The sequence below is a fragment of the Halobaculum magnesiiphilum genome (assembly GCF_019823105.1).
GTDB classification, from domain to species: domain Archaea; phylum Halobacteriota; class Halobacteria; order Halobacteriales; family Haloferacaceae; genus Halobaculum; species Halobaculum magnesiiphilum.
Window position 1 is genome coordinate 2395488 of record NZ_CP081958.1, and the last position, 56650, is coordinate 2452137.

The window sequence follows — 56650 nt, forward strand, 5'->3', positions numbered from 1 at the left end:
GCCTGTTCGATCTCAGTGCGTTCGGGGGTGGTTGGTGAGTCGCGTGGAGAGTAGAGCGATGCTGGCCCCGAGCGTAACGAGGAGGCTCCCTGCAAGGGTGACGTAGACGCCGAGTGCCGGCGTCCAGAGGCTGGTGAACGGACTCGTGAGGACGGTCATCACGGCGACAACCCCGCCGACGCCAACGAGCACGAACTCGAGGACAGTCCGCCTGTCCGAAACGAAGAGACGGGCAATCTCAACAAGTACTCCGACGCCCGCGACGACGAGCAATCGGCGCACTCCGATCCGTTCGAGTCCGGACTGCATGCCCAATACATACACTTTCACCTGGAGTTGCTTGTCCACCCAGGGAAGGACTGCTCCGATACCGATTAGCAAGAAACCGCCGAGGACGAGGACGTGCGAAAGGATGTACTGCTCCCGATTAAGCCCTTTATGGGACCGTGATCCCGCCATACCTGAAGGCATGAGTAGCAGTACCATAGGCTCGTGGTCCGTGCGCCGTGATCTGACCCATTCGCCAGTGCAGCTCCGCACTGTCTCGTAGCAACTGCGAGATATGCAGTCCCTTCCTAACAGCCGTTTCTCTTTGCTTCTGGCGAAATTTTTCGCGCGCCCGGAGGGGCGCTTCGCCTGCGGCTCACGTTGCGGGGGCGGTGGTCTGTTGATGGGGTGGCCTTCGCTACACCCCTATCAGTGAACCGAACTCCTCCAGTTCGGTTCGCCGGCGACGCTCATGCAACACCATCCCGGAGAACCGCCATCCTTCGCACGACGGCGTTGAGACCGCCGAGAATGTCCGTGAACTCTCTGTACTTCTCGGGTTCGTTTCGCGTGGCTACGGAGAACGTATCCGTTTCAGGGTTGTGACTCGCCGTTTTGTGGTCCTTCGAGAGCGAGACGCAACGGGATGGACTCGCTGGGAGAGCTTCAATACGGCTCTCGTGCGGATGCTGAATCCGCGAAGTGTGCTGACGCATTTCGTGTGATTACTTCTCCTGCAGGTGCTCACGACGGACAGCCATCTTCTCGTCAGGCTGCCGAGCGTCGTAGTGCCGATACAGAACTTCGAGCGAGACGTTCGCCCGCTCGCTGACGACCTCCGGCGACACGCCCCGATTCAGGTGGTCCGTGATCGAGCCGCGGCGCCACCCGTGCGGCGACCGCGACGAGGGGCACTTCGAGGGCGTGTTCGGCGCCCCGTACGCCTCGCAGCTCTCGGGCTCGCGATCGTGGGGGCACTCCGCCCACCGACACGGCTGCGTCCACCGGTAGCTGATATCGCGAAGCGTCGACTCGCTCGCCCGGCCGTTCCGCGTCGTGATCAACGGCTGGCGACCGTGCTCGTCGCGAACATCGTCCCGGTGGATCTCGATGTACTCCTCGATGAGAGCGTACAGCGGCTCACCGAGCCACACCCACCGCTCGCCCTCGCGGCCGTTCTTCAACGGCGTATCCGAGTCGGGCTGGTGCTGCAGCGAGACGGCGTGATCCTCCTCGCGGAGATCCCCGACATCGAGGCTCCGGAGCGCGCCGAGGCGCATCCCGGTGTCCCACCAGATCGCCAACACCACGTGCTCGCGTTGCGCTCGGTGGTAGCGTTCGAGGTACTGCAGGATCTGCTCGGCGGTCTCCTCGTCGACGAGCACGTCGCGCGACTCGGCACCGTCCGCGACATCCGGAGCGTGGACTCGCTCGCGAAGCCCGGGCTCGACAGCGTCGAGATCAGCCCAATATTCGAGTGCAACCCGGACCGCGGACAGCTCTTTCTGCAGCGAGATCGGCTTCACGCGCCGGCGTCGGTGGGTGACGTAGTCGGCGAGCAGCCGGCCGGTCAGGTCGTTCAGGTTCTCGATCCCGGTCTCGCGACACCACGCGAGGAACTGCTCAAGCGTAGTCTGGTTGTTCTGGTACGTCGACTTCGCGACGCGCTGCTCGCGGTGGTCGAGGAATCGCTCGACACCCTCCGACGGCGACATCGGGATGAGGTGGTCGCGGCGTCGTAGGTCGCGATCCTCACTCATCGAGACCCCGCGAAGTGACCGCTCTCGTCCCGGAGCACGTCACGATCGTCGTGGCGCACCGCGGCGTCACCGGTCGGTTCGACCGACTCGGGGCGGTGAGGACACGGACCATCGATCGCGCCGTACGAGCGCCCCTTCCACCTGCAGTGGCCCAGCTCCCGCCCGTCGGGTGTGACGGTGATCCATCGCCGGCAGGCGCGGCACTTGATGTCGCCGCAGCGTCCTGGCGGTGACGACTCGCGTACCAAGTGGCCAGGGAGCTCGACGAGAACCTCGGAAGGGGTGCGCGGAACGGTGCTCACGCGTCCTCACCTCCGTCGGGGAGATACCTGTTCGCGTTCGAAGGGGTCGGCTGCGACCGGTTCGTGACGTTCCGACCGCCGCGACCGCTCGCCGCGCGGTAGATGTCGCGGTGCTCGTCGACGGTCAGCTCGTGATCGTAGTGCGCCGTCCAATCGTCCACGTCGAGCCCGACGGCGATCGCCTTACAGCTCCTCGCGTGGAAACCGTGCGTTCCGAACGTCCACCCGGTCCGCTGCTGTAGGCGACCGCGTTCGGCGTCCGTGAGCTCGGCCTGTCCGAACCGCCGTTCCTCGTCCTCACGATCTCGCTCGACACGAGCACGGATCTGCTCCCTGTAGAACTCCGGCGTATCCTCGACGAGCCACACCGTCCGAAACCTGAGATCGCGCTCGTCGTAATGACAGAACGCGCCGAAGTCTTGTCGGATCGACCGCGCCGTCTCGATCGACGGACAGCGGATCTCGATCGCCTCCGGCGCCGGCCGTGGGATCACAGCGCGAATGTCCATGGCTGCGGCGCTCATCGTGCCTCGATCCGGGGCGCGAGCATGTTCTTCACCGAGACGCCGTCGCCGATCTCGTAGTCGAACTTCACGGGGCGCTCCGTTGCGTGCCGGAGCGTCACCTCGCTGTCGTCGGGAATCGGCTTGGTGAGGTCCTTCAGGTAGTCCGTCGAAAACAGCGACTCGTGATCGTCGGGAACCTGCCCCTCGATCAGGTCCTCCCGGCTGAACCGCTCGGATCTGCTGTCGGTATCGCCGTCGGCGTCCATCCGCCACTCACGCGCTTCAGTGTCGCCTATGAACCGGACGTAGTCGGAGACGGTGTCGGCGAGCATCACGCCACGCCGGTACTGCGACCCTTCAAGAGCCACCTTCACCGGCAGTTCGAGTTCGGGGATGTCGGGCTCACGACGGAGTGAGTCGGTATCGATCAGCGCGACGTTCGCGTCGATCGTGTCGAACTCGACGGCCAGTTTGCGTGTCTCCTGATCGAGCGACAGCGACACCAAGTCGCCCGGATCCGCGAAGTCGAGCAGCTCCCGAAGCTTCACCAGCGGAACACCGAGCTGTCCGCCCTCGCTCGCGACCTCGAACGATTCGAAGGCGTCCGAATCGAGGTGAACGCGGGCCATCGCGATGTTGCCCGGGTCCACGACCTCCGCACTAACGCCGTCCGACAGGAGGTTCAAGCGGAACTCCTCGACGATCGCGTCGATCGGATCGAGAAAGTCGTTGAGAACACGCGCCTCGATGATCGCCTCGAACGGCGCCGCGTCGTCGTTCGTCGTACTGTGCTGCTCGTCGTCGTCGCTGGTGGTCTCCGTAGAACTCATGCAGAACGCCCTCCGTCGGCCGCAACTCGCTCACTCGCCGCTCGACACCCCTTCACCCCCGCGATCTCGGCGGCCACGTCGCGGTACCACTCGCGGGCGAACTCAGCGGTCCCGGACGCCCCGATCGCGACTGAGACCTCGAACGCCCGCCGCGCCGACTCGCGCTCCTCGCGCAGTTCGGCGAGATCGCTCATCGGCCACCTCGCTGACGGCGTTCGTGGAACTGCAGCAGCAGCGCACCGAGATCGTCCAACTCCTCGTCGATCCGGTCGGGATCGCCGTCTTCGGTAGCGGTTTCGAGGACGGCCTGCGTCAGCTCACCAAGTTCCTCCTGCATGGCGAGGAGCAGCGTCTCCCGGTCCTGCAGGCCCCACTCCTCGATGTTCTCATCCGCCTTCCCGATCCAGCGGTCGAAAACGGCTGACGAGGCTCCCGCGCAGTCGCGATCAGACACGCTCGCCCACCTCCGTGACCACGTAGTCGGCGTCGCGAGCCTGGGCGAGCTGCTCGGTCGCTTCACGCGCCTCCTCAGCTCGGTCGGCGTGGATCAGACCGAGAGCGCGATCGTCGGTCTTGACGATCGCGAGGTCACGGTTCGCGAGCGCCTCGATCTGCTCGTCGGTCAGCGTGACGACCCGAACGTCGATCCCGTCGTCGCTCACGCCGACTCACCTCCGTCACCGTCGACGAACAGGTCGTCGAGCGTCCCCTCGTCGTCGGTGTCGGTCGGCTCGACACCGAGGTCGGCGGTGTACGTCTCGATCTCGTCCACGAGGAGGTTGAGCGCCTCCTCGATCGAGTCCTTCGAGCGGATCGACCCGTGGCGCGTCGTGATCGACGAGACGAGATTCTGGTAGATCGCGTCGTCCTCTTTCAGGACCTCGATACCCTGCGCAAGCCGGCGGTACTTCGCGGCCTTCTGAAACGCCGCAGAGTTCAGCACCGCCTCGATCTCCTCGTCGGACAGCTCCTCGATCGAAAAGTCGCTCACGCCGACCCACCTCCGGCGACCGTCTCAGCAGCGTCGTTCCACGCGGCATCAATCGTCTCGTCGGCGTCTTGGACATCCTCGTCGACGGCCTCGATCACGTCGCGAACGGTCGCGACGGTCGGCTCGCCGCCGACGTTCTCGATCGCGGCGATAGCGGCGACGACCTCGTTTGTGTCGTACTCGGCGAGCGGGTCCTCGCCGCCGTCGGTGGCGACTCGACGCGTGCCACCGTCGAGAGCGAACGCGACCTCGCGCAGCGTCACACCGCTCACGTCGAGCCCGCACGGCGCGAGCCGCGTCCGGCCCGGTCCGGCGCTCGCGATACCGTGGTCGGCGAGTGCGCGGCCGCAGTCGGGACGGTCGGTCTTCTCAACAATCGATTCGCCGTCTCGTGCGGGGGTTTCAAGCCCCCGTGTCGTATCGTCGTACATGGCTTTCGTGCCTATCTCACGAAGGCCCACGCGGACCCGCTGCCACCAACAGCGGGGTCCGCATCGTTTTCGAGAGGGACCCATCGGCGAACGACGGGTCCGCGAAGCGCCTTCGTGACCTACAGGTCTGAAGGTGAATGACTTAGTTCTTGCCCACAGAACTGTAGGTGTGACATACAGATTTGAATCCCGCCCGGTTGCTATGAAAATAGTAATGCGGGGCGCTGAGAGTGTCGGAATCGATGAAACCGCGGCTCCCCGAGTGGATGACTCCGGTTGACCGCGATATCCTCGAATTACTGGAGAATAGGGGGAACCGCGAACTCGTGTTGAATCCCCGGATGATCGCAGAGAATACCGATTGGAAGCGGACCACGATCCGGGAGCACGTCCGAACTCTGTTCGAGCGCGGGTTCCTCGAATACTACGATGAATCCGGGTCGATCTACCAGCTCTCAGAGAAGGGACGATCCTTTCTGGCGGGCGAACTCGAAGACGCGGAGGAGTAGTGTACGACTTCCGCGCTCGGGTGTTGTTCGTCGCGCTCCTCGTCGCCGTGTTCGGGTTCGCGCTCGCGTTCCTGTGGCTCGTGCTCTCGCTATACTGAGACAATACGAAACGCCGATGAGGCCATCTTCCAGACGGTCTGATCGCCCCGCTGAAATAATCGAACCGGTAGTGATTGTTATACCAACGACCTGAGATTTCGCAGGGGCACCGGCCTCTGGAAGCCTGTGAAATCCACCCTAACGCATATACCGAAATAGGGTTCATGGGCTTAAAAATGAAAGTGGACGAAAAACGCCCTACGGAGGCCGATTCTGCAAGGAATCCTGCTGTCTGACGAGGGTTTAACCCTGAGAATACCTTCCTGCGTAAGTAGATGCGAAGTACGACGATCGCCGGTGCGGGGGCGCCGGTCCTCCAGAGCGTTTCAGAACTCGACATCGCGCTCAAAATTTTGGAATTTGGAGCGCTCCTCCTCCCGCTGATTTTGATCGCCAGCCGGTTTCTCTTCGAGATCGGACGGGAGACTCTAAGTGAACGCGAGCAGATCCAGATCGTACAGTTTCTTTCAGCAGGAGCGTTTTCCCTTGTCCTTGCTGTCGGTTTGGCCGCCCAACGAATTGGGCAATCGCTCGACGGGTCGCTATTTGTCGGTTTACTCTTGCTATACCTCGCATACGGTGCGTTCACCCTCACCGGGATCACCGTGTTCACATCTGAGTACGATCCATTCCAGTCGCTGCTGGGGGACTTCGAGTCCGAAGATACCAACGACGATATCGAACAGGTGCATTTAGGAGAGTTCAGCGATAAGGTCGAGTCGAAAGAGGAGTCCCAAACTGAACTGGAAAACAGCGAGTAACCAGTTCTGGAGGACTCTATCCCATGAGTCTCGCACGTCAAGAACTCAAGCGACTCGAACACGGCGCATACATCGGGTCGATCGCAACGCTTGCCCTTCTCACATTGTGGATAGCCGTGAGTGGCCTGATTTCGATGCCAGGAATTCAGAATCTCATCGGTGCCCTCGCGGCAACCGCAGCGTTCTTCGTCCTTGCCATCCGCGGCTACATCTACTACGTAGCACGGAGCGGTAGCTGAGGACCGGCCAGCTGAAGCTGAGAGTGTATTCATCACCCTGATCACTCCGTGATCACGTCGAGGTGCAGCCCGAGCCGGCGGATCATTGACTCGCACCACGCCGCCATCCCGCAGGTGCCCTCGTAGATCGCCACGTCGTCGTCAGTCACGCGGAACCGTTCGCGCTCGTTGCCGCGCCGGAGGGTCAGCTCGACCTCGCCCGAGCGGAACTCGTTCTCGTCGATATCGAATCGGACCTCCGGTTCGTCGTCGTCGGAGTCCTGCGGAACCAGGACACGATCACTCGTCGACATGCGACCGATGCGAGCGCAGAGTCACACTTGAAGCGCTGAGAGAACCGGACTTCATTTCAACTGGAAACCAGCAAAACACCAGACAGCACAGACACGGAGATCGACTTCCCGACAGCTCTCCCTCAAATTACGCCACTTCCAAACACGAATTTTGCAAAACCAGTACTTCCGTCAGACTGGCACAGTTGAACTTTCAGACGGTTACTAACAGAGCTCAATTTGAGGCCAGTTCTTGGATTTCTCTGATAAGCCGTTTCAATTCTGAATCGATCTCAACCTCATCCATATGACGAGCAATCATCGCACCGTGAGTCTCTTCATCGTACGAAACTGGTGCGTCTTCGAATTCCTGATAGAGATCTTTGAGTACTTCTTTCTTGTTCGGACGACTTTCACTGTCTTCTATATATCTCTCCACTTCCGATAGATCATAGCGAAAAGCATCGGATATGGCCTCTGGAGCCTTCAACAAATACGATTCAATACAGTATTCATTAAGAGCATATATCTTCGGAGTTTCAAGAATCTCCTCAAGTTCTTCCTCCTTCTCCTCTGGGTCTTGGTCATCCGAATCGACCACAAATCTGTATGGAATTCGGAGCCTGCCCACAATATGCGAGAGTTCGGCTCCGTGTTTTCTCAACCGTGAACCACCCAAGGGATGGAGTGTCACACCGAGCTCGTCAAAGGAAGAGTATCTCTCAGAGGTATCCGCGAGTGTTTTACTAAACTCTTCTAAGATTCGTTGATCGGATCGTCCCTCTACAAACACAACTACAGATGATTGGAATAACTCGCTTTTCTCGTAACCCAGATCAATCAATACATCATCAACCTCGCGGTCACCAATCCCTTGAATCGAGGTTCTGCCTGTTTCTTGATCCCGATCCACCCTCACAATGCTATTCGCCTTACTCAGATCCACAAAGACCTCGGAGTGCGTCGAGATGATTACTTGTGGTCCGTTCTCCTGAGTTACTACATCCTGTATTAAATTGAAGATTTTACGCTCAGCACTGGGATGCAAGTGTAATTCAGGTTCCTCAATCAACAGTAGATCCGTATCCTCTTTTGCAAGCACGATCTGTGTAATGAGAGTTAGAATTTGCTTGGATCCTGCTGAGATCTCCTCAAAGTCAAAACCTTCAGAAAAACCGACTTCATCCATGGCTACCGTTGTATTTCGATTTCCCCGCAGCGGAGTCCGGATGTTTTCAACCCCCTCCATCACCTCATAGTAGGTTTCAGCAATTTCTTGGAAATGGTCATCAGGTCGATCTCGTAGCGTGTGAAGCACCTGAGTCAAGTTATCTCCGTCAGTTTCCAAGTCCACAGTGTTTAGAACTTCTTTAGAATCATCTGGATTCCGAAAGGCACCTACCGCCTTCCAAGATTGAACTGACTTCTCAATGATATCGGAGACACAACTCCAGACACCTCCACCAGTGCTAGCACTACGAAACACCAGCTCATCATCATCCGGTAGCGAGTACAGCAGGACTGTTCTTATTGAATCATTTATATTAGTAAAATATATTGGGATCCGACGATCTCCAAAATTCGCTGTGTATAAATCAGCCCCAGCAACCCCTGAAGGTCCCAAATTCCGGTGGTGATAAATAAAGCGTAAATAGTCATTTTCTTGCCATCGATCGATCTCCGATTCAGATACCGGTTCGCGGTCTCTTATCCGCTCATACACGGTTTTTAGCTCTTCATCGGTTAATCTAAATCGGGCATAAATCCGGAGCTTCTGATCAAATTTCTTCCCCGAAACACGTGACATCTTCCAACTATTACTTAAAACTCCCGCGCCGGTCAATGTCTCATAATCAATCAACGAACTGAGAATATTTGATTTTCCGGAATTATTCTTCCCGACAACTACGTTGAGGGAATCAAGAGAGAAATCATGGTACTCAACAATGCTCTTGTAGCCACCAAGACCCCATTCAACTAAGTCCATCCCTTGTTGCCTGTTGAAATCCAAACTTCTTGAAACTATGTGAGAGGGTTGAGTCCTTTGACCGGTCTAGTATCTCTGAGATATCACAGTTAGAAATTCGACAATCAGAATATGAGCATTTCAGGGTTATACGCGCTGGGCTACTGGGTTGTAATTGCTGATACGCTGGGTAGAATGCAGCCATATCACCACTTAGAGTGTTTGACAATCTAATTTTCAAAAGAGGTATCAAAGTCACTATTCCGCTTCTGCGATCGACAAATACCGCGTTCCCCTCCCACTCCCCTTCTTCCTGATACACCCGTACCGAACGAGCACGTTCAGATACCGGCGGCGGTCGTGACCGTCGGCGTCCGGGTATTCGACTTCGAACAAGTCCGCGAGCTCGCCTGCCGTGATCTCGCCGGCGTCGTCGATCATGTGCTTCAGCAGTCGATGCGGTGTGTCGAGGCGGTCGACGTTGTACCGCCGGATCGATTCCATCGCCGGCTCGCGAACGTCGGCGATCAGCGCCGGCGTGACCCGCTCGTCTTCTGATTTTCCCTTGACGTACGCCTCCCGGAGGATCGAGATCGCCTCGCGGGCGTTCCCCGCAGCGGTATCGGCGATCACCTCTATCGTCCCGTCCGTGATCCCGCTGAGATCGCCGGCGTCGATGCGCGCTTCGAGGATGTCGACGAGCTCGCGCTGCGAATACCGGCTCAACTCGATGTGCGGGCCGGTCCTTAGTCGCGACGCGGTCGCGGAATCGAGCCGGGCGGCGAACCGCTCGTAGTCGTGAACTACGAAGATCGGTGTCACGCCGTCCGCCTCAAAGAGCACGTGCGGGAGGTGTTCGTCTTCGATGTGTTCCGCCTCGTCGAGCGTGAGGACGATCGGCGAGTCGGCCTCCTCCATCTGTGCCAGCAGAGACGACGAGGCCTCCGCCTTCGGCGACGAGCGCGATTTCAGTCCGGCGTCGACGAGCGCTTCTTCGAGGATCGCCGTCCGAGACCGAGTTCGAAGGCAGTCGACGTGCGCGGTGTTCACCGCCGTCTCTCGCTGCAGCTCGCCGACCGCGAACCGGGCGACAGCCGTTTTTCCAGCACCAGTCGGCCCGGAGAGACAGATCGGGTACGCCGGCTGATCCGAGCGGAGGGGGTCGAGGGCACTCGTCAACTGCCGGAGTGTCGCGTCTCGATGCGGCATCCGCTCGGGAACTCGATCCAGTTCGAGTACCCGCGGGACGGACACGGTTACTCCGCTCGCCATTGGTGCCGGGGGTGGATCCAGTCCCACTCGTTCAGGTCGACATCGGCGAAGTACTCGCCGCGACCGGCGTACCGGATCTCCTCGGGAACGTCCCGAGCGAGATCGTCGACGCCGTCCGCGTCGAAGCTCGCGGCGACGACGTGGTTCCAGAAGTAGTCCCAGAAGAGCGCGATCTCGCAGTCATTGACGAGCCCGAGCAGCTCGTAGCGACCCTCGTCGGTTTCGGTGAGGTGGCGGGTCATGCTGACGGCCTCGCTCGGGGAGCGGTGCTCGGCGATCGTCCACGTGAGTTCGCCTTGGACGTGTGTGAACGTCCCCGTGCTCTCGGTTGTTCCAGACATCAACTCAGTACCGACCCCGTTCGGTATTAGAAGCGAGCCATGGGCGGAGTGTAAGTGAACGGACCCGGATGCGGGTAGGGATCGGCGGTGGAAGTGAACGGAATCGCTCCCTCGCTGTTGCAGCGAGAAAGTCACTGTCCGAACGTTCAAACGCCCGTCCGGATATCACCCACGTATGCCCTACAGCGATGACGACCTGATCGAAGACATCCGCGGCGTCGCTGCCGAAGTCGGCGGGAAGCCGACTCTCAACGACTATCGCGAACACGGCACCGCCGCGGTGACGACGATCTACGATCGCTTCGGCTCGTGGCAAGACGCACTTGACGCAGCCGGCTACGAACCACGCGAACCCGACTCGGCAGTCACCGACGAGGAGTTACTCGACGAACTCGGCAGACTTGTCGACGAACTGGGGGAGCGGCCGACGGCTACCGACATGAACGATCACGGCGCGTACTGGGCGTCGACGTACCGCCGCGCGTTTGGGTCGTGGAATAATGCCCTCGAAGCCGCAGGGATCGACTCCTCACCCAGCCAGGACCGCCAGCCTGTTTCCGACGACGCGCTCCTCGAAGAACTCGAACGCGTGGCCGAGCAGGTCAATGGGACACCCACCACGCGCGCGATGGAACAACATGGTGAGCACAGTCCGAACACCTACATCCGGCGCTTCGGTTCGTGGAACGACGCCGTCACAGCAGCCGGCTTCGAGCCGAACGAAGAGGTTGGCACCGAGACGGTGACGACTGAGGAACTCATCGATGAGTTGCACCGCCTCGCTGATGAGATCGGCGACCGTCCTGTCGCCGATGACCTCCGCAAGCACGGCAAGCACGCCCTCCGCACGTATCAACAACGGTTCGGCTCGTGGTCGGCGGCGCTGGAGGCGGCGTTCGACGACGAGTCGACCGAGGACGCGTAGCTGAAGCTTCAGTACTGGTGCGCGTATCGAATACGATCACCCACCGAAAACGAGGGCGCCGGCGGGCCCTACCCTGGCCACGCCGTGCCCGTGTGGGCCCGTTCGCACATACCTGATCAAGGTAATTATCGGTTTGGATCGGACGAACGGCCGCTTATATTGGATACCACTCAGACCCTCGCGATCCCGATTCCGCCGAAATCGGCAGTTACGGGGGCTGTGAAGGAGTAACACACCCCGAAGATCCACACAAAGTATTTACCAGTCACGTCAGAATGGGTGTCTGTACCCCTACCCATGGCTGCTGATGTGAACCGCTCCGAGTCACGCCGGTACGGGATCGGTCGTGGCACGCGTCTCGAAAGGAGTCGGTTGCATGAGTGGTCGGATGCAGTGCGGTGCGATGCAGTTGCGAACTAACGCAAACCATGACAGACAACAATAACAAGATCCGCGCGCTGTTCCTGACAGCGCTGATGGTGTTCAGCGTCTTCGCTGGCACTGTCGCGTTTACAGGGACTGCGGCTGCGGACGTTGGCACAATTGACGCTGCCTCGGCGAGTGATGTCACCGCCGGAGCGGACAGTGCTACTCAGACCGTCGCATTCGACGTGACGGTCCAAGATACGGCAGACGAACAGATCACGGTAGACTACGCGACTGGTAACATTACCAGTGCTTCAATTAGCAGTGTCACTGACACCACTGGTAATATCACCGCCGACAATCTGTCGGTGGCCAGCGCAACGAGCATTACGCTCGACGTTAATGGCTCCGCAGCGAGCGACGAGGGCACTATTACGCTGAGTGTCACTCACGACCTCACGAACGTCGCTCCCGCTGACGGCGTCGAGGTCACCATTGACGATGCCGGCGGCACCAACGATGCTACCGCAGCAACGCCGACGTTCGACATCACCGCTCCGTCCGGCTCTGACGACGGTGAGGTCGTCTACGAGGCTGACGGCGAGAGCGGCGTCTCGCTGATCTACTCCGGCCAGACGTTCAACGCGACTACGCTCCAGCCGAACACGGAGTACCAGCTGCGCTCGGTCGACGAGACCAGCGGTGACGACATCACCTCCAGCACGTTCGAGAACGACTACACCACGAACGCGGACGGTGAGCTCGTCGAGATCAGCTCCGACGGCCTCGAAACTGGTGACTACTTCATCAGTGGTCCGGGCGTGACGGCGACGACGAACAACACGCTCGAGATCGTCGAGCAGCAGTTCTCGGCTGAGTTCGCCGACGACACCGTCGATAACGAGGGGTCCACCACGACCGACCTCGAGATCGACGGGAACCGCGACGGCTTCGAAGTCATCGTCGACTCCGAGGATCTCGACTACGACGATGACGAGCTTGACGACATCTTCGGTGACAGCTTCAGCGTCCGCGAGGACGATGAGGACGAGCAGTTCATCATCGAGGGTGTCGAGGACGGCGCATTCGAGACGAACTTCTCGGGTGTCGACGAGGGTCAGTACAACTTCACCTTCGAGGTTGTTGACACTGGCGTCACGAGCGACGCCTCCATCACTGTGAACGACGTTGGTGAGGGTGAGGCTGACCTCGGGGAGAGCTCCGTCAGCGTCAACCAGGGTGGCATCGCGACGTTCAACGTCACGATGAACGACGCCGCGCAGGGCGGCGACGCAACGGTGCTTGTCGGTGACATCGGGGAAGACGGCTATCAGGCCAACGTCTCCGTCACCGACGGCAACGACGACGGTGTTGTCTCGTTCAACTTCAACACCTACACGGCCGGTATGAACAGCTCCACCAAGACTGTCGTCACGCTCGCTGGTGACAGCGTCGGCACTGACGACGAGGTCGAGCTGACCAACAAGAACTCCGAGGACTACGAGCGCCTCGGCGACATCCTCGACACGGGCGACTACCTCGTGTCCGTGGGTGTCGGTGGCAACCAGACCGTTGCCGACAACCCGGACAACGTCGGCACGTTCATCGTGAACGAGCGGACTGCGCCCGAACAGACGCTCTGGCGCACGAGCCAGACCACGTATGATGACGTTGGGGACGCCATCGCCGACGACGACGTCGACGAGCAGCAGGCGATCCTCGACGCCATCGAGAACGACCAGGTGACGCAGACTGACACCGTCGCGATCGACGATGACGGTCCGCGCGACGACATCCTGGTTCACCAGCTTAGCGCCCCCGGCCTGCAGGGTCTCATCGAGAACGCCAGCGCTGACGGCGACTCGACGACGGCAGCCTTCTTCAAGGCGACCCAGCAGGACAACGGATTCGACTCGGACGAGCAGGCACTGAACGTCGTCTTCGAGGAGGAGAACCCCGGAGCCAACCAGGATGCGACCACGGTTGACATCTCCGAGGCGTTCACCGACGCCAGTGATGCTGCGAACTCCATGACCGTCGTCTACGACGAGGGTGAGGAGCAGTACTTCATCTTCGTCGACGCGGCCGCGCTCGAAGCCAACGGCTTCGAGGACGGTGACGAGGTCAACGTCGACATCTCCGTCCAGGACCAGCGTCTCCTCAACATCGACGAGACCGCTGACTCGGACGAGCGCATGGACGACTTCCAGACGACCTCGGCGAACTTCAGCGTCGAAGCCGCCGAGATTGACTTCGACTTGAACGCTGACGACGAGATCGAAGCTGTCGTCGGTGACGACGCCACGGTCTCGGGCACGACGAACGTCGCGCCCGGGACGGAGTTCACGCTCCGCGTCCAGTCGACTGACGACACCGAGCCGCGCTTCATCGAGACGCAGACCGCGACCGTTCAGGCGGACGGTACGTTCAACGCCTCGTACGACCTGAGCGAGAACGCTGCGGGCGACACCTTCGAGGCGTCCACGCAGCAGGCAGCGGTCTCCGCGTCGGCTGACGGTGTGCTCGTCGAGAGCATCTCGACGGAGACGCCGACGCCGGACGACGGTACGCCGACGGACACCGCGACGCCGGACGACGGTACGCCGACGGCCACCGCGACGCCTGACGAGGGCACGCCGACGGCCACCGCGACGCCTGACGAGGGCACGCCGACGGCGACCCAGACGTCCACGTCGACGCCCGGCTTCGGTGCCGTGCTGGCAGTCATCGCCCTCATCGGCGCTGCGCTGCTGGCAGTCCGCCGCGACAACTAACTAACCACGACTGACCGGGCGTAACCCGGTCACCTTCCGCTTCACGCGGACCCTTTCTTTCGACGCGCTCACACCGACCAGCGGCGGTGCTGTCGATTACTGCTTTGTTCTATAACGCAGACCCACGGCGATCGGGCCCGAGATCACCCGTTCCTCGAAACTGAACACTGAATCACGCTGTCGCCGACGCGCCGTTGTTCAGATCGGGGCGATCTACTCCTCAGCGAGGACGTACGCGCTGTCGATCTCGGGGTGCTCCTCGACGACGCCCTCGACGAGTAGATCGCCGAGAGCGTGCTTCACGTCGACCTCGTCGTACTCCTCGGCGAGTGCTTCGACGAGGCGGTCCTTCGTTCGGGAACCCGGCTGTTCGAGGTTTTCGACGATCGTGGCGTGGACAGATCGGTCCTTCATGTTCAGTTTTCACCAGAGTTCCTCGGCTTCGGCGTCGAGCTGCGTGCCTGCGTACTGCAGGTAGTCGTTCGCGCTCGATAGGTCGGCATGGCCCATCGTCTGGCGGATGTACTGCGGGGTCGCACCGCGCGCCGCGATCAGCGTCCCGTAGGTGTGCCGGAGGACGTGCGGCGTGATCTTCTTCCGGAGGTCGGTCTCGGCAGCCACACGCTTCACGCGGTTCGTCACGGTCTGTCGAGTCGCGTCGTACGCCTCGTGATAGCTGAAGTAGTCGCGGAGGCGCCGCACCGTCCCCGGATGCTTCAGCGGGATCGTCCGCGCGGAGTGCTCGGTCTTCGGCGTCCACTCACCCTCGGCGGGCGGCACGCGCAACCGTTCGGCCTGCCAGTCGATCCAGTCGTCGCGGAGGTGCGCGAGTTCGTCCGCTCGCAGCCCGGTGTGAGCGAGTGTGTAGATCGTCACTTGGTGGTCGAGATCACGCCCGTCAGCAGCGTCGAGGAGGTCGTCGAGCTCGGGTTCGGTGAGGGGTTCCCTTGTCCATGCCATAGCTGACAGTAAAACTACTTTCCACCGAGACGTAAATACGGCCCGTGCGGACCTCCGAACGCCGGTCGACTTTGACAGACGTGTAGCTCTGTAAAACTCAATCCGCCGTCTGCGTCCGCCCGAACGCGTCCTGCTGCATGAGCCGCTGCGCGGCGAGCCGCTCGACGACCTCGGTCTCCTCCGCATCCGGAACGCGCGCGTCGTCGACGAGCCGCACCAGATAGACGCGGCGCCCGAGTCGGTCGACCACGAGGTTCTGCTGCTCGGGAATCTCGCCGTCGTCGTCGAGGACGCCGTCGCGTTCGAGTCCGTCCTTCGGGAGCGTCACGAGCCCGCTGCCACTCCGTCGCTGCAGTGTTTGCATATTCTATCCCACCTGACTATCGCATATAAACGGCCCGTGCGTACCCATAGCGACACCACGCGATACCCGTTCTGCTGAGGTTCTAGTTCGGGGGTCGGGTTCTACTGGTAACTTCGTCGCGACGGCCCTCGCGAGGGGATGTAACCGGCGTCGGCCGGACCGGATCCGGCGCCGAACCGCCGCAGGGCGGGCCGATTCGCGCGGGGACAACCAGTCATTACTCCGCCATGAGCCAATCAGGATCACAGCCACAGCGCCAGCCGCTCGGCTCGCGCGAGAACTTTTTCGCGTTCGAGGCGGGCGAGTACGAACGAGACGACCAGGAACCGCAGGGACACACGGTGAAAGCGGGTGTCAACCGCGAGGGGTGGATCGCGAAGTCGATCCTGTTCCGACACCCGAACGCCGACGTGTTGTGTCCTCACTGTTTCCACGAGTTCGAGGCGATCGCCGAGCTGTCGGACCCCGAGGATTACGTCGATCGTTCGCGGATCGTCGTCGACGAGCGGTACCTCGGGGCGCCGACGGACGCCGAGCCCGACGAGGGTGAGCAACTCGACCTCTCGGCGCTCGCCGACGGCGGGTACTCGCTTCTCCGCGAGCTGGCGACGGAGGAGCGGTACGCCGACCACCGGCGACACCGGTATTGTCCGGACTGCGGCCTGATTAGCTTCGGCGGCCTCCTCGCGGACCTCCCGACCGACCAGTTCCGCGAGGTCGTCGGACACGTCCTCGACGCCGTCGGGCACGTGCCGGACGGGCGGCGCCAGGACCTCCGCAGCGACGCGATGGATCGCAAGCGCGGCGGCCTCTCGGACGTGGCGAACGTCGAGACGCTGGTCCGCGACCTCAATTCGACCGACAGTTAACACAGCGATTTTGAAACACCAATGACAGATAAAGACGAATCCAGTAGTTGCATCGCCCGCAGTCTCGGACTCTCCGAGAACTCGCCCATCGGAGTGGCGAGCGTGCTCCTCGTGACTGTCCTCCTCGTGACCGCCCCGATCGCGTCGGCGACCGCGATCGGCGCGGGAACGGCACAGTCCGCGGCGTCCGGGGATCGAAACGACCTCGGCACCGACGGCGTCCGGTTGGACACCGACGGCGACACGAACGTAAGTAAAGCGGGGTGGGACACCGGAGACGACTGGGATAATGGGACGGACGGAAACAACACATATCACGAGAACGTCCCGAACACCGACCACGACGACGCGGGCACCATCGGGATCGGTCCGAATTACAGTTCACCACTGTACGAGTCCGAACTCGCGTCGCTGTACCCACTTGACGGCGAGTCGGGCGACGCGGTCGATATCCACGGTGGGAACAACGGATCGGTTTCCTCCGAGGTAATCCGCGGCGTCAAGGGGTTCAACGGCGGGACGGCGTACGATCTGAACAACGGAACGATCGACGTGGGCCAACCGTTCGAGACGGCGATCGCGACGGATAACAACTTCACCGTCCTCCTCCGGTTTCAGATCGACGCCGACGACCTCGACGGCGACCGGCATTACCTCGTTTCGCACGGGTCTCAAAGCGCAAACGACAACTTCGGGATCTGGATCGGCGACCAGGACTCCGACGGCGAGAACGAATTAGCTGGCTACGTCGACGGCTACGGTGCTACAACGCTCATCCAGGAACCGTCGATGATGGCGGGCCGGTACTACTCGGTCGCGATCTCCGTCAACGAGTCGGCCGGCCTGAATATGCTGATCAACGAGGACGTACGCCATTCGGACGACGCCGACAACTCGATCAGCTCGGGCTCGGGCAACTGGACGATCGGCTCGAAGAACGCAACCACGCAGTTCTCACATTCGACCGTTGACGACGTGCGGTTCTACGAGTCCGGGTTAGGAGTAAGTCAAATCCGCCAGTGGCACCGCCAGGTGACGCTCGGGTCCTACAACACTTCGGCAAAGGAGTTCGACGGGACCGTTCGCTCGGTCGAGTACAACGCGACCGTCGACTCCCGAAACTGGAATTGGACCGAGGAAACCGAGATTCTTAACGACGGCTCCGGACAGTTCGCCGACCCGATCCTATTCACGGGGGTGGACTCGAACTCCTACAAGTACACCGCAGTCATGCGGAATTCCAGCGACAACACGATCGAAGTATGGGGGTCCGACAACATGACGGATTGGAATCCGGTCAACACCGGCAACATCGCGCCGTTCAAGGCGGACGGAAAACGGAGCTTGAACGACGGGATCCGCGTTGACGGGACGTACTACTTCGTCGCGAACAACGATTCGGGCTCGTCGACGAACACGACGATCGTGTACGGTGACTCGCTCGACGACCTCTCGGAAACGGGAACGGTGTTCGAGGACCAGGACGCGGGAATCTTCTACGACGAGGACGGCGACACGTTCCACGCATACGCGGAGGAGAGTTCCGGCGGCAACGACGACCCGCGGATCCACCATTACACCTCCCCCGACGCCTTCTCGTGGACGGAGCAGGGCGTCCCGATCGATTTGAACGGGTTCGGATGGACCGGCGGCGATCCGGACGTGGTCGAGATCGACGGGAAATACTATATGTGGCTGGATCGGGACATTGGATTCCCGAACTACCGGATTATCCGACTCACCTCCGACGATCTCTACAACTGGAATCACTCGACCAGTAAAATCATGAACACGCCCGGGGGCGACGCCGAAGTACAGTTCCTCCCGGACGAAAACCGGTATTACCTCATGACCGAACTCACCGGGAGTGACAACGAGGATATTGGGGTTCACAGCGCCTTCGGCAAGCCGTACGCGCGGGTGTACGGGTCAAACGACTCCTCGACGTGGACTGAAATCGACCGGGTGAGACTCCGCGACGGAACGACGACACAGCCACTCGACACGCAAAACTACACGCACGTCAAATCCCGGTTCGAGTTCGGGAAAAGCGATCACATGGGATCGCAAACGATAGACGACATCACGATTAGCGAACTCGAATACTCGGACGGCGAGCTTTCGGGCCGCGTCGTCACGGAATCGGGCTCGCCGGTGAGTGACGCCACGGTAAAAGTGGTTGGCGTCGACTACTCACAGATCGAGGCGTCGGGCGCGCAAACTCTCGAAGAACGCGCGAACGAGCTGGTCGACGAGGCACAGAACCCCAAGCCGTCGGCATGGAAGCCCGACCGACAACTCACCGGCTCCTCGGGCTTGTATGAGTCGACGAGCACGGAGTACGTTGCCGCTCACACCCTCTCGGACTGGGGCCTCACAAAGTGGTCCGACGAGCCGACGCTCGGCGAGCCGACGCTTCAAGTTCCGGCCGACGAGGAGGTCGCGCTGTCCGTGTGGGATCCCGAACGCTCCGGGCTCGTTCAGGACGGCGTTAACTCCGACCTTCCGGGCGGGACGGTCAACGACCGCGATATCGTGATTCAGACGCTCGCGGCGTCGGGCGAGTCGGTCGGCAACCGGACGGTGTCGACGGGTACAACGTACGATGTGACGTTCGGCGGCGAGCACGACCTCGCGAAAGTGGAACTCCCGCCCGGGTTCTACCGCATCCACCCGAAGGGGAATCCGGCAAACGCGATCGTGATCGTCGCGGGCAACCCCGACCAGATCGCGTCGGCGATCACGTCCGACCTCGAAAGCGAGGCGGGCGACCTCACCGACCGCGCAGAGTCGATCCGCGACAACTTCGACCAGGGCAAGTTCACCGCCACGACGGTGACGACGAATGAAAACGGCGAGTGGTCGGCGTCGGTTGGCGCGAACGTCGAGACGGTCGCCGTACAGGCGTACAAGAAGCCGCCGGGACTGTCGACGGACGCCTCGGAGCTTGAACTCGTCGATATCCGGACGTACTACGAAACAACAGAGTACGAGGGCTCGTACGTGTTGCCGTCGTCGCCGACACGAACGAGCGTCCCGAACGACGACGTGACGGTCCGCGTCCGGGAGTTCAAAGCGCCGCAGTATGGCGACCTCGGACGGTACCAGAACCTCACGGCGGCGCTTGAGGAGTTCCTCGACGACTCCGGCCTTCGCGAGACGGTCTCGGCGTTGCAAAACCGGCTTGGCAGCGAGACGAGCGAATCGCTTCGCCGGACGTACGAGTCGCTCCGGACGATCGCCGAAAATAGCGAAGTGGTTCGCAAGCGAGCGAACGAGTACCTAGGCGACGACGCCGAACTCCTCCGGCCGGCGGACGAGCTGTCGGACGCCGAACTCCGGGCGCGGATCAACGCGATCGAGCAAGCGATCGCGACCTCGCGGTCGGCTGTCGACACCGAATCGGTCGAGACCGCGCTCGGCGACGGTACCGTAACCGCCCGGTTCCCGTTCGCCTCGGACGTGACACGCGACCAGTTGTCGATCATGGCGCACTACTCGAACGGGACGAGCGTGCCGCTCAACGCCTCCTCGGAGTACGTCAGTATCGAATCGGGCCTCTCGCCGCTCGGCGGTGATACGGTCGTCATCTCCGACTACCCGGTCGGCGAGAACGACCCGTCGGCGGTCCGGTTCTCGGTCCGCGCGGCTACGGAGGACGGCCTCGCGAAGTCGAGCACGCGCGTAAGCAACCCCACGTCGGACACACGACCGCCGTCGCTTGAGGCGATCCGGCTTGATACGCTCCAACCCGGCCCGGACCAGACGGTCGGCTTCGAGCTGGTCGGAACCGAGGACTCGGCCGTCTCGAACATCAGTAAGGTCGAGGCGTTCGGGCCGGGCGGCGACACGGTCGCGACGAGCGTCACGGGCGACCGGTCGGGACGCCTCACGACGAACGGCGAGGGCGTCCACGTCGCACGAGTCACCTTCACGAACGCGGAGGGCGCGAACGCGACGGTGACGGTCCGCGTGGCCGCAACCGACGCCGATCGCGACCTCCCGCCGGGGATCCAAGTCCGCGAGTCGCCGGTCGGCGTGTACGCGCTCGTCGGCGACGGGTTCGACGCCGGCGACGTGGACACGACCGGCGGCGGCACCGAACTCACGATCACGGGTCAACTCCCGGAGGACGTAGACCCACCGACGGAGGTTCACGTCTACACGAGCGCGGTCTCACTCCCGGCGGAATCGACGATCAACATCCGCGTCGTGAGTGGCCCGCAGCAACAGGCCGTTAATAAGCACGTCCGCGTCGCAACCCACTTCTCGGCGTGGGAAACCAACTCCTCGTCGAGCTTCGGCCTCCCGTCGTCGACGGCCTACCGGAACGACGACGCGATCCCACTCCCGGGGGAGTCCGCACAGGGCAACGTAACCGTCTCGTCGTCGCAAGTGCTCATCCGGAGCTACACCGACGCGAACGGCGAGTTGACGATCGAGACCGACACGAATCCCGGCGTCGTCGAGGGCGTGACGTACGAGGCCGAACTCCTCACGGCCGGGATCGACGTGCCGCTCCTCGACGCGGGCCTCGGCGGGCTCGTGCCGTCGGTGCCGGTGCCGCTCGGCGGGGCCGCCTCGGCGGGCGCGCTCCTCCTCTTGCCGGTCGGCGTTCGTCGCTTCGGACGGCGTCGAGCCGGGGCGGTCGGCCTCGCGCTGTTGGTCGTGACCGCTGGCGCCGCAGCACCCGCGGCCGCAGCACCCACGACGACGCCGGAGCTGTCGATCACGACATACGGCTCACAGCCGAGTTACGTCGTCTCGCTGTCGAACGACTCGGTCGCCGATATCGACAACTGGGCGAGCACCGCCGACGATCGTTCGCTCATCAACGTCGACAACACGAGCAACACGGCGACCGTCGCAGCGCCGTACCTCGACGTTATGGGCGGCATGGTCGGGTTCGGTCCGGACGGGTTCACGTACCGTCTCGGCGGCGGGCCGGGACTCGCCGAGCTGGCGTATGTCGAGTCGATCCGGCCGAACTACCAGCTCTCGATCCCGACACCGGTCGACCGGATCACGACCGCCGGCGACGTGCCGGAACCGGAGACAGTCGGCCTCCTCGGGTTTGACGACCCGGAGCGACCGACCGAGGGGATCGCGTTCGATAACGACTCGGCGCCGACGACCATGTCCGAGACGGGCGACCTCCTCGGCGTCGGGAACGTGTCGGCGTCGACCGACGGCATGACCGTGGCCGTTATCGACACCGGCGCCAACACCGCCGACGGTCGCGTGTTCGGCGACGGATCGACGGGCTCCGACATTCGGATCACGAACGACTCGGCGTCGTTCCTCACCGGGTCGGCGGAGACGGTCGAGAACAACTCGCTTGACGTGCTCGCCGACCGCAACGGGCACGGCACGTGGACCGCGAGTGCGATAGCGGCCAACGCCTCGGGCACGACTCACGACGGCATGGCACCCAACGCGAGCCTCCTCGTCCTCAAGGCGCTCGACGGTGAGGGCTCGGGCTCGACAAGCAACATCGCAGCCGCGATCCGCTACGCTGCGGACCACGACGCCGGCGTTATCAGCCTCTCGCTCGGGTCGCCCGTGTACGACGAGTCGATTGCCGACGCCGTCGAGTACGCACACTCGGAGGGGTCGGTCGTCGTCGTCGCGGCGGGCAACTCGCGATGGACGCGCTCGCCGGGCCTCGCGACGCCCGCGGACGTGTCGGGGACGATCGCCGTCGGCGCCTCGAACTACTCCGACCAGGGCGCAAGCGCGCTCGGGTCGGCGTCGTTCTCACAGGTCGGGCCGGACCCGTCGACGACCGACGGCGCCGGCACCGAGTCGGCGGGCGCCTCCATCGACGTGGTCGCGCCGGGGATGCAACAGCGGGTCAAGGCGCCCAACACCGACGGCTACGTGAGTAACTCGACGCTGTCGGGCACGAGCATGGCGACACCGGAGGTCGCGGGCGGGCTCCTCCGTGCGATGGCCGCAAACGCCTCTCTCGCGGACGCCACGCCCGAGGAGGTCGAGGCCGCGGTACAGTCGTCGGCGCAACCAGCGCCGCGACTCGCGGCCGTCGAGGCCGGTCACGGGTTATTCCGCGCGGACAACCTCGCGGACGGCACAACACCCGCCGAGTCGCAAGCCGACAGCATGACCGACCCGGCCCAACAGCGCGACGACTACTACCGCGCGGCGAGTGACGCGAGCGGTGGGTTCCTCGCCGGCGTCGCTCGACAGGCTGGCGTGGGGGCGTAACCGTGCCGACGCGCCGTGACGTGCTCCGGACGGTCGGAGCGACAGCGACGGCGGGGGTCGGCCTCGCCGCCGCGAGCGCGCCAGTACGCGCCGCACACGACGACGCACAGCCGGACCACGTGACGATCGACTTCCCCGAGTCCGATATGCAACGGTACGCGCCCGAGCTGGTCATGAGCGACGACGCCCGGGCAAAGTTCCTCGCGCTGTACGGCTGGCGGGCCTCGTCGACGGAGTACGACACCGATATCTACGTGTATTGGGCGTCGTACAGCCACCAAACGGGCTTTATCGGCAACCTCGATTCGCACTACGGGGACCACGAGCCGATCCAGGTCGTCGTGAACGACACGACCGGCGAGGTCGAGCGGATCCGCGCGTCGATCTACCACTGGATCAAAGGCGAGGCACTCGCGTCCGAGTTCGTCCTCGCCGACGAGACGCACCCGCGCCTCCGTGTGATCGACCCGTGGCACCAATACACGGCCGTCGACGAGGGCCGCGGCGGGTTCGTCCCCGACGTGGACGACCTCCGCGATGAATGGGATTCGTGGCTCGCGAACGGGCTTGAGGAGTCCGTCGCACCCGGGAGTTCGGTCAACCCGTGGATCATGTCGACCCGTTCGGATTGGTGGCGCCGGTCGGACACGCTCGGAATCTCGACGGACGCCGCGATCGTCCACGCGATGCAACCGGTTCTCGGAACCACGGGGAGTCTCCAAGCATGACCGTCACACGCTATCGCTGGCATGGTGGTGGAGGTGCGCCGCCGCCGCCGACGATCCCACCTCCCCGACGCCTCCACAGTCGTACCGTTCACCAATCAATCCTTTTCGATTCACACGATGTTCAACAGCAACAGCAAGATCGGGAGGCTCGCCCTCGTCGGCGCCGTGCTCATGATGGTCACGGCAGCCGCGGGCGTCGCCTTCGCCGCCGCCCCGACCGTCGACACCGAGACGGCCGACACCAGCCAGGAGTCGGACCTCACCGACGGCGGGACACAGACGTACAACGCGACAACCAGCAGCAACCTCTCATGGATCGCCGACTCGAACAACAGCAAGGTCGTCGTCGAGCAGAACAGCACGACGTTGTTCACGGCGACGCCAGATCACTACGATCACAACGCCTCCGGGAACGAGGACTACTACTACAACGTCTCGCTCGCGGATGACGGCAGCGACTACTCCGGGATCGACGTTGGCGCCAACGAGAACGTGACGCTGAACGTCACGCTCATCAACAACACCGAGGCCAATGACCCGGACGAGACCAACCTCACGTTCACCTTCGCGAACGGTGACGAGATGGCGTGGATCAACGCCGACACCACCAAGACCGAGAGCTCGGTCGGCGGTATTCTCTCGACGCTGAACGTGTTCTCGTCGGGCGACTCCGTCCCGGCAGCGCAGTCGGAGGAGTCGACGACGATCACGAACAACACCGATACGGTCGAGGTGTCGGTGGCGTCGAGCAACCTCTCGGACGCACTGAGCGAGTCGACGACCGACAAGTCCGAGGGCGCGCTCATCCTGAGTGCTCCGACGATGGCCGGTGACAGCTACCTGCCGGTGGTCTACCAGAGCGCGAGTGACGGGCCCGAGTGGATCGATACAGACGAGGACGCGTACGCGGTCCTCTCGGAAGACGGCTCGACGCTGACGGTCAACAACGCCGATGCGCTCGCTGACGACTCGGGCACGACCGAGCTCGACATGACAGTCACCGGCAACGAGGCGCTCGGGTTCCGTAACACGTTCTCGATGCTCCGAAGCTACGACGCGGGCTACGGAGCTGCGGCGAGTACAGCCGCCACGGCAGTGGACCTGAACGGCGAGCCGGAGTGGGACGAGGAGGCGTAATGACCTCCAACGGCTGTGAGGCGTACGGTCACGGGTTGCGAGATTGTCCGAACGACGGACACGTCCGAATCGGCGGCGTGGTGCTGTGCAGGCCGCACGCTGACAAGGCCGACATCTACGACTTCCCGCGAACCGCTGAGGACGCCAACACAGGGGACATCCGTCTCAACCCATCCCAGCGTGTAGAGGCGTAACAACGCGCTGACTCCTCACTTGATCCGAATCGTCCGATAACACCCCAAACACACCCCTACCCAGCGACGGCCGCCGTCGGCATGGGACGCGGGATCATCCCCCGCGGGCGGCCCTTCGCCCCGACGTTGGAGCCGGTTCAAATCCGGTCGCGGGGCCTCATTATGCACCGCACTCACCGAGCAGCGGCGCTCGTCATCGCGATACTCCTCGCGACGGCGGCGATTGCGCCCACAGCAACCGTAGCACAGAGCGACGACGAAGACGACGGGCTGGTCGGCGACCTCCTCGACGGTGAGGACGACGGCACCGACTGGTCCGAACGCGTTCGTGGCGCCGTCACCGGCTTCGTGAACCGTGTCACAGCGGACACGAGCGGCACCGACGCCGCGACGGCCGCCGCCGATTTCCAGGCGGAGTTCAACGCCAACAACGCGACCCTCCAGTCGTACGCGAACAACCGCTCGACGGCAGGTACGGACTTCGACGTACTGGCAGTCACGTTCGACGTGGACGACGAATCCGAGACGGTCTACCTCGTCGCTGACGTGGCCGATGGCGACTACCAGAACGCGACTATCGTCGACGCGACCGACCGGACCGTCGACGAGGAGTGTGCCCTCGAGGACCATGCGGCGACGAACGCCGACGACGAAGTCGCGAACTTCACGGAGGAGTTCGCGAGCACGAACGACTCGTCGACTGACCGCTATCTGGGCCGTCTCGCAGCCGAATACGGCGGCGCAGTCGAGTGTTCGTTCGATACTGAGCGGTAACCACCCACACAGAGCCCACCTTCACACCCACATCATGAGCGCAAGCATCGACGCCGGCATCGACTGGTTCGACCCACGAACATACCTCGACATCGGACGGCAACTCGCCCGAAACGCGATCTGGGCACCAGATCCGTTCACACAGCTCGTCACGAACGTCGTGATCATCGTCGCAGCGATGCTCTCGTCGTCGGTCGGGTTTGCACCGGGAATCTTGATCGCGCTGACCGCACTGTTCTTCATCGGCGTCGCGATCCTCCGACTGGCTTACGGGGCCGTGATGTAGATGGTCTGGATCCCTATTCCGCGGACGCTCACCCGGGCTGTCAGCGGCATCTTCAGGGGGACACCGGCCCGGATCGCGTGGAAACTGTTCGTCCTCGTGTTCGGGACGCTGATCCTCTACTACACGGTCGCCGTCTCAAACTCGTACTTCGTAATGGCCGTCGTCGGGATCGTCTTGTCGATAGCCCTCAGCAGCACCATCCGAGGGGCTGTGATGGACGTGTGGCGGTCCCGGTGGACCAAGGTATGAGTCGCCGTCCTGCACGCATCGGCCTCGCGCTCGTGCTCGTTGTGGCGATGCTCACACCGGCGGCGGTCGCGACGGCGGCCGCGCAGTCGAGCGTCTACGAGGCCGACACGGACCACGCACTGACGAGCAGCGCGGCGAAGGATCGCTACGACGCCGAGGGTCAGGTCACCGGCGACGTGTACGGCCTCAACATGACGCTTACCGTCGCCGACGACGCTGGCGACGTGGGCCTGTCGGATCTCGCGACGCGGAGCACGGGCCGGGTGTTTCTCCGGGTCGACTACAACGAGGAGATCTCCCGCACAGTTCGATTCTACCTCCCCGCGGCGTACGTCTCGCCGCAACTGAAGGAGGACCTGGAGAGCATCGACGGCGTCGCGACCGCCGATCTCGTGCCGACCGATGAGCGGGACTACACGAGCGTCACGATCTCCTTCGACGGCGAGACGAGCGCGGTGTTCGCGATCTCAGTGAGCCGCGGGGCGATCGCCGACGGCAAATCGGGGATCTCCGATATCGTTGGGAACACGACCGGGATCGACCTGCCGTCGTTCTCGACGGCGGGCGCGGAGTGGCACTACTACTCTAGCGACGAGCTGGACGATAACGAGACCGACTACATCCACACCGAGAATGCAACGACCATCCAGTACAACGCCGCTGTGGGCGGCGAAGACGCTGAATGGGTGCCTGTCGCCGCCTGTGACGGCGATGACGCACCCGTCTGCACGTACAGCAAAGCCGATCACCCCAACCGGACGTACCTCCTCGCGACAGGGAGTGAGCCGCCGGAAGTCCGGTACCGTGACGGCCGGTCGGTCACGGGCGGGCTTGGCGCCGCGGTCAACGACGCGATGCGGGGCGTCGACAGTATCATCGAGCAGGTCTCCGGCTGGTTCGGAGGTGCCTGATGGCGGTTGAATTCTCTCCAAACGGGCGGGGGATGATCGTCGTGATCGCGCTGCTCGCGACGGCGGTCATCTGGAGCCAGACCTCGGGCTCTCCCCTTACACTGCTCGTCATCGCGTCGGTCATCGCCGTCGCGGCACTGCTGACGTGGGGGCTGGGGACGCGAGTAATGCGCCGGGTCGGAGGGATGCGCTGATGGCGGTATGGTTCATCGTCGGGATGGCCGCCGCCGTCGGCGTGCTCGTCGCGATGTTCCGGCCCGGAACCGCCCGCTGGCTCCTCTCGCGATGGCGGACGTACAAGGAGGCCGTGTTCTTGCTGTTCGGCGTCCTCACGACCTACTACGCGCTCACGTCTGGCGTGTGGTACCTGATGCTCGCCGGTGCGGTCGGCGTCATCGCCGCCGTGTGGGTGCTGTGGTTCAGTGACCCGCTCAAGCCGATATTGGGGTGGGCGCGGTGACACTCGACCGCTTCGAGGGCCTACTCGACAAGGTGGAGACGAAGTTCGAGCGCGCCTCTTCAAACATCTCGTTAGAGACGAAGCAGTACGCCAACCGACGGCTCACCGAGATCACGCCGGACCTCCAGCGGATCTCACGGCCGAACGCCTACCAGGACTTCCTCCTCGACCAGATCCAGGCCGAGAAAGAGAAGTTCCAACTCGCGAAGCGCTTCGATCGGAGTGACGCTGAGAGCAAGGCGGAGTTCCTCGCGGACGAGTACTACGAGGAGCTTCGGGAGGACCCCGTCTGTACCTGTGACGGGAAGCACGCCCACAAGTGCGTCCTCAAGCGGGGGAAGCTCCCGATCGAGGTCCGCAACGCCGATAACATCGACGAGGGCATCCGCGAGTTCAGGGCCGAGCACAACGGCCGCCCGCTCGTCCTCGTCGACGCGCAAGACGAGTTCGCGGCGTTCGTCGGCGAGGTAGAAGCCGAGCTCCGCGAACTGATCGCGGTGCTCACGACTGACGAGATCCCCGACGACGCTGCGTCGACGGACGCGGACACGCAACCCACCGGACAGACCGCCGACTGACCGATTTTCCATACCCAACACACATACCCTCATGAGTAGCTACGACGACTCTCCGAGCTTCGAGCAGCACAACCGCGAGCGCCAGCGCTCGGAACTGGAAAGCGAGCGTCGGACCGCGATCCGTGAAGGGATCCGGAAGTGTTCCCGAGCCCTTGAACGGGGGCAACGCCGGCACTACTTCTACACAGCGCGGAAACTCGCAGGCGAGATCTACCCGCTGCTGTTCGACGCTGACGAACGCACGCCGGATTACTTCGACGCTCATGTCGGCCATCGCGACGACTGGAACTTCGAGGCCGTCAACGAGTTCTACACGAACCCGACGCCGTACATCCGTGCGCTGTCGGAGGCCGACAGGCGACCCCGACCCTCAGAGACGGTGTCGCTGCACACGGGCGGCTACGACACGCCAGAGGCCGCAGTCCAACAGACGGTCGCGGGTGCCCTCGCCGGCGCCAACGCCGTGGCGGAGTACGAGGACCTCGTCCCGCGGAACCTGAAGCGGCGGACGGATGCAGTCGGCTTCGCATGCAAACTCGGCGAGCACCTGAAGCGCCCAGAGATGAACTTCGGCGACCCGGTCAACGCCGTCTCGCTCTCCTCGGGCAAGCTGAAGTCGTTCTACCTCGGTGGCACCGGCGGCGGCAAGTCCACGGCGGCCAGCCGCCAGTTCGAGGACTACTACCGCGAGACGATGGGCGACGGTCGGACGATCAAGTGCCTCGACTTCATCGGCATGGGCGAGGGCGAGAACGTCCTCTACGACGTGCCGCAGTCGCAGCCGAACCTCACCCACGTCCGCGAACAGATGGGCCTCGCGCCCACGTTCGAGGAGGACGACCTCGATCCGAAGCTCGACATCTACGCGCCGCTGTCGGCGACGGCAGACGAGATGAAACTCCCGCACGATAGCGAGTCAGGCGAGTGTCGCGTGATCCCGTTCACGATCCCTGCATCGGAGTTGTCTGAAAGCCTGCTCTCGTCGATCATCGCTGAGCGCGTGTCTCCGGACGAAGAGCGAACGATCCGTAGCGCCTACCGCGCCGTCGACGAGCGCATCCCGGACTGGTGTCTCGATGACCTCGCGGAAGAGATCCGGCGGCGCGATGAACTCAGCGACAAGCACAAGAAGGGGGCGATTCGTGTGCTGAAGCTGCTCCAGTCGTTCGGCTTCATCCGGACCCACACTGACGAGCACGCGATCGATATCGAGGAGATCTACACAACGCCCGAGCGGATCACCTCGTTCACGCAGGCGACGTGTGGGAGTGAACTCGCACAGTACGTCGTCATCGCGTACCTGCTCGACCAGCACTGGGATAACGGCTGGGAGCACCCGGAATGGCCTGACCGGGCGATCAACCTGCGGGAGCTCTCGGAGATCGCGATGCACCGCGAGCACCGCGGGAAGCTCGAGGCCGCGGTGCAGGCTGTCGTCGAGTTCATCATCCATCGGATCCACCAGATGCTCCGGAAGAACCGTCACATCCACACGTCGGTCTGTGCAGACACGCAGGACGCCACAGAGGTCGAAAAGGCAGTCCGCAAGCGGTTCAACCGCTACGTCGTCTTCGGTGGCTCGGACGAACTCATCGAGAAGGTGTTCCGTTGGGCCGGTCAGAGTGGCTGGCGGGCGCTCAAGAACAACGTTACCGAGCGAGCGGGGGAAGCCGGGATCGTCAGCGGGACCGGCCCGTCGGCAGGCGACGCCGACCTGTGGGGAATCTCGCCTGTTCGTCTCGTCCCGCCGAGTTGGCACCACTACGACACGGACAACGAGGACCACGACTCCGGCTGGCACGCCCGCGTCCTCCTTCTCGACGACGAGGAACTCCGGTATCCCGACTGGGACACCAGTATCCCGCCGCACATGGAGATCACGACTTCGATCGGCGACGGCGACGGGAAACCAGCCGACGAGCGGCAGATGGAAGCTGAGCGGGCACAGGCACGTGCGAGCCACCGTCGAGAGGCGCGTGAGCGGAATGCAAAGGGTGAGAGTGTCCGGATGATCCGTGATGCGCTCCCTGACAACCCGAATACGGGCAAGCCCTACTCTATCGGCGCGATCTCGAACTGGACGAACGACATCAACAAGGGTGAGGGCATCCAGCAGCTCCAAGACGATCAGATAGGCGGCGGTGAACAGGCTGCATGAACGCAGTACAACTGTCGCATATCAACCCCGAGAGGGCCGCCTCCGGCTGTTTAGTTCACTGCACGAAAAGAAGCCGGTACACAGTTACACGTAATATACGCGCGCGCAGTGGGTGCTGTTCGTCCTTCTCGGTTACCGAACGACCGCAGGCGGACGAAGGTGCAAAATCTCCCGCGCCGGGTACACGCCCCGCACACGGCGTGCATGATCGTGAGCCGATCTTGGCGAGGTTCTGACCGATGAAGACAGACGACTTAAAAAGCGCAATCGAGAGCGGCGCCGCGACCACGGGCGCGATCGCCGAGGAGCTCGGGAAGGACGCGTCGACGATCCGGCGCCGCGCGAAGCGAGCCGCTGAGTCGGACGCGACCGACATCGTTCGCGAGCGGAACCCCAACGGTGGCGGCTACGTTTATGGCATCGAGCAGGCCGGCGAGGAAGTCGATGACCAGATGCCCGTCTTCGGCGGGCGCGCGTACGAGTGGAGCCAGTACGTCCCGCCGCCGGGCGATGACGTGTACATGGAAGTCGACGGGGAGCGCTCCGACATGGAGGCCATCATCGAGAGTCGCGACGTGACGGGCCAACTCCCGCGGTTCAGGCTGACGGGGCCGCCCGGCACCGGGAAGACGACGCTCGCGGAAAGCATCGGCGCGAAGTACCAGTTCCCCGTAATCCCGATTCAGTTCACGGCGTCGATGCGCGATTCCGAGCTGCTCGGCAGCCCGCACCTGATCGGCGGCGAGTCCGTCTACGTCGACGGCCCGATCGTGAAGGCGCTCCTTTGTTCCCAAGAGCGGCCGGTCGTGGTCATCCTAGACGAGGTGAACCGGGCACCCTTCCACCGGAAGTCGTCACTCCAGCCGTTCCTCGACCACCGCGGGCAGGCGACGATCGAGTTACGCGGCGGTGAAGTGATCGAGGGCGACCCGGAGAACATCATCACGATCGCGACGATGAATGAGGGCGCCGAGTACGAGACCTACCAGATGGACCCTGCCGAGCGGCGGCGCCACGGGAACACGTGGGAGGTGCCGTACCTCGGGCTGATCGACCGCGACCGCGAGGCGTCGATCGTCGCCGACCGCACGCCCGTGGACATGGACCTGGCGCGGCTACTCGTAGACGGCGCGAACGATGTCCGCCGACTCGCGACTGAGGACGACACGTCGCCGGTCACGACCGGGATCACTACCTCTACCCTGCTCGAATGGGCAAAGACCGCCGCAGCCTACCGCTCGGCCGGGCACGAGAGTCCCGTTGAGCACGCCGCGCGGACCGCGGTCGTCGAGCCGCACTTCGACGAGCACGAAGGCCCCGAGGTGTACCCGGTCCTCCTCGATAACCTGCACGCGGTGGTCCCGGCGTGAAGTTCGACGATGCCGAGGTCGGCGAACTCGTCGACTTTCACCTCGGGTTGCTTCCGGACGACGCCGATCCGGACGAGCAGCCGATGCTGCTTCCTGGCGGCGAGGAGTCAGACGAGGAGCCGGAGGGCGACGAGGAGTCGCTGGGCGTGGGCGTGCTGTCCACAGGCGATCTCGATGAGGAGGACGAGGACGACGACAGCGATCCGTCCGAGTTTCTTGAGGGTACCTGGGAAGACGACCCCGAGGACGTGGACGCCGAGGCCGTCGACACACTCGACGATCGCGACAAGCGCGTCGCTGACTACGACGGCGACGCGCCCAACGGCGAGATCCGCCAGTACCTCCGTGAGACTGGTCTCGCGACCGACGTGCAGGAGGCGCTCGCCGAGATCGGCACCGAAGAGCACGACGAGCCCGCGCCGCGCGGGTCGGTGCTTGACCTGAAGAACGTGATCCGGCGCGTCGCCGGCGACACGACCGTCGACGAGCTGTACCGCCAGCGTCGTGAGCGGCCGGGTGACGACGTGGCGGTCGGCGTCTCCGTCGACATGTCCGGGTCGATGAGCAAGGCCGAGCGCGACGCGAAGGCCGCGATCGGCGCGTTTCTGTTCGGCGTGCAGCAGTTCGGCGGCGAGGTCGTCGCGAACGCGTGGCAGGGGCACGGCGAGATATCGCACATTACCGGATCTTACGAACGGTTCGAGTGGCGCCACCTCGACACGGTGTCGCCCGGCGGCGCCGACCCGATCGCGAAAGGGATGCTTGAGTGTGCGCGCCTGCTCGAACGCACGCGCCCGCAAGAGCAACTCCTCGTCGTCATCACCGACGGGAAGCCGACGGTCACCTCCCGCGACGACGGGGACTACTCCTCGGCCGTCGACGAGGCCGCCGACACCGTCACCGAACTTCGATCGCGCGGGCTCATTGTCGTCGGGTTCGGCTTTGGCTCAGTGAAACCGGAGAACCTCGAAGCGATGTTCGGCGCCGACGGCTACCGCCACGTCGACATCGAGGACCTGGCCGACGGCCTTGTCGAGTTCTTCGCCGAGCAGGTCGGCGCGCGGTCGCCGGCGATGGTGTAACCGGGGATCTGGCAGCACTACCAATCTCACCGTGCGCTGCCCACGGCTCCGGATCTTGCGTTTTCGACCGATAGTCATCATGATCATCATCACAACGACAGGCCTGACGGCCGCCGCGAGGTGGCTGTGATGGGCTACGAGACGAACAGCTACCAGATCGATGTCCCGAGCGACCTCTGGGACGCCTTCCACCGCATCCACGACGACCGCGACCGGATCAACGCGCCGATCGTCGAACTGATCGCGGAGGACGTGGACGAACAGCTTCCTCCCGACGCTGACCCCGGGGTCGAGGAGACGATCAACCGGATCCGCGGAGGGACTGATGGCGCTTGATGCGCTGCGCACGCGTCTCGGTATCGGTGGCCGGCGCCGCCGGTTCATCGACATCGAAGACGTCCGCGACCTCGAGGAGATCTCTGACCCCGAAACGACGAGCGACGAGTCGGGTACGTCCGTCCGCGAGTGGGCGATGCGCCATCCCGCATGGGCGGTCGTCTCCGGACTGGCGTTGCTCATCGCTGGTGGGCTCCTGGTTCGGTTCACCGCGCGATTCACCGTCACGCTCGTCACGAGCCCGTGGACATACGCGGCGATTGGCGCTGCACTCGTGCTCGGCTACACCTACCGAAACGGCTGGCGCCGCCGCGATACGCAGGTTACCGACTGGGACGAGCTGACGCTGAAGCAGGGCGGTGACTCGGTCGCGTACAAGGGTCGGTTCGTCGAGTTGAGTGGCCGCGCCGACGCGTTCATCCCGATCAAGGGGTGGTCCGGCGTGTTCTCGTCACCGCGACCGTACGCGAACGGCGAGATCGCGGCCGGACTGAACGAGTCGTTCGACCCGTGGCAGATGGACGAATCGAAGGCGGCGATCATCCGCCTCGAACCCGGGGAGAACGGCTCGCTTGTCAGTATCTCCGACACCGAGTGGGGCGGCAAGAAGATCGTCCAAGAGACGAACGGAGTGAAACCCGACCCCACGGGGAACCACACCTCGTTGCAGTGTTCGTTGCCGGACTTCGGTGACGAACGAGCGAACGAACTCCGCGAGCAGTTGGAGCAGTTGATGAGCGACCTGCACGACGCGTGGGGGGAGAACGACGCCCTCCGACGCCGCAATCGCAACCTGAAGGAACGAATGAACGAACCTATCGAAGACGAACTCGAACAGCGAATCGGACAGTACGAGCGCCTCGCCGCCGTGAGCTCGATCTCGCGTGGGCGCGGGCGGTCGCGTGGCGAGACGGTGCCGCCGAAACCGCGAGCGGACTTCGCTGGGAACGGGTCCGCAGCGAGCAACGGCGCTGACGCCGAATTCCAGCAGGTCGAGGAGGAACTGAGCGATGACGAGTAAGCGCATCAGCTTGCTTGTCGCGCTCGCTCTCATCGCGACGTTGTTCGGCCCGGCGATCTCGGTCGGGGTCGCGGCGCCGCAAACTACGGACGCCGAGCTCGCGATCAGCCAGCCGCACTACGTCGACGGCGAGATCCAGACGAGCAGCGCGAACGGCACGAGCGTCTATCAGGCCGGCGCCGTCCCGCTGTCGATCGTCCCGCAGAACTTTGCTGCCGACAACGTCGTCGACTACGGTATCGAGACCGACGGCGGTAACGCCGAACTCACCTACGACGAAGCGATGGACCGGTTCGTCTCCACGGCCGACGCGGATGGTACCTACGCGGTCTACTGGAGCGTCGAGCGGGAGGTCGCCGTCGAGAACGAGAGCGGAAACGGCAGTCGGATCGAGACGCGCCGCGAGCGGTATACCTCGAAGATCCGCCTGTCGGGGCTCACGGACATGGTCCACCAGCCTGCGGGAGACCTGGAAGCGACGCGCGAGCAAGCCGACAAGTGGAGTGAATGGAACGCGACCGTCAACGACGCCCGCGAGACCATCGGCAACGGCCTACTCGTCCAAATCGGCCTCGCGAGCCCGCCCACCACGCAGGAGACCTTGCAGGGGATGGTCAACGCCTATCTCACGTTCAAGGCGCCCCTGCACATGCTGACCGGAAACTACACGCAGATCCTCACGCTGATCACGTTCACCTTCGGTGGGTGGCTGTTCGTCGCGACAGTGATCCTGCCGCTGATCGTCGTGATCGCCGGGCTCGCGTACCGGTCGAACCGCTTCGAGATCACCGAGGCAGAGGAGGGGCGCCTCTCGAAGCGCGCTGGCGAGATGGCGAAACGCGAGGATCAGCAGTCGCTCGCGAACGATACGCACAACGACGTGTGGGACGACGACTACATCGCCTCAGCGATGCGTGCGGAGGGCGACGACCCGCTGACGGCGACGACCAACTGGCTCGCGAAGTTCCGGCCGCGCTACCAGTTCCACGCGCGGCTCCAAGCGATGGCCGCCGACGGATGGGTCGGAGTGGTCGACCGACGCGTCCGTAGTGACGGCGGCGAGGAGAGTGGTGATGGCGACAACGGTGCGAGTACTGACACGGAGACCGCGTCGATCGTCGACGCGCATGTCGCCCGCGAGGACGCGGTCGACGAGGACGCCGACACCGTCTCGCTCAACGTGACGCCCGACGACGACCTTCTCGACGCGCTCGACTGGAGCCAGGTCGAGATCTGGGAGGAGTTCGACCTCCTCGCGGCAGAGATCGACCCGGCAGAGGTGCGGACTACACCGGTCGACGTGTACGACCTGGAGGAACTCGTGGAGCTGACCGACCTCGACATGCGACAGTTCGAGGACGAGAGTCACGCCGCTCAGAACATGATCGAACTGTTCCAGTTCATTCGCGAGAACCCGCTGACCGACGAGCACGGCACGCCCGATACGCTTCGGTACGGGCTGGAACATCACCTGCGGGCGGCCCGGCTCCTCGACGAGCGCTTCCACATGCCGATCGACGGCTACATCGATCAGTTCGAGAAGGCGCTTGCGGAGTACGACGCCGGCGCCGACGCGAAGCGAACACTGGATGAGATCCGGGAGGGTGGTCATGCCTGATTTGCTCGCACTCGGAACCGTGCTCCAATCGGACGTGTCAGTCCCGTCGACGACGCCCGGGCAACAGTTCCTCGCGATCACGGTGACTGTCCTACTCGTGTTGGGCGCGATCATCGCCTATCGCCGGTCGCAGGTGTGGGGGTTGGCTGCCGAACACCGCGACGTTCGGGAAGACGTCCGCGCCCAACGCCGGCGCCAGACGCCCGCCGAACTGAAGCTCACTCCCGAGACGCTCGCCGACCTGCCAAAACACGAGCTTCGAGGGCGCGTCGACGACCTGTTCGACGCTGAGGCACGCGAGACTGTGACGCGCTTCCCGGGAGCGCTGCTTCGGATCTACCGGGCCGTTTCGGTCGCGTGGCGCGACCGCGTCGACTGGTTACCCAACCTTGCACGGAAGGCGTTCGGCCTCGCCGTCGCAGTCGTCGTCTTCGGCGCGGTTGCCGTGTCAAGCGACGCGGTAATTCGCCTGCTTCAGACCGACCCGACTGCGCCGCCACCGGGGTCGCTCGTCACGGTGCTCACCGGGGCCGGCCACACCGGCGTGGACGTAGTCGGGCTCTACCCGTTCGCGGGTCAGTTGTGGCAGCTCACGTTCGCCGGTGCGGTCCTTGCCGCGCAGTGGCTCTACCACCAGTGGGTACTGATCGCGGCCGCGCTCATCGCCATCGGTGTGAGCGTGATCGTGCTCGACGCGTGGGTGAGAGACCGCGAGGTACCTGACCGCGTGATTCACGATCGCCGCCGGGCGATCGGTACCGCGCTGGTGAGCGTTGCGAGCGTGTGGGTCGCCGGTGTCGCCCCCGTACTCGTGAGCCAGGAGTTCACGTCGCCGGTGTGGTCGGGGCTCGCCGTCGCACCGCTGTGGGTGGCGTTCCTCGCCGCTGGGATCGCGATGTTGCTGGGGTCCGGGGCGGTCTATCGCCTTACGCAGGGTCTCGGCGCCGCCTTCGCCATGTCGAGCATCGCTGACGACGGGTGGGCACCGGTCCTGGGCATCTGGCTGTCAGTGCTCACCGTTGGACTCGTAGTCGGCGCCGTCGGCCCGCGGGCGGTCGACCGAATCCGCGCGAACATCCGTGCCGTCGCAGGCGCCCGTGCGCGCCCCGTGGCGGCGTTGGTCGTCCTCCAGCGGGCACTGGGTGTTCTCTCCGTCGTCGCCGGCGTGCTGGCCGTCTCCTACGCGGTGGTCGGCGTGAGTGGCGGGGCGTGGGGCGCGGTCCTCGAGGCCGCCGCGACGGCGCCACCGGAGACACAAGCGCTGCTCGGCGTTACCGTGGTCGCGGTCGGGGCGCTGCTGGCGTACGCAGTCGTCGATTCGTGGGGTGACGTGTCTCGCGAGGTTCGCGCGGCGATGGCCCAGCAGGCGATCCGGGCGCAACTCCTTCGTCGCGGCGTCCCGTGGCTCGGCGTGTTCTTCGCGTACGCGCTCTTATCGATCATCCTCGGGAGCATCCCGCTCGCGTTCGCCGGGGCGATCGTCGCCGGCGTTGTTCTTCGGACGGGGGTGCGGCTGGCCGACGAGGCCGAGTACCGCGCCGACATCCGCGGGATGCTGGAGGGCGAACGCAAGCCCATCATCGTGGCCATCCGCGCCATGCGCGTCGACGTGGACGGGCGTGAGGCGTACTACGTCGACTGCAACGGCGAGCAGTTCCTCGATGTGAACCGAAGCGCTGTCGTCGACGATGTGGCGGCCCACGCCCTCGCCGCCGCGTGCGGTGATACGCCACCCGCGGCAGACTCCCGGAAGTTCGCCGACTACGTGTTCCGGATTGGGATCGGTGACCCCGGCAACTGGGACGAGAAACTCGACGAGCAGATCCGAAAGGCTGCGCTGAAGCCGTTCCGCCCCTCGCCAGTCCCGGTGATCGGGAGTCGGAGCCGGCGAGTCCGCCGAGCAACGTTCGACGAGGCGCTGTCGGAGTTCGAGGAGGCGCGCGTACAGCGCCGGCTACGCGAGGCCGACCTCGCACGGTGTCTCGACCGCGGCGAGCGTTCGGTCGTGTTGGAACGCCACCCGTTCACTGTCGACAGTGACGCCGGTGCGTGGTCGAGACTGAGCGGGTGACCGATGGACGCCTCACCCATCGGCCTCGCGGTGCTCATCGCGGCGTGGGCCGCCGTATCCGCCTCCGACTGGATTATCCCTCGGCTGCCGGCGTCGACCCGCGTCATCCTCGGTGATATCGACCTCACCGACCCCGAGTGTGTGGCGGCACTCGATCTGGCCTACGAGCGCGGACCCAGTCTAACGCTCTACTCACCTCGATCTCGTCAGGGTAGTTGACCACAGGGATCAGCCACACTCCGACCGGTGTATTCTAACCAGACGAGCTCATGCGCACGTAGATAATAGTGGCACGACTCCGGTTCCGTTTGGTTCTCCAATAACGATTTGATGCTGGGAGATGACGCTTCTATTTCCTCAATACGGGCGACGCTGTCGTCTTGAGATGACGATGACTCAAGCTCCGGATACCGAACGTCATCTGGGATAACACCGCCGGGATTCATTGCCCAAATCCCTCCGGAGACAAGGAGAACAAGCACAAGGACGGTCCCGAGCTCGAGCCGGTTTGAGGTCGCGAGTGAACGACCCTACTCTTCTCGCTGATTGCGGTGAGGGAGTGGAGTGCAATAGGGACGACCACGCTGATGAACGCCTAAAGTCACGACCTACGGGTAGGATGAGCATCGAGTAAGCCGTGATCACAACTCCACAATCATTGCTGATGTGTCACATTTGTTGGACTGGCTACCAGTACTATTGTAGATCACTCGACCTGAAGATTTGGCTGCATTGATATATTCGTTGGTTAGTCCCGAGAACGCCCCACAACTTCGAGCTACGTAAAGATAGTCAACGCTACCGTTACTGATTGCAGCGGGAGAAACGACTCTTACTGATGCCTCTCCAGTGAAATATGCAACTCTCTTCTTTTCGGATTCAGTCGGGACCAATATCTCTGATCGAACCTCGCCAGCACTGTATAAGAACAGTTCGTTGTAATTTTTCCAGCGAAGGACGACTATATCATTATTTGGATCTGTGGAATCAATCAAAGCATTGGCAGGCTGAACTTTTCCCTCTTTGAAATTATCCGTTAGAAAGACTCCGTGAATGCCTGCGTTTATTAGCAGTGGAATAAATAGGACAAGAACACATACAGTAACTGCCTGACGGGTGTCGATTGAGGAGAGAATTTTTGAAGCACCTTCGCCAATTCGCGAACCCGTAATAGCAGCTAAGCCGGAACCAAAGACGATGCAGATCGCCGGGAAAATAGGGAATATCTGACGTGTCTGAAAAACACCGATCCAACCTAGATTCTTGAGATTATATAGGATAAAGTACGTACCCAGCCAGAGCAACACAAGCCCACGCAATCCATTAATAGAAGAAGATCCTTTTAAATTGCGGATGCCTAGTATAATCAGGGCTGAGAGGATTATTGTAATTCCAAAGTATCCGACTAAATAAATAGGTCCAAGCGGTCCGGTAAAAGAAAGAAGCATATCAATCGTGCTAAGAATGTTCTGCTCCGTATCAAAACCGCGAAGATGCCACCAGAAGTCAAAATAAGAATATGCGGTATATCGCGCAAGGCGTTCTATGGGGCCGTAGTTGTTAATGAATAATGGATATGCGAAATAGCTCCCTTGTTCAGATGAGAACAACCCAATTACCTCTCTGATCGGCCCAAATACAAGATAGGATATCCCGGTTAGAAACGGTGGGATGATAAATGTAGTTACTTGAATCATTCCTTTTTTGAAGTATCTCTTATATATGAAGACACGCCACGCAGCGAATATACTGAATAGGATCCCAACGACAACTGCAGGAATAAACATAAGATATGCAAGGGTAAATGCGATACCTGACAATAAATAGGAGATCAGTTGACCTGATGCCTCAGCACGCAAAAAAAGCCAAACACCGATAACAACGAATGCCACACTTGCGACTTCCGCCAAGCCTCGTCCACTCATCACGATGATTTTAGGATAAAACGCGTAGAATGCTACTGCCCCGATGATTGAAATTTGAGATGAAAAGATTCGTTGACAAACGCGCACAAAGATGATCAATGAAACACAAGATATCAAGACATTGAATACCGCTATGGCTTTGATACCAATGAACGGTTGAAAAACAGGATAGGCTGCTGCTGATAATACGTCGAAAAAGGGCATACGAAGCGGATAGTAGCCTTCAAAATCAGCCACGTATTTGACGACCGACATACGGAGTGGATTGAATGCCGCATATATTTTCCACGCGAGCGGGAACAGGCCCCAATATGATAAGCGGAGGGCTATCCCTGCCACTACGATGTACTCTATCAGGTCCAACTGGTGTAGATCAAACTTCCTAAGCCGTATCATATTAAATAACTATCAAATACATATATTTTCTATCGTACCTATCGCGTTACACTGATGAAATATATCTTTTAGGATTTGCTGGTGTTCGATAGGAGGATATGATGACATCTATGAGAGTTTGCGGAGAATGTTCAAAGCGCCTTGTTCCGGTGCTTTGCGGTGTCCCTCTCCCGACTCCTCGGACTCCTCGGAAGTTGAATCAATGAACCACTCATACCCTCGTCGGAGACAGTCGGCATTGCTGTCTTGTGGCTCCCAGTTGAGGTCATCCCGGGCTCGGGAGATATCAAAGTAGAAGTCCTTGTCTATTGTTTTGTAATGGAACGTCGTGAGGGGGCTATAATCGAGAGTATCCAACGCCCACATCCCGAATTTTGTTGGAAGCCGAGGGAGGCTGGTCACCGTAGACCCCGTACCAGCGTGTGAAATCAAGCTTTCATACGCCTCACGCATGGTGCCAAACTCGTCAGTCCCGATGTTATATATCTGACCGATAGCAGTCTCAGAGTCAGCCGCAGCGATCGCAGCGGTAGCGATATCGCGACCGGACACCATCTGAAACGTGTTGTTACCACTCCCGACGAGGTACACACGTCGCCCCTGGCTGATCCACTCGAAGAGGATTTGAAAGATCCCAGCTCGGCGCTTGCCGACGACCGTCCGGGGTCGGATCACCGTGACATCCACGTCGGTTGCCTGAAGCGCCACTTCGTCGGCTTTTAATTTGGATTCGCTATACGGCCCCTTGGGCTGTAAGAGGCTATTCTCCGTGATCGGCAACTGATCAAGCGAATAGACGCTACTCGATCCCATATGGATGAATCGGTCCACAGACGCATCCTGAGCGGCGTTCATGGCCTGACGTGTCCCCTCGACATTCACCTGTCGAAACCGATCACCGGCTTTCGTCACCGGAACGAGCGCGACGTTATGGTAGACGGTGTCGACACCGTCCATCGCCTGCCGAATGTCGGTCGGATCGCGAATATCCCCCTCAACGTACTCAACCTGGTCGGCGCCGATTTCTGGAGGGTGTTGGTCGAATACACGGACGTCTGCACCTCGTTTCAGCAGTTGTTCCACAATATGGCCGCCTACGAACCCAGATCCACCCGTAACCAGCTTCATACGTCAACCTCCTCCGGGGATGATTGAATACTCTCTGATGTTCGTCGATACATCAGATACACAGACAGTGCGAGTACGGCGACGAACCAGAGCGTTGCTGCCCGGATAATCAACGTTGCACTGGCTGCTGTTGCTTCTCCGGCACCGAACACGATTAGGAACGCAGTCATCGAGCCTTCGGTTACACCGAGTCCGCCTGGCAACAAACTCACAGCACCAAGAATACTGGACAGTGCAAAGACGAAGGCCGCGGCGATCATGGTGACATCAGCTCCGAATCCTTGGAGAACGAGCCAGAGGCCGATGCACTCTAACCCCCACGAAAAGACACTGAGCACTGTCGTCACGCCCAGCGGGCGGGGGCTGAGCAGAGAGCGGGAGTTCGTGTACAGATTTCGCAACGCGTCGGTCTTCGTTCGGAGAATCGGGACAGATTCACTCAGCCCAATGACCCAATAGGACCCTCGTTCATACTGGAGCAGGAGAATTCCCGCGGAGATCGGAATCAGAAACAGCAGCAGGATGAGTGGTGACCGGTCGAATGCAAGGATCCCAAGCAGACTGATCAGCAGGACTCCCAAGAGATCGGTGATCCGCTCAGTGGCGATAACCGGCATCGTTCTACTCAGGGGCGTGCCCTGCTCGTCACGAATGAGCCAACACTTCCACATCTCACCGAGTTTACCGGGAGTCATAATCATGATTAGTCCGCTCCCAAAGATGTAGAAGCTCTTCCGGAGTGGGAGGTCAACGTCCACCTCCGAGAGAAGGTATTCCCACTTGACGAAGCGGAGAAATTGGTTTCCAAGAGTGAGGCCAAGTACGACTGGAAACAGCGTCCATTCGAACTTGCTGAATGCCTCGAGTAGGCTATTCAGATCAGCATAGATGCTGAGTGCAAGCGTTACGGCTAATCCGAACACGACGAACTGCCAGAGATTCCTTTGAAGATCCATCAGTCTCGGAGGCGGTTATACAGTTTCGCGCATTTCGTCCCGGCGTGCGATACGATTGAGCCGCGGCCTCCTACAGGAGACACACGGCCGTCCCGGAGAGATTGCTTCACCGGATCAGCCAGCGATTCACCTGCTCGAGCATCAGACGGGATCTCGAGATCTGTGTACGCTGTCCCGATCTCGTGGGCGAAGTGCGAATCGCTGCCGCCTGTTTTGGGGATCTCATATTGCTGGGCAAATTCGAGAGCTCGTCGGTTGTAGGCCGGTCTGACGCATCGAGAATTGATCGTCTCCACCGCGTCGAGGACATCCGTATACTCAGAGAGTGAAGAAAGGCCACTTCGCATCGCGTCGAACGGGTGGGGTGCGAGTGCAAGCCCTCCCTGGTCGTGGATTTCCTGAATGACCGTCCGCGGAGACTGCCACGGTTCAATCGGCTCCTCAAGAAAGAGCCCGATGATTTGCCCGTCTGGGGTATCGACTTCTTCGGCGGAGATCACGAGGAACTGATCACTCGCTGCCCGCCGTGCGGGACCGACACCATCCATCGTGTTGTGATCAGTAATAGCTACACCATCGAGACCGACAGATTCGGCCCGTCGGACTAGCGTTTCCGGGGCCATCCAGCCGCACTCCGGAGAACGATTCGTATGGGTCTGGAAATCGATTGAGAGTTTCACAGTGTGACCCCCAGCTGTGGATAGTACAGAATCGCCGAGAGCGTGAGACCCCACAATGCGAAGTTGGTCAGGAGCGGCCGGTCGAGGATCAGCTTCACTGGTTCGCTGTCTCCCTTCACTCCAACTGTTAGATAGACGTAACGGAAGACGGCGTAGAACGCAAACGGGATCGTGAGCATCATCAGTAGATCCCGGGCGAAGAACGTATACAAGGCATATGTCATCAGAAGCATTGTCGCGACACTTCCCAAGAGCAGTTTGAGGATCTCAGGAGAATACCCTTCGAGCGAGCTTCGAATCGCGGCTGGGTTGTCCACCTCTTGGTACTCCCCCCAGCGTTTCGAGACGCCGAACATCATCGCTGCCAGAAACATGGAGAGAATCAGCCACGGGCTCATATCGGACGCCGTGAGGACGACCCCCGCGAGCGCTCGAAGGACGAAACCAGCACTGATACTAAACAGGTCAGCGAACATATACTGCTTCAAGATAGTACTATACAGGAAGTTCTGGGCAACGTAGACCCCGATAATAACCAGGAATGCCTGATTTAGCTGCCACGAAAGATAGGCGACCCCCACATAGAGAACGAGTGCCCAAACGACGGCGAGCCAAACCGAGACCTGTCCACTCGGGATTGGACGATGTTGTTTCCGGGGATGCTGTCGATCCTGCTCACGATCACGGAGGTCGTTGATAATATAGGTCCCTCCAGCTGCTCCGGAGAACAAAACGACACCAAGCGTCGTGTTGATCCACGCTGTCAACTCAAGAGCCGACCCGGAGAAGACGACCGGGATGTAGAGGATCAACTGCTTGTACCACTGCCACGGCCGGAGTGTGTACACCAGGCCACTGAGAGTTGAATCGCCGACAGATTCGAGATCCGGTGCAATCATGCAGATCAGCTACAACTCGCCGTGCTCTCGCGCCCACTCAACGCCCTCGCGCATGCCTTCAGTGAGATCAGTTGGGGGTTCCCAGTCGAGTTCGTCCATCGCCTTCGAGGGGTCACACGCGATATGGCGCGACATCTCGCCAGCGACGTGGATATTCTGCTCATACAATCCCAAATTACCGAGCGTCACATCGGCAATCTCCATGAGGCGCGAGATAGGAGTCGGGACGTAGAGCGGACGGAGATCGTCCGCTACGCCAAGCAGATTAGCAATCGTTCGGTAGATGTAGTTTGTCGTATACGGTTTCTCATCCGCGATCCAGTATGTCTCATTTTTGGAGACATCTGGCTGGTTCATAACCGAGATCAACGCCTCGACAAGGCTCGGAACGTACGTCATACTCCGGAGATTCATCCCGTTCCCGAAGACGATCGGATGGCCGCCTTTGATCATGTCCATCAGGCGGTTCATCCGGTCGGGCTGTCGCGGTCCGTAGTACCAGCAGGGTCGGACGATGGTATAGTCCAGGCCGAATTCCTGATGATACCGCCGGACGTGTTGTTCGGCCTCGTACTTCGACTCGCCGTAGTTACTCTCGGGCTGACACGGCATCTCCTCCGTCATCAGCTCGTTCGGGGAATCGTTGAATCCTTGAGCGGCGTTCGATGAGACGTAGACAAACTGCTCGATATCATAGTCGTTCGCGACCTCGAGCATGTTCTTGGTACCATCAGCGTTGATGTCGAAAAACATGTCAGAGCCGAACAGATCCGGAGGGTGAATGATACCCGCACAGTGGAAGACGACGTCAACATCATCACTGAACGCAGCATCCAGCGTCTCCGGTTTCAGAATATTTCCTGAATGCTCCGTGATGTCGTAGGGCTCTAACTCTGAAGTATCCTCTCTCGGAAGGACGAGACAGTGAACGTCGTGCTCGGTTTCGTCCAACTGTTTTACGAGCTCTGTCCCCAGCCACCCAGGTGCACCTGTGATTAATATCTGCATTTGTTGTGGAGTAATATTGACTTGGCTTCAATACACCGGTTTCAATATATCTATTGATAGTATCAGCATATATTTATGAGGTTGGCCGCGGTTCAGGATGAAATAACATTTGACCTCCGATTCAACGTCAACGGGGGACACGGTTACTGATCTCAGCGAGTAACCATTGCACGGTGCTTGTGCAGTGGGATATCTCAAGAACGGATGGATTCAACGCTTTCCCAAATTAACTGAGCAGCACTCACGACTCATCGAGTGACTCGAAGACTTCGTTCTTATTCGGCGCGTCGATACTTGACTCCTGCCGCCACTGTCATAGGCATACTCGTAGCCCTCTCGCAGCGCCAATGGCAAAATACGCTCGCTCGAGTCGCCGGCGTAGTCCGACGGCTGCATCGAGAAAGTCGCGACGAGCGAGCGGTGAGGGTCGGGGGGCTGTTAGTCACGAGCATCTCAGGCTGATTCGACCCCGGCGCTGCGGCGTCGGACCTCGCGAGCGCCGGTTCGGCATCGCGGCCGACGAGGACGCCGCGCATCTGCGGCGCGTCGCGGAGTCCGTTTCTGGGATCAGCCCGGATACATCGTGGTCACTCGTCGCGCAGGGCTACCGCACCGAGCGAAAGGTTCGCGACGCGAGCGTCGGAGAGATATCCACCGACGTGCTGAACGTTGGTGAGCAGCGCGCCAGACAACTTCTACGGACTGTCGATGAGTAAGCACGCGACCGCTAATGTGCAAATCTGCACAAGGGCACCGATGTCCCTCTAATTGTATTGTTACGCATTAACATACATTAGCGGAAACATCCGGCCATTGTCCGACAGGCCGCCGACCGACGCGGTGGGGCGGTAGGGCGCCGGGTCAGGCGCCCGTACTGCGGGGCGGTCCGAACGCGCCGAAGGCGCGTGAGGTACTTTCGGTCTGTGAGTTCTTACTCACAACTGCCGCTACAGGTGTTGCGCGACCCTGTTCTGCATCTCTTGCATTTCTGATTGCAGTGTGAACGGGATGCCGTCAGAGCCCTTTGGCTGGTTCGCCAGTTCGTCGTACGCCTCCTGCTCAATGACTACCCACCCTGACTGCTTCCATGCGAGTCCAACCAGACGGTCGTTGATAGCGATCACCATTCCGTGACACGAATCCCGGTTCTGGGGCCGCTCTCCGTACAGGGGACCGACGAACGAGATCTCAGGATGCTCCGTGAGCGAGTCGACAGTAGATCGCGGGAGAGGCTGATCGGGGAGGGAGTCGACAAGTCCGCTCATATGGTAGCCTCCATGGGCTGCACGGGATTACTGCGGACATACCGGACCTTATCAGTACCGCGGCCGCCGCGACGGTCGAGAAACCCGTTCTCGGCGATCACGGTGAGGTGCTGGCGAACCGTCCGCTCGCCCGCTCCCGTCTCCTCGATCACGTCCCCGACAGTGAACGGCTGCGACCGACGGAGTGCGACGATCCAGATCCGATCTGTGATGCTCGGCTCGGTCATGGGCGGGCCGACGACAGCCTGTCACTTAGTCGTGTCGCACATATCTGCAGAGCGTTGCGAAAATTCGCGCGCCGCCTGCGGCGGTGCGGGTGGTATTTTGTTGTCCCCCCGTAGGGGGGTGCCCTTAGGCACACTCCCTAAGGGGTGTTGCCCGCCCGCTGCGAATGCCGGCCCGCAACTCCCGGTGCGCTACTCGGAAACTATCTGGTAGTGAACAAGAAAACAGCCGTTTCTGTCGCGCGACGGCGGAAAAAGAGGGTGCTGAGTAGTGATGCCTCTCACGAGGACCGCTTCAGCCGGGGATCTCGAACTCGGGGCGTGCGTGCTCCTCGATGTCGATTTCGAAGCCGGCGATCTCGACGGCGGTCTGGATCTGCTCGGCGGACCACGTCGAACCGGTGCCGATCATCTTGCGGACGCGATCGACGGTCTCGTACACGTCGTTGCCCTCGAAGGTCCGTGCAAGGCGCTCGACGGCCTCCGAGCGGGCCTGCTGGGCGTCGTGCTGCAGTAGCGTGTTCGCCTCGGCGACTCGCTCCTGACCGTGATCATCGCCCCACCGGACGCGACCGGGGAAGTGACCGGGAGCGTTCCCCGCGTCCTTCCACGCGTGAAAGCCGTCCTGCACGACCTCGGCGGCGTTCACACCGCTGGCGACACCTTCGTCCGGATGCGGGAGACACGAGCCGAGCTGTAGTTCGGCGCCGTCGTCGGCGACGCGGGCGCCCCACTTCTCGCGCCACGACTCGAAGGCATCGCCGGAGGGTCGCTCGTAGGCGTCTTCTTCGAGGATCGACTCCGCGTGACGGAGACTGTGCTCGATGCTGTTCTGCACGTCCGTGACGGTCCGGCCGATGATCTCCTCGAACTTCTCACGGAGGTGCTGGGAGGCGAACGTGATCGTCCCCTGTTGGGACTCGACGGCGTCGCCCATCCGCTTCAACCAGCGGTACACTGTCGTCTCGCTCGTCTCGCTCTCCTCGGCGAGATCGTCGTAGTGAGCGCGGCCGCCGTCGGCGACGAGCTGCTCGGTGAGCGACTCGTCGGCGGGGGTCATGCGGGAGAACGCCCGCACGAGCATCGATTCTTGCGACCGTTCGATCTTCGGCGTCGGGTCGTCGTGGAGGTCGAGATCTCGAGGCGTCTCCGCTGGCGAGAAGTGCCAGTCCTCGACGAACGTCGACGCGCTGTCGTTCGAAGATCCGAGCGAACTCGGCGCGATCGGGACGCCGGCCCACGTGAGGATGTTGACGAGTCGTTCTTCGAGCTCCTCGACGAGCGCGTGTCGGCGGTCCCACGCGACAGTCTCGCGGTTGATCCGGATGTCCGAGACCTTCCCCTGAAAGAGCAGTCCGAACTTCGGGTGGTACAGTGGATCGTCGGGGTCGGAGTGCTCGTGCTCGGGATCGTAGCACTTCGCTTGCGTCCCGAGCCCGTGACCGGGGATCATCGACGACGCGGCGTCGGCGTTCGAGACGAGCCGGAACATGGCACCGCCGGAGTCGCCGTTGTCCCAGAAGTACGCTCCCTTCGAGGTGTCCTGCGTCGACAGCAGCATCGCGAGCTGGTGCAGGGCGCCGCCCATCCGCGTGAGCTTCTCGGCGAGCGATCGCGAGAGCCGCACGTATCGCTCGTGGACGGAGACGTTGCTCGTCGACAGCGGGCGGGTGAAGTACTCGCTCGACCAGTCGTCGTCAAGGGCGTTCGCGAGCGCCTGACAGGCGCACCGCAACCAGTGTGGGTACTCGTCGAGTTCGAGGTTCGACCCCTGTATCTCGACGTTGAACCCGGTGTCGGGCTGATCCGCGTGGTCGAACGGCGACGGGATCGCATTCCCGGTCTCGACGTGGGTCATACCGGCGTAGCGCGGCCGGATCAGGTAGTTGGCCTTCCGCTCGCCCGCGCCGTCGATCTGGATGCGCGGCTCCCACATCGACCGGTCCTGCGGCAGATCGAACTCGGGACGCGGCGCGATCTTCCCCGCGTAGTCGCCGTCGTCGTCGGTACCGTAGTACAGCGAGACCTCGACCTGCTCGCGCGCATCCTCGTCGACGGGGTCAGCCTCGGAAACCGGGTGCGGGTCGACGCCGTCGAGCCAGGGGAACCGCGCGTCGAAGGACGTACCGCCGTCGAACGCGCGGATGAACCGACACAGTGCCCAGTAGGGCGCCATGTTGTCCGCGATCGAGCCCTGCGTCGCGTAGTTCAGATTCACGCGAGCCTCGTGCGGACAGGTGCGGATGATCGCGGCGTCGGGGTTCGGACGCGTCACCATCGTCAGGTGCCCCGCTGGCCGTCCACGAGCGCCGCACACGAGGCGCAGGCGTCGACACCGCACGGGAGGCGGCGGACCCCACGAGACGAGCCACAGGCGTAGCAGCGGCGCTCGTCGGCAGCGGCGCTCACGCGGCCTCACCCCCGAACCGCGAGAAGTGCTCACTCCGCGTCCACGGAACGACACGCGCACCGCCGCCGCCGTAGGCCCACACCGTCGCCCCGAGCAGATGCAACCGGCTGATCGCGGTCACCGGCCGTCACCTCCGACGAGCTGCTCTTGCTCGGTCTCGCGATGGATGTGCCCGGCACGGAAGACGGTCGCGCGCCGCGACAGTACGTCGAGGACGGTGCCGGGCGCGTCCCCGAAGACGAACACGTGTGAGGCGAACGGCGCGCTGTCGTCGCCGTCACCGAACGCGAGCCGCGAGTCGAGCATCGCGACGGCCTCGGCGTGCTCGACGGCGTCCTGCCACCAGTCGGTGCTGCTGTCGCCCTTCACGAGGTAGCAGATCGAGTCGACGGCGGGGCGCTGCAGTTCGGAGACGACCTTCGGCGTCCACTCGTCCATCGCGGAGTACGGCGGGTTCAGCCACACGTCGCCGTGCCACGGTTGGGCGAGCCCGTCGTCGTCCTCAGTGAACGCCTCGTCGGCGATCGGGGAGCGCTCCGCACCGGCGGCGGCGTCGAGGTCGAACCCACCAACCGCTTCGGCGAGCGGGCGGACGAACTCGGGCGGCGTCGACCACTCGTCGGTCTCCGACGAGGTGAACAGGTCGAGATCGAGACTGGTGTTGCTCACCGGCCGTCACCTCCGTCACGACTCTGGATCTGACGCGCCCACCGATCGAACCAGTCACGTTCCGCGTCTCGCTCGTAGCAGTCGCGACAGCGGAGCGCCGAGTGATCGGTCTCACCGTGGGTCGGGAAGACGCGGACGTGAGCGGGCTCGTCGCAGTCCTTGTCGTCGCAGGTGAGCGGCTCGCCGCCGTCCGTGATCAACGTGGACTGCTCGGCAGTCGCCGCAGCAACGCGCTCGCCGAGCCACGACATCTGTTCGCCGATCCCGCCGAGGTCCAGTTGCTCGAACGGGAACGAGACGGACGGCTCGATACCGGCGTGAAACGTTTCGCGCTCCCGCAGCGGGTCGACGTACGAGCGCCCGGCGAGCACGATGATCTCATCGCCAGTGTCGGCACCGCGGGCGACGAGCCACTCGATCAGTTCCATTCCGATGCGATGCGCCAACTGGTTCAGGCGGTGGTCGTCGAGATCGTCGATGTGGGTCTCGTAGGGATCGATCTCGGCGTCGGGCTCGACGAGGCCGTGTTCTGCCGAGAGGATCGCCCACTCGTCGCCGACGGTCTCGGCGTACGCGCGCTTCTTCGCGAAGTACGTCGACGTGTATAGGTCGCGGGCCTCGGAGCGCTCGTCGCGCTTCGCGGCGCCGCAGCCGACGAGGACGTACTTCACCGCTGCTCACCTCCGTCGGTCGCGGGGAGGGTCTGTTGAGCAACGACGGACCACATCGGCGCCGCCGCGGGATCGTACGAGCAGTACAGGCGCTCCGGCCTGTCGCTGTTGTCGAGTGAGGCCGAGCGGTTGTAACTCCGCTCAACGACTGCCGTCGCGAGGTCTTCCAGACCCTCCGGCGGCTCCGAGTAGGAGACGATCCACTCGCCGTCGACGGCCCGGAGCGTCTCGACGAGGCCGGCGTGGTCGAACAGCGGCCCGCGGTAGTAGTTGTCCTTCTCCTCGGTGTACGGCGGGTCGCAGTAGAACAGTACGTCGTCGCCGTCGTACCGCTTGAACTGCTCAGAGTAGTCGCCGCACTCGATCGCGACGCCCTTGAAGCGGTCGCGGAGGAGCTGGATTCGCTCGGGAACGCGAGCCCATATCTCGGACTTCTGCGGCCCCTTCCGCGGCGTGTCGGTCGCGAACCCGGCGCGCTGTCCGTAGCGGCCACTGAAGCTGGCGTACCGAAGGAAGACCCACCGAGCAGCCTCCTCAACGAGATCCTCGCCGAGGTCCTGCTCGGGGTCGCGGAACTGTCGCGACCACTCGTTGTACAGGCCGCGCGAGTATGGGATGTCGCGGACCGCCTCGGCGAGCTCGTCCGACCGGTCGCGGACGGCCTCGAAGAATCGGACGACGTACTCGTCGCGGTCGTTGAAGATCTCCGCACGACTCCGCGGTTTGTTCAGCAACACCCCCGCAGCGCCGCCGAATGGGACGACGAACGTCTCGTGGTCGCAGAGGTGCTCGACGACCCACGGCGCGAGGTACGTCTTGCTCCCGATGTACGGGAACGCCGAGACCTTCCGTCCCGATCGCTCGAACCCGTTCACCGCTGCTCACCCCCGTCGGTCTCGACGCGATCAGCGCCGTCGACGACTTCGCGCCACCCCTCGACTTCGTCTGCAGGGTCGTAGACACGAGCGACGACGGCGGTCTCGATCGACCCGTCGTCGGCCACGTCGATCCGTTCCAAGACGTTCTCGCCGGTGTGGTCGTAGGAGTGCGAGAACTGCGTGCCGCAGCCGCGACAGACGAGCACGTCGTCGCGCTCGTAGTACAGATCGCCGTCGCAGTCGGGATCGGTACAGCCGCGGAACGCACCGTCGGAGTAGTTGTCCGCGTCGCCGACGGTGACGATCGGGACGCTCACCGTCCGTCACCTCCGTCAGTCCGCGCAGCACCGACGCGCGCGCCCTGGTTGAATGCCGGGTCGTCGTCGGGGTCGACGTGCGTGTCGACGACCTTCCCGGCTGCGGAGCCGCGGCTAATGCGCGGCATGGAATCGCAGGCGGGACAGCGGTGTACGTCGTTATTCCCGTCGCCGAAGACGGCGGCGAACCGGTCGGTGACGTGCGCCCCGCAGTGCAGGCAGCCGGACTCGTCCGACCCGAGGCGCATCATGGGCGACACACCCCGTGATCGAGCGCAGGACAGCGCTGATCGTGCTCGGTGATCTCGGTGCCGCAGAACTCACAGACGAGCACGTCGGCGGTGTCGACGCTCACGCCGACCACCTCCCGAAAACTTCGGGGACGGCGTGGCCGCGCCCCACAAGCTGGCGAACTTCACATCCTTCGCGAGTTGTGTTCGCGCCGCTGCGGCTGAAGGATTCTGTGTTAGTGCTGCTCCCGCGAGAACTCCGGGCCTTCGCAATCGACCCGTATTTAAATGGACTCGCTGGGATTTGAACCCAGGGCCTCTTCCTTGCGAAGGAAGCGATCTACCACTGATCTACGAGCCCGCACTCGCTGAAAGCCCGGGCCGACACTTGAGGGTTCCGTTTCGACCCGCCCTCGCGCGGTTGTCACACACGGAGCAGTCGGGCTCTCCCGGCGCCGACGCCCAGAAGCAGCCCCACGAAATGCGAGATCAGCGCGCTTCCGGCGGGGCTGAACACCACCGTCACCGCCAGCGCGAGTACCCCGACAGCGACGACCAGAAGCCGCGGCGACACGTCGAGCCGTCGCGCCGCGCGCCCGAGCGCGTCGGCGGCGGGATTGGCGGCGGCGACGTAGCCGACGAGCGCGAACGCGGCGCCGCTGATGCCGACGACGCCCGTGGGGACGAGCAGGCCGCCGAGCCACACCTGCGCCAGCCCCGCGAGCGCGCCCGTCGCGAGGACGAAGCCGTGAAACCGGGCCCGGGTCGTCGAGGCGGCCACGGGAACGCCGGCGACGACGACCACGACCGCGTTCGAGAGGAGGTGGCCGACACCTGCGTGGGCGTACACGCTGGTCACGAGCGTCCACGGGTGAACGACCGTCGGCGGCGACAGGACGAACAGGTACGCCGCCAGCGGACGCGCGAGCAGCCCGACGAGCCAGAACGCCGCCGACACCACGGTCATCACCACGAGCGTCTCGGCGACCGGACGGAGCGGCCCGGTTCGGGTCGCCGATCGGACGGAGACCATGCCGAGTACTGCGTGACGTGCGGACAAAGCCGTGCCGCCGGGCGGCGGCCGTCGGCGGCGCCGCCGCTGGCGTGTGTGAAAAACGATGAGAACGGTCGTCGGTGACGGGGGACCCGTACGGGTCCGGTGCGCCTCAGTTCAGTCCTCGAGGACGATCTCGATGGAGACGTCGTTCGGGACCTGGATCCGCATGAGCTGACGGAGCGCGCGTTCGTCGGCGTCGATGTCGATCAGCCGCTTGTGGACGCGCATCTCCCAGTGCTCCCACGTCGCCGTCCCCTCGCCGTCGGGGGACTTGCGCGACGGGACCTCGAGGGTCTTCGTGGGGAGCGGGATGGGACCCGACAGCGCCACGCCGGTCTTGTCCGCGATCTCGCGGACGTCGTCGCAGATGTCGTCCAGGTCGTCGGGGCTCGTGCCCGCGAGTCGGACGCGCGCTTGCTGTCCGGGCATTTACCGTTCGTTGACGGAGAGCACCTTGCCGGCCGCGATGGTCTGACCCATGTCGCGGATGGCGAAGGAGCCCAGCTCCGGGATCTCGCTGGACGGCTCGATGCTGAGGGGCTTCTGCGGGCGCACCGTCACGATGGCCGCGTCGCCGGACTTGATGAAGTCCGGGTTCTCCTCGTCGACCTCGCCCGAGGACGGGTCGAGCTTCTGGTCGAGCGACTCGACCGTACACGCGACCTGCGCCGTGTGGGCGTGGAAGACGGGGGTGTAGCCGGCCGTGATGACCGACGGGTGCTGCATGACGACGACCTGCGCCTGGAAGGTCTCGGCGACCGTCGGCGGGTCGTCCGCGGGACCACAGACGTCGCCGCGGCGGATGTCGTCCTTGCCGACGCCGCGGACGTTGAAGCCGACGTTGTCGCCGGGGCCCGCGTAGTCGACCTCCTCGTGGTGCATCTCGACCGTCTTCACCTCGCCGCCGACGTCCGACGGCTGGAAGGAGACGTTGTCACCGGGGGTCATCTCGCCGGTCTCGATCCGCCCGACGGGGACGGTCCCGATACCCGAGATGGTGTAGACGTCCTGGATGGGCAGACGCAGCGGCGCGTCCGTCGGCGGCTCCGACTCCGGAAGGTTGTTGAGGGCCTCCAGGAGGATCTCGCCGTCGTACCACGACGTGTTCTCGGAGCGGTCGGCGATGTTGTCGCCCTCGAACGCCGAGATCGGGATGAAGCTCGCGTCCTCGGTGCCGAAGCGGACCTGCTTGAGCAGGTCCTCGACCTCGGAGACGACCTCGTTGTAGGAGTCCTCCGAGTAGTCGACGAGGTCCATCTTGTTGATCCCGACGATCAGCTCGTTGATACCCAGCGTGCGCGCCAGGAAGACGTGCTCGCGGGTCTGGGGCGCGACGCCGTCGTCGGCCGCGACGACGAGCACCGCGTTGTCGGCCTGCGAGGCGCCCGTGATCATGTTCTTCACGAAGTCACGGTGGCCCGGGCAGTCGACGATGGTGAAGTAGTACTGTTCGGTGTCGAACTCCTGGTGGGCGATGTCGATCGTGACACCGCGCTCGCGCTCCTCGGCCAGGTTGTCCATGACGTAGGCGAACTCGAAGCCGCCCTTGCCCTTCTCCTCGGCCTCCTCTCGGTGCTGTTCGATCACGTGCTCGGGGACGCTCCCGGTCTCGAAGAGGAGCCGCCCGACGAGCGTGGACTTCCCGTGGTCGACGTGGCCGATGATGGCCAAGTTCTGGTGGGGTTTGTCGCTCATTGTTGAATCAAGCGCTGAGGCGCTCTGTAAGGACGTGTAACGTCCGAACGCCCTAAAACCATTTCGATACGTCAGGCAGCCCACCCCGACGCTTGCTTGCGATTAGGTCGTGTGTACCCCTCCCGTGTGTGGTGGTTACACGGGTCGTCTCCGACCGCGCCGGACCCCCGTTCCGGGCGTTTGATCCTCGACGACCGGTTCGAAACGATCGTTAGACCCAGACCGAATGGCGGTTGCAGACGGAGCGAGCTACTCCAGTCGGGCCACGTCGGCCAGCACCGCGCTGGCGGTCTCCTCGCCGCCGGCGCCGCGGCCGGAGATGGCGAGTCCGCCCGCGTACTCGTGGTCGATCTCGACGATGTTGCGCGTGCCCGTCACCGACAGCGTCCCGTTCTCCGGGACCAGCCGCGGGCCGACGCTGACGCCGTCGCGGGTCGCCTCGCCGACGAGCCGGACGGTCCGCCCGTCCTCGGCCGCCAGCTCCAGCGCGCTGCCCGGGATGTCGCGGATCCCCTCCACGTCGGCGTCCGCGAGCGTGACCGCGGCCTCGCGAAGCTCGTCGAGGGTGTCGCAGTCGGCCTCGCGCAACACGTTCGCCAGGATGACGCACTTCAGCGCCGCGTCGGTTCCCTCCACGTCGAACGAGGGGTCCGCCTCCGCGACGCCCAGGTCCTGGGCCTCCGCGAGCACGTGGTCGTAGTCGAGGCCCTCGGCGGCCATCCGCGAGAGGACGAAGTTCGCCGTCCCGTTGAGCACGCCGCGAACCGCCGAGACGTGCTTCGCCCCGAGGTCGTCGACCGTCGCGCACACCGGGATGGCGCCGCCGACGGTCGCCTCGAAGTACACCTCGCCCGCGGAGTCGGCCTCCAGCGCGCGCACCTCGGCGTAGCGCTCGGCGACCGGCCCCTTGTTCGCGAGCACGACGTGCTTGTCGCGCTCCAGCGCGGTGCGCACGTGCGAGAAGCCGGGCTCGGCGTCGCCCAGCGTCGTCGGGGTCGCCTCCACGAGCACGTCGTACTCGGCCGCGAGCGCGTCGCCCGGCGAGGCGCCGCCGAGGGCCTCCCCGGCGTCCTTGCGCGCGAGCGCGGTCTCCACGTCGACGCCGTCGGGGTCGACGACCGCCGACGACGAGTCCGCCAGCGCGGTCACCTCGTTGTCGTACTGGGGGGCCAACTCCGCGACCGCCCGGCCGACCGCGCCGGCGCCGAGAACACAGAGCCTCATCGGCGGCCCTCCAGCGGGGCGATCACGTCGATGTCCTTCTCGGCGGCGACCTCCCGGACCGTCTCGATCACGCTGGCGGTCTCGCCGGCGTGTGCCCGCAGGCGAAGCCGGGCGCTGGAGTGCGCCGACGACCCGGCGCCCGCCGGCGCCGACAGGTCGATGTCGGCCACGGACGCCCCCGAGCAGTCCTGGATCCGCTTGAGCGTGTCCGACAGGTCCGTGTCCACGAGGTGGCCCACGAGGACGACCGTCACCTCGTCGCCGTACTCCTCGGCGTCGGCCTGGATCACGTTGACGCCGCGCTCCCGGAGGTCCTCGAGGATCCCCTCGAACCGGTCGGGCGGACACTCGATGTCGACCTCGACGGGGATGCGTCCCCGCGGGGTGAGGCTCCCGCGCTCGTGGAAAATCGACAGCAGGTTCGCGCCGTTATCGGCGATGGGTTTCAGCGCCCCGAGCAGCTGCCCCGGCTCGTCGACCAGTTCGAGCCGGATCGTGTGCGCCTGCAGCTCCGTCTCGTGGCCGCCGTCCGTCTCCGCCGCGGCGTCGTCGCCGTCGGTCTCGGCACCGTCGGCGTCGGCCGCGTCCACCGGCTGCTCGTCGGGGGCTGGCGTCGACTCCGAGGGCATCTATCTGGCCCTCCGTTCGTCCGCGCGCGTCCCCGTCGGCGCCGCGTCGTCGGCCGCCGCCGAGCGTGTTCCGTCGGGGGGTGTGGTCGTGGACCCGATAATTGTGATCGGCGTGCGGGGCTGGGTCGCTCGTTCGCAGCCGTCGCGCCGACCGTGGGTCGTGCCACTTGGCATAGTTGTCCTGTGTAGACGGGGAGGTGATAAGCCTTCCACCGTGGCGATGCTTGCCAGTGTCCGAACGATCCTGTGAGATCTCCGACGGTCTCTCGGCGGATCGAGGGTCTCGCCGACGGTTCGTCGGTCGCGCCGACGGTTCCTCCGCCGCCGCCGCTCGCGGGAAGCCGGCGGGAGAACGCAAAGAGAGACGGAGAGGGACCGACCGCGGCG

At 62.9% G+C, this 56650-nt stretch carries 62 protein-coding genes, 1 tRNA gene and 1 pseudogene; 26 read left to right on the forward strand and 38 right to left on the reverse strand.

The features are described 5' to 3' along the window. Positions 1-12: 12 nt before the first annotated feature. The 9 genes from K6T50_RS12215 to K6T50_RS12255 form a co-directional block, all read right to left on the reverse strand. Entirely contained in the window at positions 13-486 is a 474-nt protein-coding gene (locus K6T50_RS12215) for a hypothetical protein (RefSeq protein ID WP_222606864.1), read from the reverse strand. A 506-nt stretch (positions 487-992) separates the two neighbouring features. Next, a complete protein-coding gene (locus K6T50_RS12220; protein WP_222606865.1) occupies positions 993-2027 on the reverse strand; it encodes a tyrosine-type recombinase/integrase in 1035 nt (344 codons plus the stop codon). A gap of 298 nt (positions 2028-2325) precedes the next feature. Beyond that, a complete protein-coding gene (locus K6T50_RS12225) occupies positions 2326-2853 on the reverse strand; it encodes a hypothetical protein (RefSeq protein WP_222606866.1) in 528 nt (175 codons plus the stop codon). Next, entirely contained in the window at positions 2850-3665 is an 816-nt protein-coding gene (locus K6T50_RS12230) for a DNA polymerase sliding clamp (RefSeq protein ID WP_222606867.1), read from the reverse strand. The genes K6T50_RS12225 and K6T50_RS12230 overlap by 4 nt, the downstream gene beginning before the upstream one ends. Next, on the reverse strand, positions 3662-3859 hold the full coding sequence (locus K6T50_RS12235) for a hypothetical protein (RefSeq protein WP_222606868.1): 198 nt from the start codon (positions 3857-3859) through the stop codon (positions 3662-3664). Before K6T50_RS12235 ends, K6T50_RS12230 begins: the two co-directional genes overlap by 4 nt. Continuing rightward, positions 3856-4119, reverse strand: a complete 264-nt coding sequence (locus K6T50_RS12240) for a nucleoside triphosphate pyrophosphohydrolase family protein (protein ID WP_222606869.1) — start codon at positions 4117-4119, stop codon at positions 3856-3858. Before K6T50_RS12240 ends, K6T50_RS12235 begins: the two co-directional genes overlap by 4 nt. Then, on the reverse strand, positions 4112-4327 hold the full coding sequence (locus K6T50_RS12245; RefSeq protein ID WP_222606870.1) for a hypothetical protein: 216 nt from the start codon (positions 4325-4327) through the stop codon (positions 4112-4114). Before K6T50_RS12245 ends, K6T50_RS12240 begins: the two co-directional genes overlap by 8 nt. Continuing rightward, complete coding sequence (locus K6T50_RS12250) at positions 4324-4656, reverse strand: hypothetical protein (protein WP_222606871.1); 333 nt, start codon at positions 4654-4656, stop codon at positions 4324-4326. Before K6T50_RS12250 ends, K6T50_RS12245 begins: the two co-directional genes overlap by 4 nt. Further along, entirely contained in the window at positions 4653-5087 is a 435-nt protein-coding gene (locus K6T50_RS12255; RefSeq protein ID WP_222606872.1) for a hypothetical protein, read from the reverse strand. The genes K6T50_RS12250 and K6T50_RS12255 overlap by 4 nt, the downstream gene beginning before the upstream one ends. 242 nt (positions 5088-5329) lie before the next feature. Here K6T50_RS12255 and K6T50_RS12260 point away from each other — a divergent pair, with 242 nt between their 5' ends. The 3 genes from K6T50_RS12260 to K6T50_RS12270 all read left to right on the forward strand — a co-directional run bounded on the left by K6T50_RS12260 (position 5330) and on the right by K6T50_RS12270 (position 6695). After that, the gene (locus K6T50_RS12260; protein ID WP_225935316.1) at positions 5330-5596 is read left to right on the forward strand and encodes a helix-turn-helix domain-containing protein; all 267 of its coding nucleotides are present in this window, start codon (positions 5330-5332) and stop codon (positions 5594-5596) included. Positions 5597-5970: 374 nt separating this feature from the next. Continuing rightward, positions 5971-6456, forward strand: coding sequence for a hypothetical protein (locus tag K6T50_RS12265; protein WP_222606873.1), 486 nt, complete (start codon positions 5971-5973; stop codon positions 6454-6456). 23 nt (positions 6457-6479) lie between these two features. Beyond that, positions 6480-6695 carry a hypothetical protein gene (locus tag K6T50_RS12270; protein ID WP_222606874.1) on the forward strand — a complete coding sequence of 72 codons (216 nt, stop codon included), beginning with the start codon at positions 6480-6482 and terminating at the stop codon, positions 6693-6695. 41 nt (positions 6696-6736) lie between these two features. On the opposite strand, the gene K6T50_RS12275 is transcribed toward K6T50_RS12270, so the two are convergent. The 4 genes from K6T50_RS12275 to K6T50_RS12290 form a co-directional block, all read right to left on the reverse strand. After that, on the reverse strand, positions 6737-6988 hold the full coding sequence (locus K6T50_RS12275) for a hypothetical protein (RefSeq protein ID WP_222606875.1): 252 nt from the start codon (positions 6986-6988) through the stop codon (positions 6737-6739). Positions 6989-7202: 214 nt separating this feature from the next. After that, positions 7203-8978 carry an AAA family ATPase gene (locus K6T50_RS12280; RefSeq protein WP_222606876.1) on the reverse strand — a complete coding sequence of 592 codons (1776 nt, stop codon included), beginning with the start codon at positions 8976-8978 and terminating at the stop codon, positions 7203-7205. 213 nt (positions 8979-9191) lie between these two features. Continuing rightward, complete coding sequence (locus K6T50_RS12285) at positions 9192-10142, reverse strand: Cdc6/Cdc18 family protein (protein ID WP_222606877.1); 951 nt, start codon at positions 10140-10142, stop codon at positions 9192-9194. Positions 10143-10189: 47 nt separating this feature from the next. Further along, the gene (locus K6T50_RS12290; protein ID WP_222606878.1) at positions 10190-10546 is read right to left on the reverse strand and encodes a hypothetical protein; all 357 of its coding nucleotides are present in this window, start codon (positions 10544-10546) and stop codon (positions 10190-10192) included. A gap of 175 nt (positions 10547-10721) precedes the next feature. On the opposite strand from K6T50_RS12290, the gene K6T50_RS12295 reads away from it, so the two are divergent. From K6T50_RS12295 to K6T50_RS12300, 3 genes and pseudogenes are all read left to right on the forward strand, one after another. Continuing rightward, entirely contained in the window at positions 10722-11471 is a 750-nt protein-coding gene (locus K6T50_RS12295; RefSeq protein ID WP_222606879.1) for a homing endonuclease associated repeat-containing protein, read from the forward strand. Positions 11472-11899: 428 nt separating this feature from the next. Further along, positions 11900-11992: pseudogene (locus tag K6T50_RS19295) on the forward strand (surface glycoprotein); the annotation flags it as partial. Positions 11993-12205: 213 nt separating this feature from the next. Continuing rightward, entirely contained in the window at positions 12206-14611 is a 2406-nt protein-coding gene (locus K6T50_RS12300; RefSeq protein ID WP_225935422.1) for a BGTF surface domain-containing protein, read from the forward strand. Between the two features lie 213 nt (positions 14612-14824). On the opposite strand, the gene K6T50_RS12305 is transcribed toward K6T50_RS12300, so the two are convergent. From K6T50_RS12305 to K6T50_RS12315, 3 genes are all read right to left on the reverse strand, one after another. After that, positions 14825-15025, reverse strand: coding sequence for a hypothetical protein (locus K6T50_RS12305; protein WP_222606880.1), 201 nt, complete (start codon positions 15023-15025; stop codon positions 14825-14827). 9 nt (positions 15026-15034) lie between these two features. Beyond that, positions 15035-15571: a tyrosine-type recombinase/integrase gene (locus K6T50_RS12310; RefSeq protein WP_222606881.1), complete on the reverse strand. Its 537-nt coding sequence runs from the start codon at positions 15569-15571 to the stop codon at positions 15035-15037. Positions 15572-15668: 97 nt separating this feature from the next. Further along, the gene (locus K6T50_RS12315) at positions 15669-15935 is read right to left on the reverse strand and encodes a DUF8053 family protein (protein ID WP_222606882.1); all 267 of its coding nucleotides are present in this window, start codon (positions 15933-15935) and stop codon (positions 15669-15671) included. A 227-nt stretch (positions 15936-16162) separates the two neighbouring features. Between K6T50_RS12315 and K6T50_RS12320 the strand changes: the two genes are divergently transcribed. From K6T50_RS12320 to K6T50_RS12415, 20 genes are all read left to right on the forward strand, one after another. After that, entirely contained in the window at positions 16163-16804 is a 642-nt protein-coding gene (locus tag K6T50_RS12320; protein WP_222606883.1) for a hypothetical protein, read from the forward strand. Positions 16805-16825: 21 nt separating this feature from the next. Then, positions 16826-23029 (forward strand): S8 family serine peptidase, encoded by a 6204-nt coding sequence (locus tag K6T50_RS12325; protein WP_222606884.1) that lies wholly within the window; start codon positions 16826-16828, stop codon positions 23027-23029. Positions 23030-23031: 2 nt separating this feature from the next. Beyond that, entirely contained in the window at positions 23032-23757 is a 726-nt protein-coding gene (locus K6T50_RS12330) for a hypothetical protein (protein ID WP_222606885.1), read from the forward strand. Between the two features lie 117 nt (positions 23758-23874). Beyond that, positions 23875-24894, forward strand: a complete 1020-nt coding sequence (locus K6T50_RS12335) for a hypothetical protein (protein ID WP_222606886.1) — start codon at positions 23875-23877, stop codon at positions 24892-24894. After that, entirely contained in the window at positions 24894-25088 is a 195-nt protein-coding gene (locus K6T50_RS12340) for a hypothetical protein (RefSeq protein WP_222606887.1), read from the forward strand. The genes K6T50_RS12335 and K6T50_RS12340 overlap by 1 nt, the downstream gene beginning before the upstream one ends. A 162-nt stretch (positions 25089-25250) precedes the next feature. Further along, complete coding sequence (locus tag K6T50_RS12345) at positions 25251-25862, forward strand: hypothetical protein (RefSeq protein ID WP_222606888.1); 612 nt, start codon at positions 25251-25253, stop codon at positions 25860-25862. Positions 25863-25896: 34 nt separating this feature from the next. Further along, complete coding sequence (locus tag K6T50_RS12350) at positions 25897-26148, forward strand: hypothetical protein (protein ID WP_222606889.1); 252 nt, start codon at positions 25897-25899, stop codon at positions 26146-26148. Continuing rightward, positions 26149-26397 (forward strand): hypothetical protein, encoded by a 249-nt coding sequence (locus tag K6T50_RS12355; RefSeq protein WP_222606890.1) that lies wholly within the window; start codon positions 26149-26151, stop codon positions 26395-26397. Further along, positions 26394-27308, forward strand: coding sequence for a hypothetical protein (locus K6T50_RS12360; protein WP_222606891.1), 915 nt, complete (start codon positions 26394-26396; stop codon positions 27306-27308). Before K6T50_RS12355 ends, K6T50_RS12360 begins: the two co-directional genes overlap by 4 nt. Next, positions 27308-27502, forward strand: coding sequence for a hypothetical protein (locus tag K6T50_RS12365; RefSeq protein WP_222606892.1), 195 nt, complete (start codon positions 27308-27310; stop codon positions 27500-27502). Before K6T50_RS12360 ends, K6T50_RS12365 begins: the two co-directional genes overlap by 1 nt. Further along, positions 27502-27768: a hypothetical protein gene (locus tag K6T50_RS12370; protein ID WP_222606893.1), complete on the forward strand. Its 267-nt coding sequence runs from the start codon at positions 27502-27504 to the stop codon at positions 27766-27768. Before K6T50_RS12365 ends, K6T50_RS12370 begins: the two co-directional genes overlap by 1 nt. Further along, positions 27765-28346: a hypothetical protein gene (locus K6T50_RS12375; RefSeq protein ID WP_222606894.1), complete on the forward strand. Its 582-nt coding sequence runs from the start codon at positions 27765-27767 to the stop codon at positions 28344-28346. The genes K6T50_RS12370 and K6T50_RS12375 overlap by 4 nt, the downstream gene beginning before the upstream one ends. Positions 28347-28377: 31 nt before the next feature. Beyond that, a complete protein-coding gene (locus K6T50_RS12380) occupies positions 28378-30504 on the forward strand; it encodes a hypothetical protein (protein ID WP_222606895.1) in 2127 nt (708 codons plus the stop codon). Positions 30505-30743: 239 nt separating this feature from the next. Continuing rightward, positions 30744-31874, forward strand: a complete 1131-nt coding sequence (locus K6T50_RS12385) for an AAA family ATPase (RefSeq protein ID WP_222606896.1) — start codon at positions 30744-30746, stop codon at positions 31872-31874. Further along, positions 31871-32956, forward strand: a complete 1086-nt coding sequence (locus K6T50_RS12390; protein ID WP_222606897.1) for a vWA domain-containing protein — start codon at positions 31871-31873, stop codon at positions 32954-32956. The genes K6T50_RS12385 and K6T50_RS12390 overlap by 4 nt, the downstream gene beginning before the upstream one ends. A 129-nt stretch (positions 32957-33085) precedes the next feature. Beyond that, positions 33086-33292, forward strand: coding sequence for a hypothetical protein (locus K6T50_RS12395; RefSeq protein ID WP_222606898.1), 207 nt, complete (start codon positions 33086-33088; stop codon positions 33290-33292). Then, the gene (locus K6T50_RS12400) at positions 33282-34313 is read left to right on the forward strand and encodes a hypothetical protein (protein ID WP_222606899.1); all 1032 of its coding nucleotides are present in this window, start codon (positions 33282-33284) and stop codon (positions 34311-34313) included. Before K6T50_RS12395 ends, K6T50_RS12400 begins: the two co-directional genes overlap by 11 nt. After that, positions 34303-35931: a hypothetical protein gene (locus K6T50_RS12405; protein ID WP_222606900.1), complete on the forward strand. Its 1629-nt coding sequence runs from the start codon at positions 34303-34305 to the stop codon at positions 35929-35931. Before K6T50_RS12400 ends, K6T50_RS12405 begins: the two co-directional genes overlap by 11 nt. Then, entirely contained in the window at positions 35924-38002 is a 2079-nt protein-coding gene (locus K6T50_RS12410) for a hypothetical protein (RefSeq protein WP_222606901.1), read from the forward strand. The genes K6T50_RS12405 and K6T50_RS12410 overlap by 8 nt, the downstream gene beginning before the upstream one ends. 3 nt (positions 38003-38005) lie before the next feature. Further along, entirely contained in the window at positions 38006-38221 is a 216-nt protein-coding gene (locus K6T50_RS12415; RefSeq protein WP_222606902.1) for a hypothetical protein, read from the forward strand. Between the two features lie 422 nt (positions 38222-38643). Here K6T50_RS12415 and K6T50_RS12420 read toward each other — a convergent pair whose 3' ends face one another. The 22 genes from K6T50_RS12420 to K6T50_RS12515 all read right to left on the reverse strand — a co-directional run bounded on the left by K6T50_RS12420 (position 38644) and on the right by K6T50_RS12515 (position 56263). After that, complete coding sequence (locus tag K6T50_RS12420) at positions 38644-40182, reverse strand: glycosyltransferase family 39 protein (protein ID WP_222606903.1); 1539 nt, start codon at positions 40180-40182, stop codon at positions 38644-38646. 249 nt (positions 40183-40431) lie between these two features. Next, on the reverse strand, positions 40432-41451 hold the full coding sequence (locus tag K6T50_RS12425) for an NAD-dependent epimerase/dehydratase family protein (RefSeq protein WP_222606904.1): 1020 nt from the start codon (positions 41449-41451) through the stop codon (positions 40432-40434). Continuing rightward, a complete protein-coding gene (locus K6T50_RS12430) occupies positions 41448-42407 on the reverse strand; it encodes a lysylphosphatidylglycerol synthase transmembrane domain-containing protein (protein ID WP_222606905.1) in 960 nt (319 codons plus the stop codon). Before K6T50_RS12430 ends, K6T50_RS12425 begins: the two co-directional genes overlap by 4 nt. After that, positions 42407-43087, reverse strand: a complete 681-nt coding sequence (locus K6T50_RS12435; RefSeq protein WP_222606906.1) for a PHP-associated domain-containing protein — start codon at positions 43085-43087, stop codon at positions 42407-42409. Before K6T50_RS12435 ends, K6T50_RS12430 begins: the two co-directional genes overlap by 1 nt. After that, positions 43084-43986, reverse strand: coding sequence for a decaprenyl-phosphate phosphoribosyltransferase (locus K6T50_RS12440; RefSeq protein WP_222606907.1), 903 nt, complete (start codon positions 43984-43986; stop codon positions 43084-43086). Before K6T50_RS12440 ends, K6T50_RS12435 begins: the two co-directional genes overlap by 4 nt. A 9-nt stretch (positions 43987-43995) precedes the next feature. Continuing rightward, entirely contained in the window at positions 43996-44994 is a 999-nt protein-coding gene (locus K6T50_RS12445; protein WP_222606908.1) for an NAD-dependent epimerase/dehydratase family protein, read from the reverse strand. Between the two features lie 947 nt (positions 44995-45941). Then, positions 45942-46259: a DUF7964 domain-containing protein gene (locus tag K6T50_RS12450; RefSeq protein WP_222606909.1), complete on the reverse strand. Its 318-nt coding sequence runs from the start codon at positions 46257-46259 to the stop codon at positions 45942-45944. Further along, the gene (locus K6T50_RS12455) at positions 46256-46486 is read right to left on the reverse strand and encodes a helix-turn-helix domain-containing protein (protein WP_222606910.1); all 231 of its coding nucleotides are present in this window, start codon (positions 46484-46486) and stop codon (positions 46256-46258) included. The genes K6T50_RS12450 and K6T50_RS12455 overlap by 4 nt, the downstream gene beginning before the upstream one ends. A 292-nt stretch (positions 46487-46778) precedes the next feature. Beyond that, positions 46779-48761, reverse strand: coding sequence for a DUF7845 domain-containing protein (locus tag K6T50_RS12460; RefSeq protein WP_222606911.1), 1983 nt, complete (start codon positions 48759-48761; stop codon positions 46779-46781). Positions 48762-48763: 2 nt separating this feature from the next. Beyond that, entirely contained in the window at positions 48764-48892 is a 129-nt protein-coding gene (locus K6T50_RS19155) for a hypothetical protein (protein ID WP_275673102.1), read from the reverse strand. After that, the gene (locus K6T50_RS19160) at positions 48889-49014 is read right to left on the reverse strand and encodes a hypothetical protein (RefSeq protein ID WP_275673103.1); all 126 of its coding nucleotides are present in this window, start codon (positions 49012-49014) and stop codon (positions 48889-48891) included. The genes K6T50_RS19155 and K6T50_RS19160 overlap by 4 nt, the downstream gene beginning before the upstream one ends. After that, entirely contained in the window at positions 49011-49562 is a 552-nt protein-coding gene (locus K6T50_RS12465; RefSeq protein WP_222606912.1) for a phage N-6-adenine-methyltransferase, read from the reverse strand. The genes K6T50_RS19160 and K6T50_RS12465 overlap by 4 nt, the downstream gene beginning before the upstream one ends. Beyond that, positions 49559-50233, reverse strand: coding sequence for a DUF6884 domain-containing protein (locus K6T50_RS12470; RefSeq protein ID WP_222606913.1), 675 nt, complete (start codon positions 50231-50233; stop codon positions 49559-49561). The genes K6T50_RS12465 and K6T50_RS12470 overlap by 4 nt, the downstream gene beginning before the upstream one ends. Continuing rightward, a complete protein-coding gene (locus tag K6T50_RS12475) occupies positions 50230-51108 on the reverse strand; it encodes a DNA adenine methylase (RefSeq protein WP_222606914.1) in 879 nt (292 codons plus the stop codon). The genes K6T50_RS12470 and K6T50_RS12475 overlap by 4 nt, the downstream gene beginning before the upstream one ends. After that, on the reverse strand, positions 51105-51428 hold the full coding sequence (locus tag K6T50_RS12480) for a hypothetical protein (protein WP_222606915.1): 324 nt from the start codon (positions 51426-51428) through the stop codon (positions 51105-51107). The genes K6T50_RS12475 and K6T50_RS12480 overlap by 4 nt, the downstream gene beginning before the upstream one ends. Further along, complete coding sequence (locus tag K6T50_RS12485; protein ID WP_222606916.1) at positions 51425-51679, reverse strand: DUF7563 family protein; 255 nt, start codon at positions 51677-51679, stop codon at positions 51425-51427. Before K6T50_RS12485 ends, K6T50_RS12480 begins: the two co-directional genes overlap by 4 nt. Positions 51680-51947: 268 nt before the next feature. Further along, positions 51948-52019 (reverse strand) — tRNA-Ala (locus K6T50_RS12490). Positions 52020-52082: 63 nt separating this feature from the next. Continuing rightward, complete coding sequence (locus K6T50_RS12495) at positions 52083-52691, reverse strand: rhomboid family intramembrane serine protease (RefSeq protein WP_222606917.1); 609 nt, start codon at positions 52689-52691, stop codon at positions 52083-52085. A gap of 138 nt (positions 52692-52829) precedes the next feature. Then, a complete protein-coding gene (gene rpsJ / locus K6T50_RS12500; protein WP_073306642.1) occupies positions 52830-53144 on the reverse strand; it encodes a 30S ribosomal protein S10 in 315 nt (104 codons plus the stop codon). Then, entirely contained in the window at positions 53145-54410 is a 1266-nt protein-coding gene (gene tuf, locus K6T50_RS12505) for a translation elongation factor EF-1 subunit alpha (RefSeq protein WP_222606918.1), read from the reverse strand. 249 nt (positions 54411-54659) lie between these two features. Beyond that, the gene (locus tag K6T50_RS12510) at positions 54660-55634 is read right to left on the reverse strand and encodes a homoserine dehydrogenase (protein ID WP_222606919.1); all 975 of its coding nucleotides are present in this window, start codon (positions 55632-55634) and stop codon (positions 54660-54662) included. Then, a complete protein-coding gene (locus K6T50_RS12515; RefSeq protein WP_222606920.1) occupies positions 55631-56263 on the reverse strand; it encodes an amino acid-binding protein in 633 nt (210 codons plus the stop codon). Before K6T50_RS12515 ends, K6T50_RS12510 begins: the two co-directional genes overlap by 4 nt. Between the last annotated feature and the right edge of the window lie 387 nt (positions 56264-56650).

Coding starts and splice junctions, on each gene's coding strand:
- K6T50_RS12315 (WP_222606882.1), bottom strand. CDS start 15,935: ATGCAAACACTGCAGCGACGGAGTGGCAGCGGGCTCGTGACGCTCCCG.
- K6T50_RS12440 (WP_222606907.1), bottom strand. CDS start 43,986: ATGATTGCACCGGATCTCGAATCTGTCGGCGATTCAACTCTCAGTGGC.
- K6T50_RS12290 (WP_222606878.1), bottom strand. CDS start 10,546: ATGTCTGGAACAACCGAGAGCACGGGGACGTTCACACACGTCCAAGGC.
- K6T50_RS12355 (WP_222606890.1), top strand. CDS start 26,149: ATGGTCTGGATCCCTATTCCGCGGACGCTCACCCGGGCTGTCAGCGGC.
- K6T50_RS12345 (WP_222606888.1), top strand. CDS start 25,251: ATGCACCGCACTCACCGAGCAGCGGCGCTCGTCATCGCGATACTCCTC.
- K6T50_RS12275 (WP_222606875.1), bottom strand. CDS start 6,988: ATGTCGACGAGTGATCGTGTCCTGGTTCCGCAGGACTCCGACGACGAC.
- K6T50_RS12430 (WP_222606905.1), bottom strand. CDS start 42,407: ATGGATCTTCAAAGGAATCTCTGGCAGTTCGTCGTGTTCGGATTAGCC.
- K6T50_RS12340 (WP_222606887.1), top strand. CDS start 24,894: ATGACCTCCAACGGCTGTGAGGCGTACGGTCACGGGTTGCGAGATTGT.
- K6T50_RS12320 (WP_222606883.1), top strand. CDS start 16,163: ATGAGCCAATCAGGATCACAGCCACAGCGCCAGCCGCTCGGCTCGCGC.
- K6T50_RS12305 (WP_222606880.1), bottom strand. CDS start 15,025: ATGAAGGACCGATCTGTCCACGCCACGATCGTCGAAAACCTCGAACAG.
- K6T50_RS12485 (WP_222606916.1), bottom strand. CDS start 51,679: ATGATGCGCCTCGGGTCGGACGAGTCCGGCTGCCTGCACTGCGGGGCG.
- K6T50_RS12225 (WP_222606866.1), bottom strand. CDS start 2,853: ATGAGCGCCGCAGCCATGGACATTCGCGCTGTGATCCCACGGCCGGCG.
- K6T50_RS12350 (WP_222606889.1), top strand. CDS start 25,897: ATGAGCGCAAGCATCGACGCCGGCATCGACTGGTTCGACCCACGAACA.
- K6T50_RS12510 (WP_222606919.1), bottom strand. CDS start 55,634: ATGAGGCTCTGTGTTCTCGGCGCCGGCGCGGTCGGCCGGGCGGTCGCG.
- K6T50_RS12255 (WP_222606872.1), bottom strand. CDS start 5,087: ATGTACGACGATACGACACGGGGGCTTGAAACCCCCGCACGAGACGGC.
- K6T50_RS12410 (WP_222606901.1), top strand. CDS start 35,924: ATGCCTGATTTGCTCGCACTCGGAACCGTGCTCCAATCGGACGTGTCA.
- K6T50_RS12285 (WP_222606877.1), bottom strand. CDS start 10,142: ATGCCGCATCGAGACGCGACACTCCGGCAGTTGACGAGTGCCCTCGAC.
- K6T50_RS12360 (WP_222606891.1), top strand. CDS start 26,394: ATGAGTCGCCGTCCTGCACGCATCGGCCTCGCGCTCGTGCTCGTTGTG.
- K6T50_RS12420 (WP_222606903.1), bottom strand. CDS start 40,182: ATGTCGGTCGTCAAATACGTGGCTGATTTTGAAGGCTACTATCCGCTT.
- K6T50_RS12370 (WP_222606893.1), top strand. CDS start 27,502: ATGGCGGTATGGTTCATCGTCGGGATGGCCGCCGCCGTCGGCGTGCTC.
- K6T50_RS12460 (WP_222606911.1), bottom strand. CDS start 48,761: ATGGTGACGCGTCCGAACCCCGACGCCGCGATCATCCGCACCTGTCCG.
- K6T50_RS12310 (WP_222606881.1), bottom strand. CDS start 15,571: ATGGCATGGACAAGGGAACCCCTCACCGAACCCGAGCTCGACGACCTC.
- tuf (WP_222606918.1), bottom strand. CDS start 54,410: ATGAGCGACAAACCCCACCAGAACTTGGCCATCATCGGCCACGTCGAC.
- K6T50_RS12335 (WP_222606886.1), top strand. CDS start 23,875: ATGTTCAACAGCAACAGCAAGATCGGGAGGCTCGCCCTCGTCGGCGCC.
- K6T50_RS12385 (WP_222606896.1), top strand. CDS start 30,744: ATGAAGACAGACGACTTAAAAAGCGCAATCGAGAGCGGCGCCGCGACC.
- rpsJ (WP_073306642.1), bottom strand. CDS start 53,144: ATGCCCGGACAGCAAGCGCGCGTCCGACTCGCGGGCACGAGCCCCGAC.
- K6T50_RS12445 (WP_222606908.1), bottom strand. CDS start 44,994: ATGCAGATATTAATCACAGGTGCACCTGGGTGGCTGGGGACAGAGCTC.
- K6T50_RS12270 (WP_222606874.1), top strand. CDS start 6,480: ATGAGTCTCGCACGTCAAGAACTCAAGCGACTCGAACACGGCGCATAC.
- K6T50_RS12450 (WP_222606909.1), bottom strand. CDS start 46,259: ATGAGCGGACTTGTCGACTCCCTCCCCGATCAGCCTCTCCCGCGATCT.
- K6T50_RS12425 (WP_222606904.1), bottom strand. CDS start 41,451: ATGAAGCTGGTTACGGGTGGATCTGGGTTCGTAGGCGGCCATATTGTG.
- K6T50_RS12295 (WP_222606879.1), top strand. CDS start 10,722: ATGCCCTACAGCGATGACGACCTGATCGAAGACATCCGCGGCGTCGCT.
- K6T50_RS12380 (WP_222606895.1), top strand. CDS start 28,378: ATGAGTAGCTACGACGACTCTCCGAGCTTCGAGCAGCACAACCGCGAG.
- K6T50_RS12415 (WP_222606902.1), top strand. CDS start 38,006: ATGGACGCCTCACCCATCGGCCTCGCGGTGCTCATCGCGGCGTGGGCC.
- K6T50_RS12515 (WP_222606920.1), bottom strand. CDS start 56,263: ATGCCCTCGGAGTCGACGCCAGCCCCCGACGAGCAGCCGGTGGACGCG.
- K6T50_RS12230 (WP_222606867.1), bottom strand. CDS start 3,665: ATGAGTTCTACGGAGACCACCAGCGACGACGACGAGCAGCACAGTACG.
- K6T50_RS12400 (WP_222606899.1), top strand. CDS start 33,282: ATGGCGCTTGATGCGCTGCGCACGCGTCTCGGTATCGGTGGCCGGCGC.
- K6T50_RS12265 (WP_222606873.1), top strand. CDS start 5,971: ATGCGAAGTACGACGATCGCCGGTGCGGGGGCGCCGGTCCTCCAGAGC.
- K6T50_RS12495 (WP_222606917.1), bottom strand. CDS start 52,691: ATGGTCTCCGTCCGATCGGCGACCCGAACCGGGCCGCTCCGTCCGGTC.
- K6T50_RS12395 (WP_222606898.1), top strand. CDS start 33,086: ATGGGCTACGAGACGAACAGCTACCAGATCGATGTCCCGAGCGACCTC.
- K6T50_RS12455 (WP_222606910.1), bottom strand. CDS start 46,486: ATGACCGAGCCGAGCATCACAGATCGGATCTGGATCGTCGCACTCCGT.
- K6T50_RS12235 (WP_222606868.1), bottom strand. CDS start 3,859: ATGAGCGATCTCGCCGAACTGCGCGAGGAGCGCGAGTCGGCGCGGCGG.
- K6T50_RS12365 (WP_222606892.1), top strand. CDS start 27,308: ATGGCGGTTGAATTCTCTCCAAACGGGCGGGGGATGATCGTCGTGATC.
- K6T50_RS12220 (WP_222606865.1), bottom strand. CDS start 2,027: ATGAGTGAGGATCGCGACCTACGACGCCGCGACCACCTCATCCCGATG.
- K6T50_RS12405 (WP_222606900.1), top strand. CDS start 34,303: ATGACGAGTAAGCGCATCAGCTTGCTTGTCGCGCTCGCTCTCATCGCG.
- K6T50_RS12215 (WP_222606864.1), bottom strand. CDS start 486: ATGGTACTGCTACTCATGCCTTCAGGTATGGCGGGATCACGGTCCCAT.
- K6T50_RS12325 (WP_222606884.1), top strand. CDS start 16,826: ATGACAGATAAAGACGAATCCAGTAGTTGCATCGCCCGCAGTCTCGGA.
- K6T50_RS12260 (WP_225935316.1), top strand. CDS start 5,330: ATGAAACCGCGGCTCCCCGAGTGGATGACTCCGGTTGACCGCGATATC.